Source organism: Facklamia hominis CCUG 36813, assembly GCF_000301035.1.
Lineage (GTDB): Bacteria > Bacillota > Bacilli > Lactobacillales > Aerococcaceae > Facklamia > Facklamia hominis.
This window is the reverse complement of record NZ_JH932292.1, coordinates 1,692,894-1,750,564: the sequence shown is the minus strand read 5'-3', so window position 1 is coordinate 1,750,564 and position 57,671 is coordinate 1,692,894. Positions and strand designations below refer to the sequence as shown.

At 41.0% G+C, this 57,671-nt stretch carries 57 protein-coding genes (1 of these 57 only partly in view); 9 read left to right on the top strand and 48 right to left on the bottom strand.

The features are described 5' to 3' along the window. Positions 1-1,508 carry the 5' portion of a DEAD/DEAH box helicase gene (locus tag HMPREF9706_RS08195; protein WP_006908906.1) on the bottom strand. The gene continues 1,576 nt to the left of window position 1, outside the view, so the window shows 1,508 of its 3,084 coding nt (coding positions 1-1,508); it begins with the start codon at positions 1,506-1,508; its stop codon lies beyond the left edge, outside the window. Then, a complete protein-coding gene (locus HMPREF9706_RS08190) occupies positions 1,505-2,041 on the bottom strand; it encodes a methylated-DNA--[protein]-cysteine S-methyltransferase (protein WP_006908905.1) in 537 nt (178 codons plus the stop codon). The genes HMPREF9706_RS08195 and HMPREF9706_RS08190 overlap by 4 nt, the downstream gene beginning before the upstream one ends. A gap of 214 nt (positions 2,042-2,255) precedes the next feature. On the opposite strand from HMPREF9706_RS08190, the gene brnQ reads away from it, so the two are divergent. After that, positions 2,256-3,563, top strand: a complete 1,308-nt coding sequence (gene brnQ, locus HMPREF9706_RS08185; protein ID WP_006908904.1) for a branched-chain amino acid transport system II carrier protein — start codon at positions 2,256-2,258, stop codon at positions 3,561-3,563. Positions 3,564-3,640: 77 nt separating this feature from the next. Here brnQ and HMPREF9706_RS08180 read toward each other — a convergent pair whose 3' ends face one another. From HMPREF9706_RS08180 to pdxS, 3 genes are all read right to left on the bottom strand, one after another. Continuing rightward, positions 3,641-4,279 (bottom strand): HAD family hydrolase, encoded by a 639-nt coding sequence (locus HMPREF9706_RS08180; protein ID WP_006908903.1) that lies wholly within the window; start codon positions 4,277-4,279, stop codon positions 3,641-3,643. A 148-nt stretch (positions 4,280-4,427) separates the two neighbouring features. Then, positions 4,428-5,006 (bottom strand): pyridoxal 5'-phosphate synthase glutaminase subunit PdxT, encoded by a 579-nt coding sequence (pdxT, locus tag HMPREF9706_RS08175; RefSeq protein ID WP_006908902.1) that lies wholly within the window; start codon positions 5,004-5,006, stop codon positions 4,428-4,430. Between the two features lies 1 nt (position 5,007). Continuing rightward, a complete protein-coding gene (gene pdxS / locus HMPREF9706_RS08170; protein ID WP_006908901.1) occupies positions 5,008-5,883 on the bottom strand; it encodes a pyridoxal 5'-phosphate synthase lyase subunit PdxS in 876 nt (291 codons plus the stop codon). 113 nt (positions 5,884-5,996) lie between these two features. Between pdxS and pdxR the strand changes: the two genes are divergently transcribed. Continuing rightward, a complete protein-coding gene (gene pdxR / locus HMPREF9706_RS08165; RefSeq protein WP_006908900.1) occupies positions 5,997-7,403 on the top strand; it encodes a MocR-like pyridoxine biosynthesis transcription factor PdxR in 1,407 nt (468 codons plus the stop codon). 85 nt (positions 7,404-7,488) lie between these two features. On the opposite strand, the gene HMPREF9706_RS08160 is transcribed toward pdxR, so the two are convergent. The 7 genes from HMPREF9706_RS08160 to HMPREF9706_RS08130 form a co-directional block, all read right to left on the bottom strand. Next, positions 7,489-8,091, bottom strand: coding sequence for a nucleotidyltransferase domain-containing protein (locus tag HMPREF9706_RS08160; RefSeq protein ID WP_006908899.1), 603 nt, complete (start codon positions 8,089-8,091; stop codon positions 7,489-7,491). A 36-nt stretch (positions 8,092-8,127) separates the two neighbouring features. Then, positions 8,128-9,015, bottom strand: coding sequence for a hypothetical protein (locus HMPREF9706_RS08155; RefSeq protein WP_006908898.1), 888 nt, complete (start codon positions 9,013-9,015; stop codon positions 8,128-8,130). Between the two features lie 67 nt (positions 9,016-9,082). Continuing rightward, positions 9,083-10,294, bottom strand: coding sequence for an amidohydrolase (locus HMPREF9706_RS08150; protein ID WP_006908897.1), 1,212 nt, complete (start codon positions 10,292-10,294; stop codon positions 9,083-9,085). A gap of 161 nt (positions 10,295-10,455) precedes the next feature. Next, on the bottom strand, positions 10,456-10,923 hold the full coding sequence (locus HMPREF9706_RS08145; protein WP_006908896.1) for a GNAT family N-acetyltransferase: 468 nt from the start codon (positions 10,921-10,923) through the stop codon (positions 10,456-10,458). Between the two features lie 80 nt (positions 10,924-11,003). Next, positions 11,004-11,729, bottom strand: coding sequence for a MerR family transcriptional regulator (locus HMPREF9706_RS08140; protein WP_006908895.1), 726 nt, complete (start codon positions 11,727-11,729; stop codon positions 11,004-11,006). Between the two features lie 128 nt (positions 11,730-11,857). Continuing rightward, the gene (locus HMPREF9706_RS08135; protein ID WP_006908894.1) at positions 11,858-12,301 is read right to left on the bottom strand and encodes an organic hydroperoxide resistance protein; all 444 of its coding nucleotides are present in this window, start codon (positions 12,299-12,301) and stop codon (positions 11,858-11,860) included. Positions 12,302-12,433: 132 nt separating this feature from the next. Further along, positions 12,434-13,105, bottom strand: coding sequence for an alpha/beta fold hydrolase (locus tag HMPREF9706_RS08130; protein ID WP_006908893.1), 672 nt, complete (start codon positions 13,103-13,105; stop codon positions 12,434-12,436). Between the two features lie 273 nt (positions 13,106-13,378). On the opposite strand from HMPREF9706_RS08130, the gene HMPREF9706_RS08125 reads away from it, so the two are divergent. Beyond that, a complete protein-coding gene (locus HMPREF9706_RS08125) occupies positions 13,379-13,942 on the top strand; it encodes an isochorismatase family protein (protein ID WP_006908892.1) in 564 nt (187 codons plus the stop codon). 132 nt (positions 13,943-14,074) lie between these two features. Here HMPREF9706_RS08125 and HMPREF9706_RS08120 read toward each other — a convergent pair whose 3' ends face one another. The 19 genes from HMPREF9706_RS08120 to HMPREF9706_RS08025 all read right to left on the bottom strand — a co-directional run bounded on the left by HMPREF9706_RS08120 (position 14,075) and on the right by HMPREF9706_RS08025 (position 35,495). Beyond that, the gene (locus HMPREF9706_RS08120; RefSeq protein ID WP_006908891.1) at positions 14,075-14,521 is read right to left on the bottom strand and encodes a GNAT family N-acetyltransferase; all 447 of its coding nucleotides are present in this window, start codon (positions 14,519-14,521) and stop codon (positions 14,075-14,077) included. Between the two features lie 213 nt (positions 14,522-14,734). Then, the gene (locus tag HMPREF9706_RS08115) at positions 14,735-18,277 is read right to left on the bottom strand and encodes a phosphoribosylformylglycinamidine synthase subunit PurQ (protein ID WP_006908890.1); all 3,543 of its coding nucleotides are present in this window, start codon (positions 18,275-18,277) and stop codon (positions 14,735-14,737) included. A 13-nt stretch (positions 18,278-18,290) separates the two neighbouring features. Beyond that, positions 18,291-18,977 carry a phosphoribosylaminoimidazolesuccinocarboxamide synthase gene (locus HMPREF9706_RS08110; RefSeq protein WP_006908889.1) on the bottom strand — a complete coding sequence of 229 codons (687 nt, stop codon included), beginning with the start codon at positions 18,975-18,977 and terminating at the stop codon, positions 18,291-18,293. 12 nt (positions 18,978-18,989) lie between these two features. After that, complete coding sequence (purK, locus tag HMPREF9706_RS08105) at positions 18,990-20,153, bottom strand: 5-(carboxyamino)imidazole ribonucleotide synthase (RefSeq protein WP_231285872.1); 1,164 nt, start codon at positions 20,151-20,153, stop codon at positions 18,990-18,992. After that, positions 20,137-20,631: a 5-(carboxyamino)imidazole ribonucleotide mutase gene (purE, locus tag HMPREF9706_RS08100; protein ID WP_006908887.1), complete on the bottom strand. Its 495-nt coding sequence runs from the start codon at positions 20,629-20,631 to the stop codon at positions 20,137-20,139. Before purE ends, purK begins: the two co-directional genes overlap by 17 nt. Positions 20,632-20,634: 3 nt before the next feature. Further along, positions 20,635-21,894: a phosphoribosylamine--glycine ligase gene (purD, locus tag HMPREF9706_RS08095; protein WP_006908886.1), complete on the bottom strand. Its 1,260-nt coding sequence runs from the start codon at positions 21,892-21,894 to the stop codon at positions 20,635-20,637. A gap of 18 nt (positions 21,895-21,912) precedes the next feature. Next, a complete protein-coding gene (gene purH / locus HMPREF9706_RS08090; RefSeq protein WP_006908885.1) occupies positions 21,913-23,502 on the bottom strand; it encodes a bifunctional phosphoribosylaminoimidazolecarboxamide formyltransferase/IMP cyclohydrolase in 1,590 nt (529 codons plus the stop codon). Positions 23,503-23,517: 15 nt separating this feature from the next. Continuing rightward, on the bottom strand, positions 23,518-24,105 hold the full coding sequence (gene purN / locus HMPREF9706_RS08085) for a phosphoribosylglycinamide formyltransferase (RefSeq protein ID WP_006908884.1): 588 nt from the start codon (positions 24,103-24,105) through the stop codon (positions 23,518-23,520). Further along, positions 24,098-25,135 (bottom strand): phosphoribosylformylglycinamidine cyclo-ligase, encoded by a 1,038-nt coding sequence (purM, locus tag HMPREF9706_RS08080; protein WP_006908883.1) that lies wholly within the window; start codon positions 25,133-25,135, stop codon positions 24,098-24,100. Before purM ends, purN begins: the two co-directional genes overlap by 8 nt. After that, positions 25,119-26,636, bottom strand: a complete 1,518-nt coding sequence (purF, locus tag HMPREF9706_RS08075) for an amidophosphoribosyltransferase (protein WP_006908882.1) — start codon at positions 26,634-26,636, stop codon at positions 25,119-25,121. Before purF ends, purM begins: the two co-directional genes overlap by 17 nt. A 431-nt stretch (positions 26,637-27,067) precedes the next feature. Next, positions 27,068-27,418, bottom strand: coding sequence for a hypothetical protein (locus HMPREF9706_RS08065; protein WP_006908881.1), 351 nt, complete (start codon positions 27,416-27,418; stop codon positions 27,068-27,070). 235 nt (positions 27,419-27,653) lie between these two features. Beyond that, a complete protein-coding gene (gene codA, locus HMPREF9706_RS08060; RefSeq protein WP_006908880.1) occupies positions 27,654-28,889 on the bottom strand; it encodes a cytosine deaminase in 1,236 nt (411 codons plus the stop codon). 6 nt (positions 28,890-28,895) lie between these two features. Continuing rightward, positions 28,896-30,173: a cytosine permease gene (codB, locus tag HMPREF9706_RS08055; RefSeq protein ID WP_006908879.1), complete on the bottom strand. Its 1,278-nt coding sequence runs from the start codon at positions 30,171-30,173 to the stop codon at positions 28,896-28,898. A gap of 299 nt (positions 30,174-30,472) precedes the next feature. Beyond that, positions 30,473-30,823 carry a DUF2200 domain-containing protein gene (locus tag HMPREF9706_RS08050; protein WP_006908878.1) on the bottom strand — a complete coding sequence of 117 codons (351 nt, stop codon included), beginning with the start codon at positions 30,821-30,823 and terminating at the stop codon, positions 30,473-30,475. A gap of 115 nt (positions 30,824-30,938) precedes the next feature. Continuing rightward, the gene (locus HMPREF9706_RS08045) at positions 30,939-31,976 is read right to left on the bottom strand and encodes a dienelactone hydrolase family protein (protein ID WP_006908877.1); all 1,038 of its coding nucleotides are present in this window, start codon (positions 31,974-31,976) and stop codon (positions 30,939-30,941) included. Positions 31,977-32,258: 282 nt separating this feature from the next. Further along, positions 32,259-32,903 carry a DUF2812 domain-containing protein gene (locus tag HMPREF9706_RS08040; RefSeq protein ID WP_006908876.1) on the bottom strand — a complete coding sequence of 215 codons (645 nt, stop codon included), beginning with the start codon at positions 32,901-32,903 and terminating at the stop codon, positions 32,259-32,261. 2 nt (positions 32,904-32,905) lie between these two features. Beyond that, positions 32,906-33,241 carry a PadR family transcriptional regulator gene (locus HMPREF9706_RS08035; protein ID WP_006908875.1) on the bottom strand — a complete coding sequence of 112 codons (336 nt, stop codon included), beginning with the start codon at positions 33,239-33,241 and terminating at the stop codon, positions 32,906-32,908. 254 nt (positions 33,242-33,495) lie between these two features. Continuing rightward, the gene (locus HMPREF9706_RS08030) at positions 33,496-34,797 is read right to left on the bottom strand and encodes a sensor histidine kinase (RefSeq protein ID WP_006908874.1); all 1,302 of its coding nucleotides are present in this window, start codon (positions 34,795-34,797) and stop codon (positions 33,496-33,498) included. After that, complete coding sequence (locus HMPREF9706_RS08025) at positions 34,797-35,495, bottom strand: response regulator transcription factor (protein WP_006908873.1); 699 nt, start codon at positions 35,493-35,495, stop codon at positions 34,797-34,799. The genes HMPREF9706_RS08030 and HMPREF9706_RS08025 overlap by 1 nt, the downstream gene beginning before the upstream one ends. Positions 35,496-35,623: 128 nt before the next feature. Here HMPREF9706_RS08025 and HMPREF9706_RS08020 point away from each other — a divergent pair, with 128 nt between their 5' ends. From HMPREF9706_RS08020 to HMPREF9706_RS08010, 3 genes are read left to right on the top strand one after another with little or no spacing between them, the layout of a single operon-like run. Next, positions 35,624-36,517: an ATP-binding cassette domain-containing protein gene (locus HMPREF9706_RS08020; RefSeq protein WP_006908872.1), complete on the top strand. Its 894-nt coding sequence runs from the start codon at positions 35,624-35,626 to the stop codon at positions 36,515-36,517. Between the two features lies 1 nt (position 36,518). Then, entirely contained in the window at positions 36,519-37,271 is a 753-nt protein-coding gene (locus tag HMPREF9706_RS08015) for an ABC transporter permease (RefSeq protein ID WP_006908871.1), read from the top strand. 8 nt (positions 37,272-37,279) lie between these two features. After that, positions 37,280-37,984: an ABC transporter permease gene (locus HMPREF9706_RS08010; RefSeq protein ID WP_006908870.1), complete on the top strand. Its 705-nt coding sequence runs from the start codon at positions 37,280-37,282 to the stop codon at positions 37,982-37,984. Positions 37,985-38,157: 173 nt separating this feature from the next. On the opposite strand, the gene HMPREF9706_RS08005 is transcribed toward HMPREF9706_RS08010, so the two are convergent. The 6 genes from HMPREF9706_RS08005 to HMPREF9706_RS07980 form a co-directional block, all read right to left on the bottom strand. Next, positions 38,158-38,619, bottom strand: a complete 462-nt coding sequence (locus tag HMPREF9706_RS08005; RefSeq protein ID WP_006908869.1) for a hypothetical protein — start codon at positions 38,617-38,619, stop codon at positions 38,158-38,160. A gap of 183 nt (positions 38,620-38,802) precedes the next feature. Then, positions 38,803-39,573: a nucleotidyltransferase domain-containing protein gene (locus HMPREF9706_RS08000; RefSeq protein WP_006908868.1), complete on the bottom strand. Its 771-nt coding sequence runs from the start codon at positions 39,571-39,573 to the stop codon at positions 38,803-38,805. A gap of 107 nt (positions 39,574-39,680) precedes the next feature. Then, a complete protein-coding gene (locus tag HMPREF9706_RS07995) occupies positions 39,681-41,018 on the bottom strand; it encodes a sodium-dependent transporter (protein ID WP_006908867.1) in 1,338 nt (445 codons plus the stop codon). 255 nt (positions 41,019-41,273) lie between these two features. Continuing rightward, positions 41,274-42,683 carry an aldehyde dehydrogenase family protein gene (locus tag HMPREF9706_RS07990; RefSeq protein WP_040444760.1) on the bottom strand — a complete coding sequence of 470 codons (1,410 nt, stop codon included), beginning with the start codon at positions 42,681-42,683 and terminating at the stop codon, positions 41,274-41,276. A gap of 365 nt (positions 42,684-43,048) precedes the next feature. Beyond that, positions 43,049-43,798, bottom strand: a complete 750-nt coding sequence (locus HMPREF9706_RS07985) for a nucleoside phosphorylase (RefSeq protein WP_006908865.1) — start codon at positions 43,796-43,798, stop codon at positions 43,049-43,051. 24 nt (positions 43,799-43,822) lie between these two features. Further along, complete coding sequence (locus tag HMPREF9706_RS07980) at positions 43,823-44,350, bottom strand: GNAT family N-acetyltransferase (RefSeq protein ID WP_040444667.1); 528 nt, start codon at positions 44,348-44,350, stop codon at positions 43,823-43,825. Between the two features lie 333 nt (positions 44,351-44,683). Here HMPREF9706_RS07980 and HMPREF9706_RS07975 point away from each other — a divergent pair, with 333 nt between their 5' ends. Then, positions 44,684-44,950: a type II toxin-antitoxin system prevent-host-death family antitoxin gene (locus HMPREF9706_RS07975; protein ID WP_006908863.1), complete on the top strand. Its 267-nt coding sequence runs from the start codon at positions 44,684-44,686 to the stop codon at positions 44,948-44,950. Further along, on the top strand, positions 44,943-45,257 hold the full coding sequence (locus HMPREF9706_RS07970; RefSeq protein ID WP_006908862.1) for a type II toxin-antitoxin system RelE/ParE family toxin: 315 nt from the start codon (positions 44,943-44,945) through the stop codon (positions 45,255-45,257). The genes HMPREF9706_RS07975 and HMPREF9706_RS07970 overlap by 8 nt, the downstream gene beginning before the upstream one ends. A gap of 151 nt (positions 45,258-45,408) precedes the next feature. Here the strand turns inward: HMPREF9706_RS07970 and HMPREF9706_RS07965 are convergent, their stop codons facing one another. From HMPREF9706_RS07965 to HMPREF9706_RS07925, 9 genes are all read right to left on the bottom strand, one after another. Beyond that, positions 45,409-45,615 carry a helix-turn-helix transcriptional regulator gene (locus tag HMPREF9706_RS07965; protein ID WP_006908861.1) on the bottom strand — a complete coding sequence of 69 codons (207 nt, stop codon included), beginning with the start codon at positions 45,613-45,615 and terminating at the stop codon, positions 45,409-45,411. A 9-nt stretch (positions 45,616-45,624) separates the two neighbouring features. Then, positions 45,625-45,942 (bottom strand): DUF6442 family protein, encoded by a 318-nt coding sequence (locus tag HMPREF9706_RS07960; protein WP_006908860.1) that lies wholly within the window; start codon positions 45,940-45,942, stop codon positions 45,625-45,627. 330 nt (positions 45,943-46,272) lie between these two features. Further along, positions 46,273-48,273 (bottom strand): ABC transporter permease, encoded by a 2,001-nt coding sequence (locus HMPREF9706_RS07955; protein WP_006908859.1) that lies wholly within the window; start codon positions 48,271-48,273, stop codon positions 46,273-46,275. Further along, complete coding sequence (locus HMPREF9706_RS07950; RefSeq protein ID WP_006908858.1) at positions 48,273-49,025, bottom strand: ABC transporter ATP-binding protein; 753 nt, start codon at positions 49,023-49,025, stop codon at positions 48,273-48,275. The genes HMPREF9706_RS07955 and HMPREF9706_RS07950 overlap by 1 nt, the downstream gene beginning before the upstream one ends. An 86-nt stretch (positions 49,026-49,111) precedes the next feature. After that, positions 49,112-50,014: a sensor histidine kinase gene (locus HMPREF9706_RS07945; RefSeq protein ID WP_006908857.1), complete on the bottom strand. Its 903-nt coding sequence runs from the start codon at positions 50,012-50,014 to the stop codon at positions 49,112-49,114. Then, positions 49,998-50,696, bottom strand: coding sequence for a response regulator transcription factor (locus HMPREF9706_RS07940; RefSeq protein WP_006908856.1), 699 nt, complete (start codon positions 50,694-50,696; stop codon positions 49,998-50,000). The genes HMPREF9706_RS07945 and HMPREF9706_RS07940 overlap by 17 nt, the downstream gene beginning before the upstream one ends. A gap of 195 nt (positions 50,697-50,891) precedes the next feature. Next, positions 50,892-51,500: a ParB N-terminal domain-containing protein gene (locus tag HMPREF9706_RS07935; protein WP_006908855.1), complete on the bottom strand. Its 609-nt coding sequence runs from the start codon at positions 51,498-51,500 to the stop codon at positions 50,892-50,894. Between the two features lie 42 nt (positions 51,501-51,542). After that, a complete protein-coding gene (locus HMPREF9706_RS07930; RefSeq protein WP_006908854.1) occupies positions 51,543-52,013 on the bottom strand; it encodes a GNAT family N-acetyltransferase in 471 nt (156 codons plus the stop codon). A gap of 193 nt (positions 52,014-52,206) precedes the next feature. Then, on the bottom strand, positions 52,207-55,344 hold the full coding sequence (locus HMPREF9706_RS07925; RefSeq protein WP_006908852.1) for a type I restriction endonuclease subunit R: 3,138 nt from the start codon (positions 55,342-55,344) through the stop codon (positions 52,207-52,209). Between the two features lie 96 nt (positions 55,345-55,440). On the opposite strand from HMPREF9706_RS07925, the gene HMPREF9706_RS07920 reads away from it, so the two are divergent. Continuing rightward, positions 55,441-56,034: a restriction endonuclease subunit S gene (locus HMPREF9706_RS07920; RefSeq protein WP_040444664.1), complete on the top strand. Its 594-nt coding sequence runs from the start codon at positions 55,441-55,443 to the stop codon at positions 56,032-56,034. On the opposite strand, the gene HMPREF9706_RS07915 is transcribed toward HMPREF9706_RS07920, so the two are convergent. Together HMPREF9706_RS07915 and xerA are read right to left on the bottom strand one after the other, a co-directional pair. Next, a complete protein-coding gene (locus tag HMPREF9706_RS07915; RefSeq protein WP_006908850.1) occupies positions 56,031-56,576 on the bottom strand; it encodes a restriction endonuclease subunit S in 546 nt (181 codons plus the stop codon). The two genes, HMPREF9706_RS07920 and HMPREF9706_RS07915, sit on opposite strands and share 4 nt — an antisense overlap. 11 nt (positions 56,577-56,587) lie before the next feature. After that, positions 56,588-57,571 (bottom strand): site-specific tyrosine recombinase/integron integrase, encoded by a 984-nt coding sequence (gene xerA, locus HMPREF9706_RS07910; protein ID WP_006908849.1) that lies wholly within the window; start codon positions 57,569-57,571, stop codon positions 56,588-56,590. Positions 57,572-57,671: the final 100 nt, after the last annotated feature.

The following is a 57,671-nucleotide window of genomic DNA, read 5'->3' as shown; positions in this document are numbered from 1 at the left end:
GCCGATAATTGTTCGGGATCAATCAGAACACGTTCCTGCTTCGACAATTGGTAGAAATGCCTCTTTTTATGGTAGGACTTAAGGATCTGATTCACTTGTTTAAGATCCAAATCCCCCGACTGCAAATCCAAAGAAATCCGTCCCTTATTCATCCCCAACTTGAACTTAAGAGGTAAACGTCGGGGTCGAGTGAGACTCTTCACTGCTTGACTAATATAGACTTCTCCAAAATCCTTCAAATGGGGTAAGGTCTGTTGAATAAATTGATCCAACTTAGTTTCCTGGCTAATCTTCAATTGCCAAGGACCCATTGTTTGAGCTTGATAGCTAGTTTTAAGGCTTTCTAGAATTAGCCTAACCTGGGGTGAATCAGGGGTTAAACTTTCCAATGTGAGGGTCAATTCCAATTGATCCGTTAGATCCACAAAGAAAGCTAGGTCATCGCTAATATCTGGCCAATCTCCCCTAAGTTGCAACAAGGGTGCCTGGTTAAGGACCGCTCGCTTAATTGAAGGCAATTGGGACTCAGGAGCCCATTGAAAGGACTCATAATCATGCACTGTCTTCACCCAAAAGGCCTCAAGTCGATTACAAAAATAATAGTAGGCTTGATGGGCTAAGTCACAAAACAATAAGCAATCCCCCGCCTCCACTACCAGGTCATACCCTTTCAGATCTAGCTGGACTTGATAAATATGGGGAATCGGTTGACTCAAGCTCAAATCAAAGTGTTCCTTTAAGGGCTGCCAGTCAAAATCCACTTGATCCTTAAAGGTCTGGATATAATCCTTTAAGCTATTGGCATCCACTAAGATGGCTCCCTTTTGATAGATACTGGATTGATGTCGACGAATAAAGTCCAGGGTTCGCTTGGCCAATTCATCAAAGCGAGCTTCGTCCAATAAGAAACCAGCTTGTTTGCCTAATTTGACAAGCTGATGATTGGCTAAAGGCGTCAATAATTGATCCTCCAAAGATTTAATAACATAGAGTTTGTCTTGTCCCATGCGAAAGCGAATCTTATAAGTTCCTTGCTGGTCGTCCCATTGGGTATACGACTCCAATCGAATCGGTGTGACTTGGTCGGTCAAAATGGGTGCCAGCTGGTCTTGATAGACTTGTAACCAACCGCTGAGAAAGCGAGTTTGCGCCACACAAAACGCCAGATCCTCCTTTAATTCTTCAATCTGAAAAATCATCGTATCTTTAGCCGCCATCTGATATGGCACTTCCGGATACCGTTCTCTCAAGTAACTAATGACCGTCCAACAGGACCAGCAGAATTGTTGGCCAAAATAATGACGATTCTCGCAGGAATAACCTTCAATCCGCCCTTGAGGATCAAGCTTTAATTTGACCGATTGACCATTGACCTTAGCCGCTACCCAAAAATAATCTTGACTAAAGTCAATTGTTAAGTCTGATAGTACAAAATGAGTCTGTTGAAAATAATCAAAAACTGCACCTAAACGAACATTCTCGGTCAGATCAATCCCTGGAAACTTCATAGGCCTTTCTTCCTTTCTAGCACTCGGTCTCCTGCAATCAAGATCCCCTCATGCGTCAACAAGCGTTTCTTCAAGGGGATCCCACCCGCATAGCCAGTTAACTGTCCCTTGGATCCGACAACTCGGTGACAGGGGATGATTAAAGGTATCGGATTGGCCCCTACTGCTTGACCAATCGCCTGCGCCATATGCTTAGAAGCAGGAGCCACGCGTCTTCCCAATTCTCCATAACTAATTAGCTGTCCAAAAGATAGACTTAATAACTCCTGCCAAACCTTGGAACGAAAAGAAGTCGAATGAAGGGGAGCTAATCGACTGGGATCGAATGCAGGAGGTGTTCCCTCAAAATAAGCCTGGAGATAATCCGTAAAATAGACGAAGTCTGCCCCACTCGAGGCAGTTTCAACCGTGATGGGCCCTGGCTTATCAGATAACTCGCCTTCTTCTAGGACTAAGGAGACCAGTTGGCCAATCTCATTCATGGTTAAACGGATCGGTCCTAGGGGACTAGGATAAGTCCAAACTCGATACATGTAATCCCTCCTAACTCAATGATAAACAAGGTTTGATTCTTGCCTAAGGCCTAGCTTTCTTTCATTAATTATAACATGAAGTGTTCGCTACTGGCAGAATGCCCCTTAAATACCCTTTCATTAATTCTTTAAAAATCTCAAATTGTTCTCTCATTTTCCACTCATTTATGCTATGATTTAACCATAAATTTCACTAGATAGGCGGATATACACTATGAAAATAAAAACGAGCGATATTTTAATTACCGGACTGGCTCTTTTTGCCATCTTCTTTGGGGCTGGTAATCTCATCTTCCCACCCTACTTAGGGGTTGTCAGTGGACAGGCTTGGTGGCAAGCCATCGGTGGCTTTTTAACATCGGACCCACTTTTCCCAATTTTAGGAGTGCTCGTCACCATTCAATTAGGCGGACAAGCAGACGACCTGGGCAAGCGTGTCCATCCAAAATTTGGACTCATTCTAGCTGGGATTGCCATTCTCTTGATCGGTCCCTTGTTCTCAGTCCCTAGAACCGGTGCCACCACCCACGAGATCTTCGTTCAAAATCTCTTTCCCATGGTTCCCATCTGGGTCACCTCACTCATCTTTTTTGGCTTAACTGCCTACCTGGCTTTGAATCCTAACAAGGTAGTCGATCATATCGGAAAATACTTAACCCCCTCCATCCTAATCATTATTACGATTCTCGTGATTTCAACTTGGATCCATCCTGCTAAGGAGATCGCAGCTAATCGTTTAGAACAGCCCTTTGCTACTGGCTTTAGAGAAGGTTATCAAACCATGGATGCCTTAGGCGCTTCCTTAATGGCTAGTATTGTCATGACCGAATTAAAAAACCGAGGCTATCAAGCTGGCAAACATCAGATCAAAGCCGGTAGCTTGGTTGGATTGGTGGCCTTTATCTTATTGGCCTTAGTCTATGTGGCTCTCGCCTATGTTGGTTCTCAGATTTCTGCCTTTTATGGACCAGACAATGGTCGAACGGAAGTCTTTAATGGCATGATTAATCTAACACTCGGTCATTGGGGGCAATTGCTCATGGGGATCTGTGTGGCTTTAGCCTGTCTCACAACAGCTATCGGCCTCACTTCAGCCTGTAGTAATTTCTTCCATCAAGCCTCAGGTGGACGTTGGTCTTATCAACAAGTCTGTCTAGTCTGTGTCAGTGTTGAATTTCTTATCTCTCTGATTGGAACACAACAAATCATTGGCATTGCGTCTTCCGTATTATCAATTATCTATCCGATGTTTATGATCTTGATTATCCTTTCCTTCTTCGATCGCAAGATCAAATACAATCAGACTTATACAGGAGGAGTCATTGCTGCTGGCTTAATCGGGACCATACAAGCCTTGGCAGCTCAGGAAAACACGATCTTTTATCGACTCTTTCATAACATGGCGACGTGGACTTATAGCCTACCACTAACGAAATTCGGCTTAGAATGGTTACTTCCCGCTCTAGTTACTGCATTGATCTTCACCCTTGGTGCGGCCATTAAAGACCGCCTCGCCTCCTAAAAAAAGCAAACCACCCTCAGCTCCATGAATAACATCATGGGGCTGGGGGTGGTTTTTGCTATTTTTCAACTTTAATTCTACCAATCCAACAATTCCTCAGGCTGGCTTATCAAATAATCCGCCCCTGCTTCTTGGAGTTCTTGCTTGGATCCATAGCCATAGAGTACACCGATAGTGGTCAAGCCGATTTCTTTACCTGCTAGAATATCGAACTTACGATCACCAATCATCACCACTTGATTGACATCCGGGTTATCTAAATGCTGTAAGCTATATTGAATAACCTCTGATTTATTAGATCGACCCTCATCCAGGGTCGCTCCACCTATAAAATCAAAATAATGGGCTAGTTCATAATGGTCTAAGATTTTCTGGGCAAAATATTCTGGCTTAGAAGTAGCTAGAGCCAGTGTCTTCCCTTGATCTTTAAGGCTAGCTAGCACACTTGGAATCGCTGGATAGATTGTATTCTCATACATACCCTGATCTTGATAATAGTCACGGTAAAAGCGGATCGCTTGCCTAGCTTCTTGTAAACTCAAGCCCATAAATTCTTGGAAAGAGTCCAATAGAGGTGGACCAATAAAGGGATAGAGCTGACTGCGTTCAGCCACTTCAATTCCAAAGTGTTTGAGCGCATAACGTACCCCTTCCGTAATCCCAATACCCGGATCCAATAGCGTTCCATCCAAATCAAATAAATAATAGGTCTTCATAGCTTCCTCCTTAACCTTCCTATCAATCAAAAGGGTCTTCCTAGCCTCATTCTATCGAATTATCCAGCTAGCGTCATCTCTCACACAAAAAAAAGCAGGGTCGAGTCACAAAACTCAAACCTGCTAAAGGGGATGAATGATTAAATGTTCAATCCTTAGACGAATAGGCAGCTACCTTCGCTAAAAAAGCTTGGTGGATGCGATCATCCAAGGAGAGCTCTGGGTGAAAGGCCAGGCCGATCTGATTCTGATAAGCCACGGCAACAATCTTATCTTCGACCCTAGCCAGGACTTGCACCTCTGGGCTTAATTGAGTGATGTAGGGAGCTCGAATAAAGACTGCCGGAAAATTAGTCAGATCACCGACTTGAATCGCAGCTTGAAAGCTAGCGGACTGACGACCAAAAGCATTGCGCTTGACCGTAACCGGTAGGGTTGCTAAGTGCTGTGTCGAATCTTGATCCAGCTTTTGGGCCAGTAAGATCAAACCTGCACAGGTTGCTAATACGGGAAGTCCATCAAGAATTTTTGCCTGCAAAGGCTCAAAGAGACCTAATTCATGAAGCAACTTACCTTGAACGGTACTCTCCCCTCCCGGTAGAACTAATCCCTTAATTGCATCTAAATCCTTGACTTGACGCACTTCACGAACCTTTGCCCCTAGCTTTTCTAAGACCGCTCGATGTTCTTGAAAGGCCCCCTGCAGGGCTAAGACACCAATCTCCATCCTATTGACCTCGTTCTTCCATGATGACCTTGATCTCATTAGGGTTTAAACCAACCATCGCTTCGCCGAGATCTTCTGATAATTCAGCAATCAAGGCCGCATCTCGATAATTCGTCACCGCTTGAACAATCGCTGCTGCTCGACGAGCAGGATCTCCGGACTTAAAGATTCCCGAGCCCACAAAGACACCTTCAGCCCCTAACTGCATCATCAAGGCCGCATCGGCTGGGGTTGCGACGCCACCGGCTGAGAAGTTAACGACCGGTAATTTGCCATTTTCATGGACATAGCGAATCAAGTCATAAGGAACTTGTAATTGCTTGGCTTCTTCATAGAGTTCATCCGGCGACATGCCTTGAACGCGACGAATAGCAGCATTAATCTTTCTTAAATGACGAACCGCTTGTACTACATCGCCAGTTCCTGGCTCTCCCTTGGTCCGGATCATCGAAGCGCCTTCTTCAATCCGACGTAAGGCTTCTCCCAGATCCCTTGCCCCACAAACAAAAGGCACCTTAAAAGCCCGTTTATCAATATGGTAGACATCATCCGCCGGTGAAAGAACCTCTGATTCATCAATATAGTCAATATCAATGGCTTGTAGAATCTGCGCCTCCACAAAATGTCCAATCCGAACCTTGGCCATAACTGGAATGCTGACGGCTTCTTGAATGCCCTTGATCATCTTGGGATCACTCATCCGAGAGACCCCTCCGGCTGCTCGAATATCAGCTGGAATCCGTTCCAAAGCCATCACCGCACAAGCACCTGCTTCTTGAGCAATCCGCGCTTGTTCTGGGGTCGTCACATCCATAATGACGCCCCCTTTTAACATTTGAGCCAAGCCTTTATTTAAGTCATATTGTGTCTTTTCCATGCGAATCCTCCTTGATTTGCTTCAATGATCTTGCTATATTAAGCTTAAACAAAGCTTGACCTTACCAAAAGGCTCAATTCGCTTATTTTTTACAGGCCAGATTGGAGAAAACCATGTTAACCTATGCCCTCAAAGAAAATGACCAGCCCTTCTATCAACAAGTCTATTCCGCCATCAAAAAGGACATTCTAGCCGGTCGATTGACCGCCCATACCAAGCTCCCTTCCAAACGGGCCTTCGCCAAACACCTAGGCCTTAGTACCATAACCATTGAAAACGCTTATGACCAGTTGATTGCTGAAGGCTATCTTTACACCCAAGCTCGTAAGGGCTATTTTGTTGCCAAACTACAGAATCTTGGCCGCTATCAATCCCTAGCAAAACCGAGTCCCATTCGCTTACAAATGAAGGAAGAACCCGACCTAACCTTCGACTTCTCCAGCAGTCAATTAGACAGTAAGCATTTTCCCTTTTCCATCATGGCAAAAATGATGCGGCAAAGCATGACGGATCACAAGGAGGAATTATTGGAGCGATCTCCCTCTGCCGGCATCCTAAAGCTCCGCCAAGCGATTGCCGATCACCTGGCCTCTTTTCGAGGGATGCAAGTCGATCCCCAACAAATCGTCATCGGTGCCGGTACTGAATACCTCTATGGCATACTGGTTCAGCTCTTAGGACCGGATAAGATCTACTGCATTGAAAACCCCGGCTATAAAAAATTAAAACAAATCTATGAAGCCCACCGAGTCACTTGCCAGCTGGCCGCCATCGATCAAGAGGGTGTTAAGGTCTCTGACCTTAGACAAGTGGCTGCTGATATTGCCCACATCAATCCCACCCATCATTTCCCAACGGGAATCTCCATGCCCATCAACCGACGGTATGAGCTTTTGGCCTGGGTTAATGAAGAAGCTGGACGCTATATTATTGAAGATGACTATGATAGTGAATTTCGTTTTACAGGCAAGCCCCTACCGAGCTTACAGAGTATCGATGCAAGCGAAAAAGTCATTTATCTCAATACCTTCTCCAAGTCCCTCACTTCCACCATTCGGATCTCCTATATGGTCTTACCTCTCCCACTGGCCAAGCAATATCATGATGACCTCGCTTTTTATTCCTGCACAGTCTCTTGCTTTGAACAATATTGGTTGGCCAACTTTATCAGTCAGGGTTACTTCGAGAAGCATATTAATCGTATGCGACTCTATTACGGCCGCAAAAGAAATCAAGTCATGGATTGCATTCATAAACAATTACAAGGGCAAGCTTACCGAATTATTGAGAACCAGTCCGGCCTACATTTCCTACTAGAAGTTGAGACTCCCTTGAGTGACCAAGCAGTCAAGCAAGCCCTCTTAGACCAAGGGATCGGAATTCATAGTGTCTCGGATTATGATATGAGTATGGCCAGTCCAGACAGTCACTGCTTCTTAATCCAATATGCCGGCTTTGATATCCCTCGCTTCAAAGAAGCACTCAACACTTTCCAGAATATTGTCTTCCCCAAGCAATAACCCCACAAAAAGGCTAGGACTCAGTGTGAGCCCTAGCCTCTTATCATGATTCTTAGTTTATATACCTTCACCCATCGGTCGTAGCTTAGATCCCCATCACATGGTCGATCCAAGACCGAATGGCCCCATCAGACCGTAAGGACATCGCCTGGTGAAAAAGCGCATAGCCTTGGGGATCGATGGTCTTCAATTGTTTGATTGCCTTCTTAGACCCAAAATAAAACTGGTCTCTTAGGGTAAAATAATCTTCCAAACTTTCAGCCAGCAACATTACCGCCCGATAATGGGCCTCATCGTCGCCCTTTTCCATTCGTCTCAAGACCTTCTTCATCCATGATTTAAGGAAATCTTTATCAGCGGGATCGGTCATTTGATGAGCTTGAACATAGTCACGAACCTCCTGCTTGAGCTTAGCACCACTCCCATTATCCTCAAGCAAAATAGCATCGTACAAGGTCAAAAAATCCTCAATCGGTCGCTGGGCGAGTTCGGCTTTACTATAAATAAAACAGTCTAACAAGATGCCCTCAATCATTGAATCATCGTGGCTTATTGTTTTATCCTTGACAATCACCAGGCAGTCAAAATCACTCTGGGCATCAAACGTTCCTTCAGCATAAGACCCATAAACTGCAATGGTTAAGGGTTGATAACGAGCCCGTAAATAATTAATAATAGCTTGGTTCATCTTCCGCCTCCATAAAAATCGATGCACATAAATCCCCTAACAAGGCCGCTCAGGATCTAGCACCGCAAGAAAATAGTCTTCCTTCCAACGAAAGCCCAGGCTTTCTAACCGAGCAATTCTAGCAGCATTCTCATCCCTGTCACCTTCTAAAAAGTAATATAGACACTCCATCTTGGGCGATTGATGGCTGACAAAAGCTAAAAAGGTTCGCAATAAGCGGTCTTCTATCGCTAGATCTGCCTCTGAAGGATCAACATATATGCCAAAAATTTCAGGGTTTAAACTTTTATATATCCCAAATAGACTTGCTAGGATCTTGCCTTCTCTCCTCAAACAAAATATAACGAAACGATCTAAAGCCTTTACGAGTCGTTCACTGGTCCAATAAATCCCTTCTTCAAGAGCAAAGCGATCATGAAAAGGAGCGTATTCTTCAAAATTAATCTCCGTCACACGCTCAATTCCTTGCTGATCCGGATAAGGATAAGCTTCTGAGTGCTTCCACTGCATCACTGTATTATAGTCCAAAGACTGAAGATCCGACCGCTTCACAAAATAGCTATGGGCCCATTGATTATCCAAAGGAAAACCTAAGTAGAGGGTATAAGTTGCAAAACGATCCTTCAAAAAGTTGACCATAGAATCCGCTACGAGTCGATAATCTGTCCCTTCAGACACTAGAAAAAGCGTCGTCTGAAGATAGCGGTCTGCTTCGATCCAGAAATAAGCACACAAACCTTGAAGATGCCCCTCCTCTTCCAAAACGATCATTTCCGTCGTATCTTTTAAGGATAGCTTTTCGAAGACCGCTTCCACCGCCTCATAAGAAGCCAAGCGTGGATAACTGGCGGTCTCGCCCCTTTGACTTAACCGCCAAGCAAAGTCGATAAAAGTATCATTCGATTTATTAATAGGAATAATCATCCCAAGCCCCCTAGCTATTCATCTTCGACTCATCAAAGCCCATCAGCCTGCTTTGACTCCGATATTCCTAATCATCGCTAGTCAATTCATGATAGGCAAAGCTGGTCATCAAAGCGACGGCGTATTTTAATGCGGCTTCATCCAGATCGAAATATTCATTATGATGTTCTGCGCCCGATCCGAATTCCTTGTTGCGAATACCGACAAAGCTAAAGACGGAAGGAGCCACCAAAGAGTAATGGGCAAAGGTCTCAGAAGCGTACCACTTCAGGTCATGAACCAGATGACCTGGGAAGAGTTCCTCTGCTTGAGATTGAACTTTCAAGGCTAAGCCTTCATCATTCACCACCGGCAAGGTATCAAAGCCAGCCACTTCCCCTTCTTCAATCCGGCAACCATGAACCGGCGCCACCCGTCTCGCGGTATCCATCAAGAGATCATAGGCTCTACGTCCTTCCGCTTCATCAAAGAAACGCAGCGTTCCTGCAATATGGGCCCGATCTGGAAAGACATTGTCCTGGCTCCCTGCATTAAATTGAGTGATCCCTAGAGTGACCGTCTTTTCAATGTCTATTTGATTATTCCAAACCACTGAGATAGAGTTCAGAATATCCACTCCAGCATAGATCGGATTGCGAGCCAGGTCCGGTCTGGACCCATGACCCCCTTGACCCACCACATCAAAGTTAATCATATCTATCCCTGTCATAATCTGGCCAGGATCACAAGCGATTAAGCCCGTATCCAAGAAGGCTGCCAGGTGATTACCGTAGATAGCATCAATTCCTCGACCCTGCAAGAAATCAACCATGGCATGAATACTGTTGGCCGTTTCTTCCGCTTCTTCAAAAATAAAGATAATCTTACCACTTAATTGATCCTTCAAATCATGCAAGATCTGCATGGTAGTTAAAAGAATCGCCATATGGCCATCATGTCCACAGGCATGCATGACCCCGTCCGTTTGGGATATGACCGTCCGTTTTTGAGCGAGATTATAGGCATTCTCCTGAACTGGCAAGGCATCAATATCCGTCCTTAAAGCAATGATCTTTCCAGGCCGTCCCGTATCTAGGGTCGCAATGAATCCCGTCCCCTTGGACCGCTGATCGGCCGGCACCTCTTCCACCGTCAAACCGAGCGCATGGCATTTTTCTTTAATAAAGGTGCCGGTTTGAATCTCCTTAGAGGATAATTCCGGATGCTGGTGAAAATAACGCCTTAATTCTCGTGTCTTTTCTTCATAGTGTTCGACAAGCTCTAAAATCCCTTGAGTCATATAAACCCCTCCTCATTCATTGAATCATTCAGCAACAATCCTACGTCAATTATGATGACGCTTTCTTATTAATTATAGCAGTCTCTCCCCAGGGAAACTAGTCATAAATCACCAACAAAAAGGACAAGCATGCCTTATAGAGGCCCTTGTCCTTTTAGCGATTAAAGCAGTTGTTTTTTAACCATAATGATTGCTTCGTTGCGGAAGAGCTCAACAAATCCCTGGTTTAAAAATAGGGGGACCGAAGGATTATCGATGGCAATACTATCGTAGAGGGCCTCAATTCCATGCGACTTGGCCCTTTCACAAAGCAGGGCCAAACCAGCCCTTCCATAGCCCCTTCTTCGATAAGGCGCATAGATCTTTAGATTAGATAGGTAAATGGCTTGATCCTCATCATAATGATAGGCAATTTCTCCTACAAAATCACCCGATTCGGTTTGAAGATAGCGATAGTAACGCTTATCTTGTGGATCTTCAATCCAACGATGATACCAATCCGGCCACTTATCTTCGGAAAAATCAATCGTCCCCCCATAAGCATGATTAAAAGCCATAGTCTCAGGATCTGCCAACAGCTGCTTCATGAACCATAAATCTTCTAACTTAGGTCGATAAGTCTGAAGCATAGTCTCATCCCCTCTCAGAGTATTGAAGCACCTGGATATAGCTTTTAACCGAAAGCGCTTCTTATACCCTCAGAATAATCCTAGCGGCAATAATAGTCAATGGCTTGATCGACAAACACAGCCGTTCCCGCTCCTGCAAAATCATCGATGTTTTGGGTGAATTCCCCGCCCGCTGCATACATCTGACCTAGACCAGCTAATATTTCATTGGTACATTGGTAGTAATGTTGACTAATAAAATCTTGCAATTTTTTAACCAGAGCTTGTGCTTCTTGTCCATCAAAGGGACCGGCTTTAATCTTACCAAATTCGGCAAAGATCAACATTAATTGCTGATTAATCAATTGGCTTTCTTCCCCACTTCTTTTTTGATCCTTGGCTTCAAATTCTTTATATTCGGTCGTCTCTCCCCACTTTTCTTTGGCTTGTTGGCGATAGTCGTCTAACTTCTTAGTATCAAATGCTGAAAAATCCATTTCATGACCTCCTAGAGTTTTTAATTTTTGGGCGAACTCAATTAAATTCGCTAAGCGTTCTTTCTTGAGTCTTAAACATTGAATTTGTTGATCGAGTGCTAATTGCTGATCAAATCCGGGGCTCGTCATCATCGACTTAATTTCTTTTAAGGGGAATTCCAATTCTCGAAATAGCAGAATGGTCTGCAATTTTCTCAAATCGGCCGGGCTATATAAACGATAGCCCGCCTCGGAATAATCGCTGGGCTTTAAGAGACCGATCTTGTCATAATATTGCAGGGTACGCACGGTTACTCCTGCGATTTGACTGACTTCTTTGACGGTTTTCACGGTGAACCTCCTTTCCATGACTTAAGCATAAACTATGACCTAAGGTAAGGGTCAAGGGTTAGCGACAAAAAAATAAAACCAGCTCCCCCATCACTGGGTGAAGCTGGTGAGTGTGAAAATTCCACTAATTATTTTACTTCGGGGTCATACTCGATGGCCTCGATCTTCACATCCATATTTCCTTGAGTGGCCTTGGAATAAGGACAAACCGTGTGGGCTTCTTCAGCCAATTTTTGAACTTGGTCTAGGTCTAAGCCTTCAATACCAACTTGAATGACTGTTCCCAAACGGAAGTCGGCTGCATCAGGTTTCTTATAAAGATCGATTTCTTGCTTCACTTGCGAAGCACCCTTCACTTGATGTTGGCCTTTAACCACTTCAAGGGCACTATGGAAACAAGCAGAATAACCTAAAGCAAAGAGCTCTTCAGGGTTGGTTCCTTCGCCACTGCCTCCTAAAGCCTTAGGTGTCGCAATTTTAAGACTTTGGCTACCATCTGTTAGATAACTACGACCATCTCGACCGCCGGTATTCCATGCCGTGGTTGAATAGACTTTTTCATAATTTGACATCTTATCACAAGCCTTTCTTATAGGATAGATCCATTATAGTCCTTTTTTCACAAACTGTCGCAGAATATGCTCAAAGTAGGTCTTAACGGAATTCGTTAAAAAGGAAAGCGTCGGTTCTCTTAAAGAAAACAACTAACCTTCATGGCTTAGAAAATCATGGATAGCCTTGGCGATCTCTTTCGGCTTTTCCGTATGAAAATCATGACTGGTATTGGCGATAAAATGCGATTTTATCATCGTTTGATGGCGGTGGCACTCCACTTTTGCTCGCTTATAATCTAATAAAGCTTCCGGTGAATCTGCTAATAAAAGAAGCGTCGGTACTTGAAGGGCTCGATCAAAAAGATCGCAATCCGCATTGAACTTAATCTTCAACAGGGTTGAAATGGTGTCACTGTCCATATCCAGATGGTTGGCTCTAATATATTGTCTAGTAAATGCCAATTCCTCTTCAATAGTCGTATTCATAAAATCCTGAGTGATAATAGCACCATCTAGAATAATCATTCGATCTGGACTTAAACGGTCGACATGGTCAAGTAACAAATCCGCCCCCAATGAATATCCCATAACCATTGAGCGAGGAGGAATTTGACGTTGTAACCACTGGCCAAGAGCGTCTTTATCTTGTATTTTTATGTACCGATTATCAAACTGACCCGGCAAGTTCAGATACTTAATCTGATAATTAGCGAGAGCGGTCAATGCCCTTTCTAAGGACTCTATATTGGACCGATCACACCCTAAACCCGACAGCATATAGATCCTCTTAGGGGCATCCTGATTGTTTCCTTGATGATTCATCTTTAATCCTCCCCTTCTTTCGAGAGATAAAATAGGCTTAATCTGTATCTTCGCTCCTTTAAGATAGTTGATTTTGCCTCTCATAACAAGTCCTAGTGGGCTTTTTAAGGAGATTATACTTAGGAATAATATCTTAATTGAAAATCTTCAATCCTAATAAATTTTAAAAAGTTTCCGGTCTATTTGATCATTGGTCCACGGATCCTGCCCATTGAATCCCTATCCTGACTTGATATAATAAAGAAAATTAGATTCACTGAAAGGAGTTTCACTATGATCCCCATGACTTGTGATAATACTCTGCTGATTGTCATTGATATTCAGGAAAAATTAGTCGCCACCATGCCAGAAGCCGATCGCTATCTAGCAAATACTCAATTCTTACTTAAAGCCCTAAGCTATCTGTCTGTTAAGACGGTCGTCACCGAACAATACCCCAAAGGTTTAGGTGCCACTCATGCTGACCTGATCCCCTACTTAAAAGCAGCCCCCTGCTATGCGAAGACTCAGTTCAATGCCTGCCTGCCCCAAGTATTGGACCAGATCGATGACACCATCCAACATATTGTCCTGATCGGTATGGAGACTTCCATCTGTGTCGAACAGACGGCCCACCAATTATTAGCTGACTACCCTCAATTAGAAGTCCACCTGATCCGAGATGCCGTCACAGCACGGTCATTACAAGAAAATGAATGGGCCTTGCAACAACTCAGACATGACGGTGCTTCTATAATCTCCAGCGAGAGCTTTATCTATCGCTTGTTAGCGGATGCCAAACACCCCCACTTTAAGGAAATCATTAAGCTCGTAAAAGAACGGCAGAATACCCAATAGAAAAAGCCAAGTCCCATGGAGTTAAACGTCCAGGGACTTGGCTGTTTTGTATCGAAAATTATTATATTAAAATAAAAGTTTTTATTCATCCTCTTTTTCAAAGCTTGATTTAATCTAAAAAATCACCACTCTTTAAGACGGTAGGTCTAATTGATACCATTCTTCAGCAATTTTAATAAATCCCAGACTTTCAAATAAGTGCCGACTGCGATGATTAAAGCGATAGATCCTGGCTTTAACCGCCGGCAAGGCTTGCTCGGTGGCTAATTGGATCATTGCTTGAATACAGCGCCGTCCGATGCCTTGATTTTGATAGTTCTTGCCGATAACAATCGCCACTTCCCCATCCTCACACAAGGACACATCACCTACCAAGCTTCCTTGATACTCAATATAATAGCATTGGCCGTGGGCACAGAGATAATCATACATCCGATGAAGTTGATCGAGGTCATAAGGCTCCTCTTGATTGTCCACTTGTCGACAGATCTCAATATCTTGATACCAAGCCAGTGAAACAGCGTCATTCCGATAATAGGGAATCAAGCGGATCGCTTCGTCTACTTGACGGATATTCACGGATCCATCCTCCTTTCATCCATTCTTCCTCCTTTATAGGATACGCTCTTGACCCAAGTCAAGCAATCACTCATTCAATCATTCACCAGTCTTCTTATCGATTTCTTAAAGGCTATTATCCTCCAATGATTGTAATAGAAAAAGAGACTGCGATTAACGGATCACAGTCTCTTGTTATTATCCTGTTAATTCAGAGCGATCAATACCCTCTTGCTACTTTCTTTCGCCTTCAATCGCTTGAACTAATCCCTGAATAAATGGTGCTTGATGAATAGATTGGTTGACTAGGCCTTTGTGACTGAAGCGTTCGAAGTTTCCAATACTTCCAAAGACATGGCCGGTTGAATCCATCATCGCATCAATGGCGGAATGTCCTGCTAAGAAACGGTTAAAGCGACTAATAACCTGCGATTCTAAGGAATCATCACAGTCAATCGCTAGCCATTTTGAAGCGAGAGCCGTATGGTATTGCCCCACACCGGCATAGATCGACGGACGAATCACTGTCGCTGGAACAATCTCATTAATGGTCTTATCATAAGGGTTCTTTTGGATTCGAATCTGAGTGCCTGCTTGAAGACGGCTAAATTCAATCAAGCCACTGCGGATCAAGCCGGCAAAAGAAGCACCAATACCTAAGACATAATTATCCTTGATAAAACGCTCCAATTCTTCCCCTAAATCTTGTAATAAGAATTCGACACTCTTACCAAATTCAGTCTGGTTCCCCTGAATCATTCCATCTGGCAGCGCCAAAATATCATAGTCCGCTAGTTTATCTTTGAGTTCCTTGATCGATTGGGCATAATCGATCGATTCTTTAATCACATAAAAATCAACCTGGTCAGTGTATTCTTTAAAGCTTTGATATAAGTCATACTCACCATTCGTCCCCGTCATCACTGGAATAAGTACTTTTAATGAACTTTGAATCGGTTCTAGCGATGAGAAAGGCGCCACTTGATCCAACTCAAGCGGTTGATCGATCAAATCAATCTCAGTAAAGACGTCCGCTAAAGGTTGAGTATAGATTCTTTCCAGTTCTGCTAAAGAATAGCGTTGATCAGCCACAAAATCTCGGTGAGCTTGAGTAGAACCAATTAAGTGACCTTCAGGAATCATCGTTGATGAATCAGTCTCAATGATAAAGGCTAATGGATATTTTTGACCCAGGTAGGCTGGATCTAAGCTTACTCCGATCTGATTACCCAAGGCCATTTCCACAAGATTATGTTCTAGGGTCTGATCATCCAGCGTTGAAATAGCACGGGCTTGACCGGATTGAACCAATTGGCTTACGGATTCCAATAGTTCTCTTACTACTTCTTCTTTATAAACATCCCCCTCATCTAAGTCTGGAGTTAACAACCAGAGCTTGGAGTCGGTTTGTTTTAGTTCTCTGGATACAATATGATCACAATGGCTAATGCCAACAGCAATACTTATCACACTTGGCGGAACATTTAAGCCCTCATAAGTGCCACTCATACTATCTTTTCCACCTAGTGCCGCAGACTGAGTCTGTTTCATCGCCTTATAAGCCCCTAGCAAGGCACCAGTCGGCTTGCCCCAACGAATCGGGTCTGCTTCCAGGCGTTCAAAATACTCCTGCATGGTGAGATAGACGTCCGATGGATTGACCCCTAGAGCGACCACTCGAGCAATAGCGTTCAATACGGCATAATAACCTGCATGGAAAGGAGATTGTTTAGCCATTTTTGGATAATAAGCAGGTGCCATCACCGAAGCGGTGGTCGTGTGACCTTCTAGGACGGGCATTAAAGCCGCCATTCCTAATTGAGGAGTCAATTGGTATCTACCACCTAAAGGTGCCAATAGCGTTCCTTTTCCAATGGTGCTATCAAAGTTCTGAATGAGGGCTTTTTGAGAAGCTCCATGAATACTTTGCAGTTGATCCGGCAATGATTTGCCTTCTTCTAATACCGATTGAATACTTGAAGCGGCAATTTTAACCTTAGCATGTTTTGAACTTCCATTCGTATTCAAAAAGTCGCGACTGAGTCGTAAGACTTCTTCTCCATTATAGTCCATCACCATATAGCGATCTTCGGTAACCTCTGCCACCACGACCGCATCAAGATCTTCTGCATTAGCTAATTGTATAAAGGCCTCTACGTCTTTCTCGCGAACAACGACTGCCATCCGTTCTTGAGATTCAGATAGCGCTATTTCACTAGGATCAAGGCCTAGGTATTTTACCGGAACTTGATTTAAATCAATCCGTAAGCCATCAGCTAGTTCTCCAATGGCTACTGATACGCCTCCCGCTCCAAAGTCATTACACTTAATAATTAAGCGAGTTGCTTCCGGTTGACGGAAAAGGCGAATGATCTTACGTTCAATAAAGGGATTGCCTTTTTGAACCTCCGCTCCTTGGGCTTGTAAGGAGTCCTCTGTTTGTACTTTGGAACTTCCCACAGCGGCACCAACGCCATCACGTCCAGTTTCACCGCCAAGAAGGATAATCCGATCTCCCGGCATTGGTTTTTCACGAAAGACCGAATCTACCGGTGCAGCAGCCACTAAAGCCCCCAATTCCATACGTTTAGCCACAAAGCCATCATCATAATATTCCCGAAGATAGCCTGCTGTTTGTCCGATATCATTCCCATAATCACTATAGCCTTGGGCTGCTTTTTGAGTGATCACACGTTGAGGCAACTTATTCTCAAGGGTATCGTCATAGTCGGTTAAAGGATTGCCAGCCCCGGTAATCCGCAATGCCTGATGGACGTAACTGCGACCAGAAAGTGGGTCCCGAATGCCTCCACCAATGCAAGTCGCTGCTCCTCCATAAGGTTCAATCTCAGTAGGGTGGTTATGGGTTTCATTTTTAAAGTAGAGTAGATAGTCTTCTGCTTCACCATCAACATCTACATCAACCCGTACGGCACAGGCATTGACTTCATCCGATTCATCCTGGTTGGTAAGCCAACCTTTACGCTTTGCTAATTTGGCATTAATGGTTGCTAGACTCATTAAGGTCATCGGACGTCCGTCGCTATATAAGCTTTGACGATCAGCTTGATAATCCGCTAAAGTTGCTTGAATTTCTGCTTGATAATCCCCTTCTAGAACCTCCACCTCATCCAATTCAGTGAAGAAGGTCGTATGACGACAATGATCTGACCAGTAGGTATCGATAACTTGAATTTGGAAGTAAGTTGGATCAACCCCTTCTTCGATGAAGTATTGCTGAACCAAACGAATATCTTCTAAGTCCATCGCCAAGTCCGCTAATAATTCCTCCAACTGAGGATCTGTGAAGGCTCTAAAGCCTTCGATCTTGGCTAAATTCTTGAAATCAGACCGTCCCATATCCCAAGATACAGGGCCAAAAGGTAATAATTCATATTCTATCTCATTGATAAAGTATTCTTTAATCTTTTGTAATTCAAGCTCATTGACCCCTTTTGCCACAATTATCATGGAATGTTTTAAGTCTCCCTGAAGGGCCAACTGATGATGAATGATCGATAGGGTACTATCTAGCGTTTGATTAAATTGTCCTAGGACAAGACGGTATCTAAAAGACTGACTTGGGTCAAATTGATCCAACTGATCACTGATTTGGTAGTGATCAAAAAGCTGTGACGCATGATCAATAATAGCTTGAGCTTCTGTCTCAAAAACATCAAATCTTTTAACTTCTTTGACAGAATGAATCTTCAAGAAGTTTTTTATTTCTTTTGCCAAAAATTGATCTTGACCGCGATCGACGATAATATATGTCAAAATAAGCTCCCCCTTATTGTGTGATTAATTCAACCAATTCCATCGGTTCCACATATTCTGAAGTGACTGAGCGATAGACCCGCATATTCCCTCCAGAAATCTCGTCAATTAGTAAAATCTTCCCTTGGCTATCCAAGCCGAACTCTAACTTCAGATCATAAAGTTCCAAGTCATGGTCTAATAATTCCTTACGGATTACATCGGCAATTTGGCGATTCAAGGCGATGATCTCATCATACTGTGCTTGAGTTAATAGCTTTAAGGCGATTAAGGCTTGTTCATTGATCAAAGGATCTTGACGCTGGTCATCCTTCAGGGTAATTTCAATCAATTGGTCAAGAGGAGCCCCTTCCTCTATGTACTTGCCGTAACGTCGATAGAAAGACCCTACCGCCCGATAACGCGTGATCACTTCTAAGCCATCCCCAAAAGCTTTTACCGGTGTAACATCCATTGTGTTTTTGCTTAAATCAGCGGTCAAATAATGCGTTGGAAGCTGCATTGCCTTCAATTTTTCGAAAAAGAATACCGACATTTCCAAGTTTTTACGACCTATTCCATCCATAGTGAGTCCCACTTCATTCGCTCCCGGATCAAAGACCCCATCTCGACCAGTGACGTCATCTTTGAACTGGAGACGGTAGGTGGATGCATCAAGCTCATATACATCTTTTGTTTTGCCCTGATAGATTCGTTTCATTGCTTGCTCCTTCTATATTTTTTCTTTCCAATCGGCTAAAAAATGACTTGTCTGAATCAATTGAAATAGCTCCTGACTGCTTTTTGCCCCCAATGTGAAGTGGCCCATCTTACGTTGAACCTTAGCTGGCGACTTACCATATAAGTGAAAGATCGCCTGCGGGAAGGCTGCCATCGCCTTGGATAAGTCTTCCATGTGCTGGCCTAGAATATTAATCATTAAGCTTGGCTGTAATAAGCGAACCGGTATCAAGTCCCGTCCTGTAATGGCTAAGATATGTTGATCATATTGTGAAACATTACAAGACTCAATACTATAATGACCCGAATTATGCGGCCGGGGTGCCAGTTCATTCACCAAGACTTCCTGATCCTTAGTCACAAAGAATTCAATCCCCAAGACCCCTACCAGCTGTGCTTGTTCTGCGATCCGTTGAGCAAATCCCTTAATTTTATCCTCAACCAATGCGGGCACTTGATTAGTCACTAAACTCGCATATAAAATACCATGTCGATGTTGATTGATACTAACTGGAAAAGCTTCAATCTGTCCTTTAGGGTTGCGACTAATCATGATGGATGCTTCATAATCAAAGTCGCAATAAGCCTCGGCAATGCATGTTTGATCTTCCAAGAGAGATTGCAAGTCCGCCTGATTGTCCCTTAGACTAGACGCATCTTTTAGAACAATCTGCCCCTTACCATCGTAGCCAAACCGATTGGTCTTGATGACCAAAGGGCAACCCAGTTGATCGATAGCTTTTTCGATATCCGCTATACTTTTAACAGACCGATATCCAACGGTTGTAATCTGGCAATCATTTAGCCAGTCTTTTTCTTTCAACCGATTTTGTGTAATGCTTAAAAATTGACTTCCCTGAGGAAAATAGCTTTGCTGGTCCAATTCTTGCAAAAGCTGACTATTAACATTTTCAAATTCATAAGTTAACACATCGACCGATTGTGCAAAACGCACTAGTTGATCACGATCAGAAAAGGAGCCGACCATCGACTGATGAGCCACATTAAAAGCACAGGCTGCTTCACTTGGATCATAAACATGAACACGGTAGCCCATCTTTTGAGCGGATTGGGCCATCATCTTGCCCAATTGACCGCCTCCGATAATTCCTATTGTCTGACCGGGTAAGATGACGCGATTATTCAAGTCGGTCACTTCCTTTTAGGGCCTTTTGATGTTGCTCTTCCATATAAGCGGTTAGATTTTCTAAAATCGCCTTCTCCTGTAACCCCACTATTCGAGCAGCTGTCAAGGCAGCATTCTTACTTCCAGCCACGCCAATTGCCATGGTGGCCACAGGAACCCCTGCAGGCATTTGTACAATGGACAACAAGGAATCCATGCCATTTAACGTGGAGGTCTTAATCGGCACACCAATTACGGGTAAAAGGGTCTGTGAAGCAAGCATCCCCGGAAGATGGGCGGCTCCACCGGCACCTGCGATAATAACTTGATAGCCTTTTTGTTGAGCCGTTTTAGCATGCTGTATCATCTCATCCGGCATCCGATGAGCAGAGACGACCGCTTTATCATAGGGAATTCCTAATTGATCTAAGAGCTGACAACAGGATTTCATTTGTTCCCAATCTGAATCACTTCCCATTACAACAGAGACAAGTGCTTTATCTTTCATTCTTTAGTACTCCCTTCTTTCACGATTTAATCCAATGTCCTTACGGTATTTCAATTGAGGATTCGATCGTTGGTCAATATAGTCATAGATTCGTTGTCGTAAAAGTTCGCTATTTTCTGCCATACTTTGAACCAATAGAATCCGTCCACCATCACTCAATAGGCGTTCTCCTTCTTGACTAACTCCTGCATAATAAACTTGTATCAAATCACTTGACTTAAAATCACTGACATCCAGTCCTTTAGCTGATTCATAAGGGTAGTTCTGGGAAGCGATGACCACTCCTAATGACATTCTGGCGTCAAATTCAACCTCAATAGGCTCTTGATGGAGATGGGCCATACAAAGATCATAAAAATCAGTCTGAATACGTGGAAGAATCACCTGCGTTTCTGGATCACCAAATCGAGCATTAAATTCAATCACTTTAATGCCTTCGCGAGTGACCATTCCTCCGACATATAAAACGCCCGTATAGGGGATTCCTTGGCGACACATCTCTTCAGCTAAAGGAGCAACAATGTCTTCAAGAATGACGGTCTCCATCTTTGAATCTACCCAATTGACTGGGGAGAAAGCACCCATACCCCCTGTATTAACCCCTTGGTCCTCATCTTGGTCTCGCTTATAATCACAAGCACTAGTTAATGGAATGACCTGTTGATGATTGACTAAGGCGAAATAAGAAAACTCATTCCCTTCTAGGAATTCTTCCAGCAAAATTTTCCCTTTAGCCAGTGAGCTAGGAATCACTTCTTGGGCGGTCTGAAAGTCCGACACAATCTGAACACCCTTGCCAGCAGCTAAGCCGTCTTCTTTGATCACAATCGGATAGTCTAGCTTCTTTGCATAGCTGATCGCCCGATCCAACTGGTCTTGTTCAAAGACTTGATACTTAGCCGTTGGAATGCCTGCTGCCTCCATAATTTTTTTAGCAAACTCTTTAGAAGTCTCCAATTGACTGGCTTGGCGGCTAGGCCCCACAATCTGTAACCCCTCCGCCCTGAACAAATCAACCACCCCAGCCGCAAGGGCTGCTTCTGGCCCCACAAAACTTAAGTCGACCGCCTCTTCTTGGGCAAATTGACATAAAGACGCTATCTCATTCACAGGAATATCAACACAGTGAATTTTGGGATGACTGAGTGGCATTCCTGGATTCCCAGGTGCCACAAAGACTTTGTTAACCTGCTGACTTAAAGCAAATTGATAAGCTAACGCATGCTCACGTCCACCAGAACCGATGACTAGTACATTTGCCATTGAATCCCTCCTCTTTCATTAATGTCTAAAGTGACGAATCCCTGTCTTAACCATTGGAAGTTGATATTTATTACAATAATCGACCGAGTCCTGATCGCGAATTGAACCGCCAGGCTGCACAATCGCTTGAACCCCGAATTGATGAGCCACACGGACAGTGTCATCCATGGGCAGGAAGGCATCACTGGCTAGAACGAATAGATGACGCAATTCTTCCGGATGATCTTGGGCTTGGTTTAGTGCAATCTGAGCGGATTGAACACGATTCATCTGACCGGCTCCGATCCCTAAGGTCATATAATCATTCGTTACCACAATGGCATTACTCTTGACATGCTTGACAACCTTCATGGCAAAATTTAAAGCTCGAAGCTGGTCTGGTGAGGCTTGGATATCGGTCATCATTTCCCAACCCGGAGGCAGCTGTTCAGGTGCCTCAAGCGGCAATTCTTGACTCATATCCGGGCTTTGAACGAGTAAACCACCCACCACCGAGGTATATTCATCTTCTTGCGGTTGCACTTGATCCATCTTAATTTGTAATAAGCGACGATTTTTCTTTTTATTTAACAAACTTAACGCCTCTAAATCATAAGCAGGCGCAATAATAATATCTAAAAATAGATCTGCTAGTCGTTCGGCCAAGGTTTGAGTGACTGGTCGATTCAATAATAAAATGCCCCCAAAAATAGAGACCGAATCTGCTTGATAACACCGGTCAAAGGCTTCTTCAATCGTTTGGCCGATCGCCACACCACAAGGGTTCATATGCTTTACAGCCACCGCACAGGCTTCCTTAAATTCAGCCAGAATTTTCAACCCGGCATCGGCATCTCGAATATTATTGTAGGAGAGCGCTGCTCCATGTAATTGTTCCGCCTTGGCTAGGGAATAATCGGGTGCCTGACTAGACCGATAAAAGGTCGCCGATTGATGACTGTTCTCCCCATAACGAAGAGCCTGTCCTTGATCATAGCTTAAAGTTAAGTGGTCCCAAGCTTGAGTGAGCGGTTCTCCCTCATTAAATTCTTTGTCCAAGTATGCCGCAATGGTCGCATCATAATGGGCTGTATATTGAAAGACCTTCTTGGCCAGCTCTCTTCTTAAGTCGAGATCCGTATGTTGTTGTGCCTTTAATTGCTCAATGACAACTGAATAATCAGACACATCTGTGACAACGGTCACATCCTGATGGTTCTTAGCAGCAGCCCGCAACAGTGAAGGCCCACCAATATCGATTTGTTCGATGGCTTCCTTAAGCTGTGTGTCAGCCTTTTGAATCGTTTGTTGAAAGGGATAGAGATTGACGACAACATAATTAATGACCGGCATGTCAAACTGATCAAAGACCGCTTGGTGAGCTGGATTTTGACGCATACCCAAGATTCCCCCAAAGATTAAGGGGTGCAAGGTCTTGACCCGTCCATCCATAACTTCAGGAAAATCAGTAATCGCTTCAATCGAAATGACTGGAATATGATTTTTCTTTAAGTAGTCATAGGTCCCTCCCGTTGAAATGATTTGAACGCCTTGATCGACCAAGGCTTGAGCGATTTCTTCCACTTTTCTTTTATCTGAAACACTGATTAAGGCATATTCTTTTGCCACGTTATCGACTCCTTCCTAGATAAGTTTTTCTTGGATTAATTTCTCAATAGTTGCTGGATACAGCTGATGTTCGATCTGATGAATATGAGACTCCAATTGTGCCAGATCCCAATTCGGATCAATCTTAAGACTTTCTTGAGCGATAATGGGCCCCGTATCTATACCGTCATCCACATAATGAATCGTTACTCCCGTTATCTTCACCCCATAGTCGTAGGCATCCTTGATCCCCTGCCTACCAGGAAAGGCTGGCAACAAGCTGGGATGGATATTAATGACTTGTTGAGGATAATGCTGAAGAAAGTCTGCACTTAAGATTCGCATAAAACCCGCTAATAGAATGAGATCACTCGAGCGTGCTTGACAAAAATCTAGGATCGATTGTTCCCAGTCCTTGCGCGAGATATAGTCCTTTGGCTGGCTGATAAAGGACTCAATGCCAGCTGCTTGAGCTTTTTGAATAACGGCCGCTTGGGGCTGGTCACTAATCACGCCCACAATCTCGGCTTGGATTTGACCGTGATTAACAGCATCAATCAAGGCTTGAACATTACTTCCTGTCCCGGAAGCCATTAACATGAGATGGCATTTTGAATTATTCATGGATACCTCGCCATACAATCTTATCCGCTGTCGGTGCCGTTACCCGGCCAATAATACGGGCATCTTCGATCTGTTGGACAACTTGATCCGCCTTATCTGGGTCGACCGCTAAGACCATGCCAATTCCCATATTGAATACGGCCAGCATTTGAGGGGTGGATAGCTTGGCTAAGTCCTGCATTTCTTGGAAAATCGGGAAAGTTGGAAACTTAGCATAGTCCACTTCAAAGCCCAAGTCCGCTTCTGAAATCCGAGGTAAATTCTCATAGAATCCGCCCCCTGTGATATGGGCCATGCCTTTTACTAAGTTCTTTTTAACAAAAGGGAGGACCTCTTTAACATAGATACGCGTCGGTTCCAACAGGCAATCAATCAGAGCACTGCCATCTGATAATTGATGATCAAAAGCATAATGATGATCCTTAAAGAAGATCTTACGTACTAATGAGTAGCCATTGGAATGAATCCCACTACTAGGAATACCCACTAGAATGTCCCCTTCTTTTATTTGACTGCCATCAATCATTTGGTCTTCTTCCACCACACCCACACAAAATCCTGCTAAATCAAATTCCTCTTTACTATAAAGGTCAGGCATTTCAGCTGTTTCACCACCAATCAGAGCTGCTCCCGCTTGAACACAGCCTTCAGCAATTCCGGCTACAAGCTCTTCACTGACTTGAGGATCATTGTAGCCCATTGCCAAATAATCTAAGAAAAAGAGAGGCTCTGCGCCAAGTGCCAACACATCATTGACACACATGGCGACACAATCAATGCCAATCGTATCCCGTTTTTCTGCTTGTTGGGCCAAAATAATTTTTGTTCCGACACCATCCGTACCACTCACCAATACAGGATTCTTGTACTGAGCAAAATCGGGTTTAAAAAGACCGCCAAATCCGCCTAAGCCTCCCATCACTCCCGATCGATGCGTTCGAGCAATATGCGACCTAATCCGTCGAACCGATTCATAACCCCGTTCCACATCGACCCCTGCTGCTTGATAAGCTTTATTGTTGACATCCATGTCCTTCATTCCTTTCCTTAAAATACTGTATTTGTCTGTCGGTTAGTGCTGCTTCAAAAGCAGCTTGATAATCACTTAAAGGCGTTGGATAGCCCCCGTTAAAGGAATTGAGGTTTAATCCCGTTCCTTGCCCTTCTTGATCGAGTCCAATACTTTCCACCAAACCCTCTAACGATAAAAAATTCAAGCTGTCGCAGGCTAAGAGTTGTCGCATGGCTTCAATTGAGTAGTTAGCTGCCATCAACTCCTTATTATCATTGGTATTGACCCCATAATAATTGGGAAATAGAATCGGTGGACAAGCAATCCGCACATGCACTTCACGCGCACCCGCTTCCTTAAGCAACTTAACGATATAAGTCATGGTCGTCCCACGAACAAGGGAATCATCGATAAGGACTACCGATTGATCTTGAACAATCCCCTTAACGGCTGAAAGCTTCGTCCTGACCTTGCTTTCACGTTCATCTTGAGTAGGGGCAATAAAGGTGCGACCAATATATTGATTCTTGATTAAGCCCATCTCATAGGGTAAGCCACTCGCTTCAGCGTAGCCCATTGCGGCAGACAAGGAAGAATTAGGAATTCCTACTACAATTGAATCCTTAGGTGCCGGACATTCATGGGCTAATCGAATTCCCATATTTTTGCGAGCACGATGGACATTAACGCCATGAATCTGGGAATCTGGCCGAGAATAATAGATAAATTCAAAGGATTCGATCGCCAGTGAGTCGCTGGCTTGATAGGCAACTTGCCGTGCTCCCTCTCGGTCAATAATCCAATAATGGCCTGGTAAGGTATCCGCTTGGAAGTCTGCCCCAATCACATCTAAAGCACAGGTCTCACTGGCAATCAGATAGCCTGCTTCAGCTAGCTTTCCTACTACCAAGGGATGAATACTGTGTTGATCCACCGCCGCAAATAACTGCTCATTGGTCATAAGGATCACGTTAAAGGCCCCGGTAAACTGCTTTAAAGCAGCCTTAAACTGACCTTCTATCGACGCTTGCCCACTATGTCGCATCAAATGAAATAATAACTCCCCATCTGAATTGGAATGAAAGACTGCCCCTTGTCTTTCAAGGCCCTGTCTTAAACTTTTGGCATTGGTAATGTTACCGCTATGAATTAAGCTGATGTTTTGATCCTCATGTTGAAAGATCAAGGGCTGTAACCCACGAAGCGTTCTAAGCTCAACAGGATCCATTGAGGACACACAACCCATACCCGAATCTCCCAGGAGACACTCAACTTTATCCCGATCATCAAAGACCTCATTCAATAGGCCGACTCCTCGATATCCCAATAATTCATGCAGATTAACCGTTGTAATCCCACAACTATCTTGACCTCGATGTTGTAAGGCGTAGAGCATGGTATGAATGATTTGACTCGCATTTTGAACATTCCAGACCCCAACCATACCACCGACGTGATTCTGATCGTTGGTAACACTGATCTGAGAATTTTGAGTAGAAATAGAAAAGCGTCTCGTCATACACAATATCCTTTCTTTAATTAGTACACCCCAACTCTACCTGCAAGAAGCAAGCCTCTCCACCGTTTTATTAATTTTTGTTAGATAATAATTTCAAACGTTCGGATTTTCGCTTATTTTTGGTCTTTTCACGAACATTCCCAACAATTTATCCAATAAATGAATAAAAAGCTCGAATAAAGCTCTGTTAAATGTTATCCTTAAAGAATCGCTCTATTTACCGGTTCGGTTAGGAGGGTTTAATAATAATAAGGTATATTTTTCCCCACTCATTCGACAGCTTGTCAAAGAACTCTTAGATTGGACAAATAAAAAAACGAACAAAATCTTGGTCAATTGTCCTCCACCTATCCGAAAAAAAAGTCCCCATTGAAATCTCAATGAGGACTTTTTAATTATATGATAAGAGTCAACCATCCTAGACTTACCTTTTAAGTCAAATGGAAGATTTTTGCGAATAGATAAACAACGATGGTCGGTAGGACATTCACAAAAATCACCCGCATTAGAAGGATCTCGCTACGATCAAAACCGGAATTTTTATTATATAGGTAAGTGGCATAAAGATATATAAGATATATTAATGTGAAAAAGACATGCGATTGGGTTGTAAACTCATAACTGCTAAAAACATAAAAGGAAGCATACATCAATATATATACCCCAACCAGAGCCCGAATCGACTTATTGCTAACATCCTGACTTTTCTTGACTGCTTTCATGGATTGTTCAAAAATAAATAAGGTTAATAAAGCTGTTAGGACTAGATCAAGTGCTTTCATAATAAATCTTCCTTTCTCTATTCAATAATAGCTTACCTTCTGCTCGGTGAACACCCAAAATCAGGTCAAGAATAACCTGCTATAAAAGGATTATCCCATAAAACAAATCGGGTTGTGGTGAGATTTCTCCCTACCATCAACCCGATCTGTTGGTATTCAGTATTCCATCCTTCAGCAAGAATCAAGCTTCAATAGAAAATCGCTTGTAGCACTAAGAAAGACTATAAACTTTCCATTAGAACAAGACTTCTTTGACTTTAGGTTGGGTCTTAGCAATCACTTTTCCTTCATGAATATTGTAGAGGACTTCGCTTCGCTCATTCAAGACATGGTAGAAGTTGCTTTGGTTCATAATGATTAAATTAGCTGGTTTTCCAACTTCAATACCATAACGGTCACTAATATTTAGACAGCGAGCGGCATTATGAGTAACAAAGCGATAGGAATCCATGATTTCTTGGTAACCCATCATGTGGCCAATATGAAGTCCCATATGAATGACCTCTAACATATTGCCATCCCCCAGTGGATACCATGGGTCAAACAAATCATCATGACCAAATGCCACATTGTTGCCATTGGCGAGTAATTCCTTGACCCGTGTCATGCCTCGACGTTTTGGATAATTATCAACACGTCCCTGCAAGTGAGTATTGACTAATGGGTTGGCAATAAAGTTGATCTCTGAAAGTCGTAATAAACGCATCAATTTGGCGACATAGGCATTGTTATAAGAATGCATGGCGGTGGTATGGGAAGCCGTTACCCGGCCTTTCATCCCCGTCTCTAAAGCAAGCGTGGCTAAGACTTCTAAGCCGCGTGAGGCTTCATCATCAATCTCATCGCAGTGAACATCCACTAAGACTTGATATTTTTGAGCCAGTTCCATCATCATCTCGAGGGAAGTCACACTATATTCACGGGTAAACTCATAATGAGGAATTGCCCCCACCACATCAGCCCCTAGTTTTAAGGCTTCTTCCAGGAGTTCGTAGCCATTCTTGAAACTTAAGATTCCTTCTTGTGGGAAGGCGACAATTTGAATCTCCATAAAATCTTTCACTTCTTCACGTAAGTCAATTAAGGCCCTCAAAGCCGTTAACTTTGGATCAGTGGTATCCACGTGAGTACGAACAAATTGAATCCCATTAGCCGCTTGCTTACGAATAGCTCGGCCAGCCCGATCTTTAACATCTTCATAAGTAAGGCTTTGTTTGCGTAGAGACCAAGTCTCAATCCCTTCAAATAAGGTACCGGACTCATTCCATTTAGGTTGACCCGCTGTTAATACCGAATCCAAATGAACATGTGGCTCGATAAAAGGCGGTAGAGCAAGTTTGCCAGTGGCATCGATCACTTCTTCTTGGTCAGTCGCTTCAATCTGATCAGCTATCTCTGTAATTACACCATCGAGAATACGAATATCACTCGGTTTTTCTTGGTTTTCGATAAAGACATTTTTAATTAACATGATTCACTACCCCTTTACTTTTGATAAGACAATATAGACTACACCTGCAACTAACAAACTATTGATCGGTATAATACCCACACGCACGATCAGACCAGTTATTATCCCTAAGACAACCGCTACTATGGCCTGCCAATTCCACGCCTGACTTGTTTCAACTTCTTGATATTGCTCCTTATTCATCCAGTAATCGATAATAAGCACTGCCCCAACCGGTGGAATCATAGAACCTAGAAGACTTAAGTAGGATACAAAATGGTCATATAAGTAGATCGCCAACAAGGTCGAAATTCCGCCTGCCACTAAGGTCACCCACTTCATGGGTAGCTTAGTCACATTAGAAATCGACAGCCCGGATGTATACAAGGCGTTATTATTGGTTGACCAAATGTTAAAGCCTAAGGATAAAATCGCCGGAATCGTTAATCCCTGGAGGATTAACACGTCGAAGATGTCCGGCATGTTAAAAGCTGCTGCCCCAGTCGCTCCAAAGCTAAACATCAGAATATTACCAACAAAAAAGGCAATCACGGTTGAGACGATGGCCACCTTTCGACTTTTGGCGAAGCGGGTAAAATTAGGAGTTGAGGTTCCCCCACTAATAAAATTCCCAATCACGATACTTAAAGCTGCCGTTAAGCTCAGCGGTTGTGCTGGTGACTCTGAAAACAAGTTTCCTAAACCACCCACATCACTAATAGAACGATACATGGAATAAATACCTAGTAAGGTAATTAAAGGAACTGCTACGGAACCAAATATCGATAAAGCTTTTATGCCTTTAACCGAAGTCAGGGTCATTAAGGCACCTAAGACTAAAACCAATAAATAGCTGTTGACGCCATATAGCTTAGCCACAGGAATCGCAAACATCGCCACCCCAACACCAAACCATCCCATCTGAGTTAACCCCACTAATAGGGAGGGCAATTTTGAACCGGTAGACCCAAAAGCTTTTTTGGATAATAAGTCAAAGTTCATCCGTGTCGTTTGTCCGATATGGGCGAGTACCCCCGTGTAGACAGCTAAAAACAAGTTTCCTAATAAAATCGCCAGAACAAAATTGCTAAAATTAAGTCCAATCCCTAGCTGGCCCCCTGCCATCATGGACGGTGAAAAATAGGTAAAACCCACCATGACAACCAGCATCTGCCAGAAAGTCTTATAATTACCACTTACCTTAGAAAAAGCATATTCCTCATCCTGGATATTCCCTGCGGGTAGGTCGACACTCACAGGTCTTGGCAGTGTCGCAATCCGATCCTTATTAGCAATATTTTCCATAACAAAAAGCCTCCTATCAAAATAATTAAATCTCTGGATAGAGATTGCATCATTTCTTAGCAGGCTAAAAACGCTATTCTCTATCTTTTCAATCTCTCGGATTGGTTTAAAGATTTATTGTCCCCTATTATAACAAAGCTTTTTAAATTGTAAAGGATAATTTGTGATGCTCATCATCAAAATCTTTACTGACTTGGGTTAATATTCCAGATCATAAGGCAAAATCGGCTTCAGCCCCCCCTTTGATAACTCAAAGATAGCGATCTTCTTGAGTAGCTACTAAAACACTCCAAGCTGTCTTATTGACGCAAGATTTTCTCCATGGCCTTGCCTTTAGCCAGTTCGTCCACTAATTTGTCCAGGTAGCGGATTTCTTGCATCAGGGGGTCTTGGATATCTTCCACTCTTACCCCACATACCACGCCTTTAATCAGATTGCGATTAGGATTCAAGGAAGGAGCTTGCACGAAGAAATCACCGTAACTGATGGGACTCTGCATCATCTCTTGAATCTGGTCTGCACGATAACCGGTTAACCAGGAGGTGACTTCGAGCACCTCATCTTGGCTGCGTCCTTTTTTCTCTGCTTTGGCAATCAACATTGGATAGACCTTAGCAAAGGACATGGCATAAACTTTAGCCTTAGTCATTGTATCTCTCCTTTATTTTTATTAGATAAAAAACTAAGGGTGGCATTAGACCACCCTTCAATTTGTTACTTTCAATTTATTGTTAGGCTATATTCTCAGACGGCTGGTCACTGTGTTACGGAGCGTGGTGAATTCGCAAGAAGTCATCTATGACTTTTTCAGATTCCTCATAGGCATTTTGATTACCGGTTGTAGAACCACCGGTTGCGATTCTCATTGAGGGGGTTGTTAAGATCCCATTACCGGAAAATAGATGACCCGCCTCTTTATAGAGATGAATTTGAGCATCCGGTTTTTGGTCTTTAATTTCACGAGCCATCTTGGCACTGTCCCATAGTTCATCCGCTTCTCCCGCAATCAACAAGAGATTGGCCTGGATATTCTTCATCGGAATCATTTTCTCTTGATGAGTAGCATCTGCTTCAATCGCACTCGTGTAAGTTTCCTTATAACTGACGGGGCTTTTCACCACTAAGGGATAGATCATATTGCCAATAAAGGCGGTAAAGGATCCTTTTTTGATATCAATATAGGGCAGCTCTTGGCCTTGATAGGTCCAAGAAGATCCATAATCTTGAAAATCCAAGCCAGCAAAGTTATAGCTCGAAGGAGACATCAAGATAAGATTAGAGATCTCAGGATATTTATCGGCCAGATTAAGAGCATATTCCGCTCCTTTGGAAGCGCCGATCACACTGATGGGACCACCATCGGTAATATTCTTATTCAGATAATCAAGGACAACCTCAAACTGCTCTAGGGGAATTCGGGCTAAGGTCTTTGGCTGATGGTCTCTACCAAACATAAATAAGGCGAGCGTTTCATAACCTTCCTGGGCTAGTCTTTGAGCCGTCTCAAAGTTAGGACTTCCCTCAGACCCACCAAAACAGACCACTACACCTGGGTACAGCTTCTTACTCGGAGTCATTCGAAAGCCTTGCAAGCTTCTTTCATCAAGATAGGCCAATTCGACACCTTCAATATCCTTTGGGTACAAGCTGATATCCGTGACATCTTGGTAATACGCCGGCGACGATGAATCACTGGAGTCTTTATAACGATAGTCATTATAGATTCTCATGGCAAAGATAGCGATAGCGACAACCGCCACGATCACAAACGTTCTTATAAAGATTTTCTTCAACCCTTTCATCTCATAACCTCCTCTTCTTAATTGGCTAGTCGGGGCAGAGCAAGGGATTCATATCCAGTCATCCCTATTTTCACCCCCCGATAGGTCGAACCACCGTGATTGGTTCTTAGCCTTATTTTACCAAAAATCAGCAAGAATCTCTCCTAAAAAGCAAACAACGACCTTCTTAAAAAGCCAAAAGACTTCAAGAAGATCGCTAATCATGGAGGGGTAATAGGTCTAATTTTCTTCATGGTTTAATAAGACAAAAACTGTCAGATCGATGTCTTCGCAGGTTTTTCATCAATCCAAGTGATTCATTAAAGAACGGATTTTGGCGATACACCAAATCGCGTATACAAAAAACATACTTCCTAGTCCAAGCCATGGCCAAGCTGTATGTTCAAAGGGACGATAGCTCCAAATAGCCCAAGACCAACCTGGTTGAGAGATATCAAAGTGCTGGAAGATTCCAATCAAAAGCATCAATAGTGAGACTAACAGTAGATAAATTGCAGGCCTTAATCGACGTTTCAAATCAGCCTTCTTATCTGCTTTGTCACTGAAGGCGGGAATTTCTTTAGAACTAGGTGTTTCAATAATCAGGATTTCCTGATTGATCATTCCCGGATTCGTCGCTATCATTGCTCTTCCTTGATTGTAAGGACGTAGACGGATATTTCCAAAACTGGCCTTCCCAATATTTAGCGGCGCAAAATAGGTTTGATAACCCATTCCCTGTAAAAAATTACAATAGCTATGCCGCTCACGATCCGTCATATGTCCAATATACTGAACCGTATAATGTCGTTTTGAATCCACCTTCTTTTGGAATCTTTGCAATATACTACCACTTTTAACCAGCTGATAACCTTGAGCAGCCATATCATTGAGATATTTTTCTCGGCCCTCAATTGGATTTAAAAAAAACTTAAATTTTGTTGCCATGATTATTCTCCTTTCTCTAAATAATTTTGACTGGCTGCAATTAATCGACTCATTCGATCTAATTCCAGATCAAGTAACTTTCGACCAATAGGTGTTGTTTGATAAATTTTTCGTCGATTGAACGAATCCTGTTCAACCATTTCAATCCACCCCTTTTTGCTGAGGTTATTAATGGCCCCATAAAGTGTCCCAGGGCCAAAAACAATGCGCCCTTGTGTCATTGCCTCCACTTCCTGCATCACGTTATAACCATGATTCGGTTGAACCATCGTTAACATCACCAAAAAATGCGTTTCCGTCAAAGGAAGTTCTTTTTCTAAATGATCATCCGCCATCATTCCCTCGCCTCCATTCAACTAATTTATCCAAATTATATCGCTATGCGTAGTACGTGTCAAGTAGTAGGTATAGCGTATTAATTTGAATTTTTCCTTCAATCCAACAACTCGTTCATTGTAAAGAAAAAATCACCCCTATTTCTGACTCCAAACAAAAAGCCTTGATATCCACACCCAACTTCCCAGTAAAAGTGTTGTATCAAGGCTTTTGCTTAATTATATTAGTTCGTTGATCGCTTATGGATACAAAGCCATCAACGTTCATCTAGAAGGTCAAAGATAAATAGCACCTCCAGACCAGGGCTCTTGTTGTTTAGTATAAAGCGACCGTCATGCAATTCGGCGATTTGTTTAGAAATAAAAATTCCCAAACCATGCCTGGTAATATTCGTTAAATCTTCCTGATTCACTTTTTTTATCAACGATTCAGATAGACCCTCCCCTTCATCGGATAGGCTTATTCGCAGCTGACCCTTTGCATCTGAAACACTCACTCTGATTTGGCCCTTGGTATAAATCAATGCATTCTCCAAAATATTCTCTAACATTCTATAGAATAAGTCCGGATTCATTTTAAGCTGGAGGTTTTGATTTTGGACCAGATTCTCAAACACTATCTCTCGATCCGAATTATCATTGAGCTTATCGACAATCAGTTTTCGGATGACCTTTATAGGACTTTCTGATCCAAAACTATCTTTATCAATATTAGAAAGCGATAAGGTGAGATTCAGTCCCTCTAAGATCCTTGATATTTTTAAGACTTGGTCTTGTATCTTGTCAATATCAAGCGTGTCTTGACCCTCTTTACTCAATTCCCAGGAAATATTAGCTAAAGGGGTCCTCACATCATGACTCACGCCCCGGATCCACTTGCCTTGAGCGGCTTTTAATTGGTAGTATTTTTCATTAGCCCTATTGATACTCACAGCGAGATCTTTTAATTCGCCAAATTCATCGAGCTTTTCATAGTCTTCTTCATAGAGATTATCAATCGCTCTTTGGAAGGGCAAAATATTTTTAAAGATCGTATTAATATCAATCCGGTAAATCAAATAGACAAAGAACAAAAATAAGACCAAGCATAAGAGAACCAGCTCAAGGTTAAAAATCAGATTTTTAAGATTATAGTAATTAGAAGGCAGCTTATCCAAGGACCCTTTCGGATAGGCAAATACGAGCAATCCATCGCCAACCACATAGGTAAATACGGGATAATCCGCTAGATAAAAACGAGTGAATCTTGCCACATCCGTTAGATCAAAAGTGTTTTTAACTTCTGGCGGCTTATGAAAACTTTCGGTAAGCTTACCCTCCTTATCCAGTCTTATGGCCCAAATATCCTTTTCCTGTAAGAAGGCTTTGTTTTTTTCATTGAGATAGCTTGTGCTTTTATTATTTTCGACATAGGTAAAAACCTCATTCGGATTGGGGTATTGATGGTTTAAGCGAAAATTAAGATAAAGAAAGACCATCAATAACACGATCAAGAAAAATATTAAGAGTAATATTCGAATGACGATTTTTTTGAATCTTTTTAAAATATAATTAAACATCATTTTTCCTCTTTAACCAACTTATAACCCAGTCCCTTTATCGTGATTAATATTTGGGGATCTCGTGGATTATCTTCAAGCTTCTCACGTAACCGATAGATATGAGTGATCAAGGTATTCTCATAACCAAAAGAATCTTTCCAGATATGCTCTAACATCCGATCAATCGATACGATCCGATTGATATTGTCAGATAGGTAGTCGAGAATCTTAAATTGGGTGGCCGTTAAGGGGATCTCTTTACCGTTTTTTTCAAGGATGCCCTTGGACTTATCAAAAATCACATTCCCTAAATCAATCTTTTCTTGCGATTTAAGATGCTTACTTCTTCGCAAGACGGCCTCAATACGCCAAAGCAGTTCGTCTGGAAAGAAGGGCTTGACGAGATAGTCATCCGCCTGATTTTCAAAGCCTTCTCTGCGGTCATCTAAGCCATCTAGCGCCGATAGAATAATGACTGCTATATTGGAAGTCTGTCTCACTTCCTTTAATAAATCAAAACCACTCCCATCCGGTAACATTAAGTCTAAGACAATGAGGTCAATGGGATGGTTGGCTAATTTAAAGCGTGATTCCTGCAAATTTTTAGCGGTATAGACCTTGTTATAGCCCTTATTCTTTAGGAAATGATAGAGATTCTCTAATAGCGTTTTTTCATCATCCACCACTAAGATACTCACATTTTTGCTCAAGTCCATCTAAGCCACCCCCTTTTTCCCTATTATACACTAGCATATCTCGATATAGCCCTTTGTGAGGTAAAAGTGATCTTGCTTAAATATTATTTTTATCCAGGCTTGATATCCTGTTTCTAGGAGGAATGATTATGCAAAAACTACTCGAAATAAATCATTTAAAAAAATCTTATAACCATAAACCGGTCTTGGATATTGACCATTTAGTCATTGAAGAAGGAGCTATCTATGGTCTAATCGGCAAGAATGGTGCTGGCAAGACCACTCTTATGAAGCTGATATTGGGACTGGTCAAAAAAGATGACGGGCAGATCCGCATTTTTGGAAAAGAAGTAAACGCCAACCAGCAAAAACAATTCAACCAGCACCTGGGTGCACTCATTGAGAGCCCTTCTTTTTATGATCACCTAACCGGCTATGAAAATCTGGAAATCATTTGCCAGCTAAAAGGGATCAAGAAAGAGGAAATCTCAAAAATCTTAGACCTTGTCGGACTTAAACACGTCGATAAAAAGAAGGCCAGAGATTATTCATTAGGAATGAAGCAACGTCTTGGTATCGCCATGGCATTAATCGGCCAGCCCAGACTATTGATTCTCGATGAACCTATCAATGGCCTAGATCCTCAAGGGATCGAAGAGATGAGGCATTTATTTAGGGATATTGTCAAAAATACCTCGACCAGTATCTTAATCTCTTCCCATATTCTTGATGAAATTGAAAAAATCGCCAGTCATATTGGCATCCTTAAAGAAGGAAAATTAGCCTACAATGGCAGTCTGGAAAACTATCGAAGACTCCATCCGCCCTATCTATCCCTGCAAACCTCTGATAACCAAAAGGCACTCAGTCTGTTAGATCTTTCAGAAGATCGACTCCAAGGGAAAAAGATCATTTTAGGGAAGCTTTCTAACCAAGATATTGCGACGATAGTCAATTTTTTAAGTGGCAAAGTTGATATCTATCGGATCGAAGAAGAAAAAGAAAGCCTGGAAAAGCTTTTTATTGAAGAAAGCAGGCGCTAATATGAAGCATTTAGAAAGGAAAAAATATAAAAGACTCGGTATCCATTTTTTAATCCTTATCGTATTTATCGCTCAAACAATCATGGTAACAGGGGTTAGCCATTCCCCGTCTTTTTCAAAAAGCCAGTATCCACTCGCCTACGTTCTAGACACCTATTTATTTATCGCCCTAATCTCCAATCCCATACTCATCTCCTCTCTGGTCAAAAAAGTCATTGAAATTGAAGAAAAAAATAAGATGTGGCAGATGCAAATGATCCTTGGAGAAAAAGTCAATACTATTTTGCTGGATAAATTTAAGTATTTATCAATGCGCCTAGTCTTATTGCAAGTGATCGAAGCCCTTGTCTTCCTAATGTTAGCCAGCAGGTCCGATCACTTTACAATGAATCAGCCAATGATCTTAAGATTTTGTGTCGTAAACCTATCTGCTCTACTGATCAATTTGTTTTTCTTAGGACTCTTTATGATCATCGAGATGAAGAGCAAAAAAGTTTATAGCTTATCCTTTATTGCCATCATCGGAGGACTGACAGGCGTCATCACCATGCTCACATCAAGAGTTCTTGCCTTTATCAATCCCTTTGCTTGGGCGTCCAGCCTGCTGACTATTTCTTATAGCAGAAAGGGCGATGAATTTATTCAAGTTCTTAACCCCATCAATTACTATACAGGGATCATTGCCCTGACCCTCTTGATCCTTTCGATTGTTTATTTAAAGAATATGAAATCTTATCACTTATGGAAAGACTAGGAGAAATTATGTTAAAAATAGAATTTAAAAAGATAAAGTTTTTCAATATTTTACTCGTAAGTCTGATTATTCCCCTCTTAGCGAATGCCTTTGGGCTTATTAACTACCTGGGTAATAAAGAAACACTCAGTCATCAATGGCAGAGTCTGTGGACACAAGTGAGTTTATTTTACTTTTCTTTCTTCTACATCCCGCTCATTGCTATCGTCATCGCAAGTCTGTGGGCTGTCGAACATAAAGCCGGACTGAAATTTATCCGCTTAAGTCCTAGAAAGAATATAGCCTTTATCTTAGCCAAGCTGGTTTTAGCTTTTATCATCATAAGTCTTTGTCAATTTTATTTTTTGGGCTTATTTTATCTCGCTGGAAGATTTATCGCTGGTTTTTCACCGACTAATTTCAGTCTGTTCATTTACTATATATTCCTTAGCATTCTTTTAGCACTTCCAATTATCGGGATTTTCGAGGCTCTTGCGATTAAGACAAAGTCCTTTGGGATAATCGTCCTTCTATCTAGCCTATTTACCATTCTAGGATTCGCAACCGCCTATAAATCACTCAAGATCATTGGAATTAGTTTTTTGGCCATTGAATCGAATAACTTCCGATTTATCAATGTCCAAGATCTGGGACTCTTAGCTTTTTTTGCTATCGGCGAAGTGGCCCTATCCTTATACCTCTCTAACAAATTCTTAAACTACGAAAGTCACTAAGCGAAATACACTAAGCAAAAATAGCTTGTTGTCTTTACCCTATCAGGAAGACAGCAAGCTATTTTTAACAATTCCATCAAAAGATAATGCAACTTTTACGATAAGACGACCTTACCTAAAAAGACTGAGGCTAATCGAAAAATTTCTCTTTCTAATAATCCGATTCCCTATTATTAATCGATTTTTCTTAAGCCATCATATAGTTCATTGAACGACTTGATCTTTTTCATTCTGCCAAAGGATAATTCTTTGTTCTCGCCAAACTCATATAAAAAGCACTTGGCGAGCTCTTCGACGGTCACTTCTAAGGCCGTAAAAAATTCCTGATAGGCGAAGCTCTGTTCTTTGCTATCTTCTTCAAACAGATTGATAATCAAGCTCTCACAAACTTGGTCCAGTGGGTACATCTTGATATGCATCAGTTCGTGAACGATTGTTTCTTCGATATTTTCATCTTTGGGATTGGCCGCATTCAGCATAAGGATAGCCTTTTTATCGGTCGGATCTATTTTGAAATCACCGGTCTTATGCCAATCTGGGTCTTCAATAAATTCCAGTCTAATGTCCCATTCGGGTACAATGCGAAGCTTTTGGGTGTATTGATCAAATAATTGTTTGACTTTTTCTCTATCCATAATTTATCTCCTACCCTTATTTTTTATCTATTTTACCAAACTTCGTTCCCATAAAGAATATTTTTATAACGTTTCAATTGTATTAAATTGCTTTTCACAAGAAAGGGTCTTTGAATAATTATTCATTTTCCATATCACAACTTATACATCTATAAAATCATTTCTTTGAGATCAACAACAGACTTACATAACTTCATTGATAAAAAAAGTATTTAACAAATTCCAATCTAAATCGTTTGTAAACTCTGATATCGATAGGTATCGTTCTACTTCCTTAATTTTCCCCTCTAAAAATGAATCAACAACCTTTATATGATTGATGGCATAGGATTCATCTTTAGTTCTCTTAATCATCAGGAGTTTGTTGATTGACGGCAACAATTCACTGGGTAAAACAGAGTCACATAATGTCTTAAATAATACCGGTGGGGTTTGATGATTATCCATAATCCATAAACAGGCTAATATTGGTCTAATTGCATAAAAATATTTCTTGGCAAGGACTTTTTCAGATTGAAAATATTTTTTTATGGTTGATTTACACATGTTTAAATAGTGATATAACAACCTATCTTCTTGATAATAACTAGCAACGAGCTCTTTAATCCGATAATCGAAGTCAGATTCTAAGTATATTATTGGAGAATTTAGCCACTCTAACAAAGAAGGATTCGATCGATACAGTAATTTCAACACCTTATCCAGATCCCAACCCACAATATCCAAAGTATCATCGATTTGAATTTCTAAAACGTCTCTCGTCTGCTCCAACTTCAAATAATCATACATCTTTCTTTTATATATAAATCGAACATCATAGTCACTATCCTTGGACTCAAATCCCCAAGCTCGACTCCCAGATTCTACCGCCCATAAGACCGTTATATCATAGTCCTTCTCAATTTCCTTTAATTTATTTAAAATCAATAAATTCATATCATCTTGGATCATCATTTGTCCCCCCCTAAGCCTTTTCTTTATTTTACCAAATTCTAGCTCTTTTCTCTCCTAAAATAAAAAGGAGTTCTCCAGAAGTTGCTGCATCTAGAGAACTCAAGCGATTAAAAGGCAATTTTATAATAGAGTGCGACAAAGCATAGGATAGCCGCCATCGGTACATAGATGTATTTCCCAAGATAGTACCAGGTCTTGGTATATTTTATCTTGCTGCCTGTGTTGATTTCATCTAATAAGGCATTTTTATCCATGATCCAGAACCAGGTGAAGGCTCCAAGGGTAGCTCCCATTGGTATGATATAAATAGAAACTAAATCCATCCAAGGACCCCATCCGCCAAGAATAGCCCCCTCAACACCACCGATCGGCTCCATAAAAATCCCGGGTATAAATGCCATCATGCCGATAAAGACTAAGACCGTTTTTCGATTTAACTGTTTAAAGTTATGAAGAATCGATTCGCAGACAACCTCGAACATATTTTGTAAGGAAGAAATTCCGCCAAATAGGACAGCAAGATACAAGGCAATGGCAAATACCCTTCCACCCCACATATTTTGTAGGATTTTAGGCAGGGTGACGAATAGCAGTCCTGGCCCTCCTTCTGGGTTTGCACTATATGAGAAAAGTGCCGGTATCATCACCAAGGCCGCAACCAGGGCTGCAATGGTATCAAATAATGCCGTTTGTTTGGCGCCTGCTACGATATCTTCATCTTTGTGTAAGTAGGCTCCACAAACAATCATTCCACTTCCTGTAATAGATAGAGAGAAAAAGGCCTGCCCCATAGCTCCCACTAAAACCTTTGGATCCGCCAGCATTTTCCAATCGGGCTTAAACATAAATTGGTAACCTTCTAAGGCATTGGGTAGAAAAGCGACACGAGCTGCCAGGATCACAAATAGAACAAAGAATAGCGGCATCATTAATTTATTAGCCTTTTCGATCGAGCTAGCCCCTTTTACACAGGTTAATAGGGTGATGACAATGACAATCAAGTGAAAGGGTACAACACTGAAGTTTGCCCCTGAAAATGATTGAAACCAAGCTTCTGGTTCAACAGTCATCAAACTTCCTGTCAAACTTTGGAAAAGTGATTTTAAAACGTAGGAAATAATCACTGCATAGCCTATGGCAATACACATTGACCCTAAAAGCGGTAATATTCCAATGACTTTACCAAATTTTGAAAGCTTAACATGAGACCAGGCCTTTTCATAAGAACCGAGGGTCCCCGTTCCTGAATATCTTCCTACGGCATACTCAGCAGATAAGCCAAAAAAGGCAAATACAACGATAAAGAATAAATAAGCCAATAGGAAAGCTCCCCCACCGTTGGCCGTAAGCTTGTATGGAAAGCCCCATACATTGGCCATGCCAACTGCGGACCCCACCGTTGTCAGTATAAACCCCCAGGTCGATGTAAACTTGTTATGTTTCATTCAAATCTCCTCATTTAATTTTAATGTTTTAGGCAATAAATTTACATCTTATCATAAGCTTTATCATAAATATTTTCAAGCTTTTTCTAATTTTTCATCATTTATTCTCATCAATATGCCATATAAATAAAGAATATGAGCTGAGCTGATCGATGATAATGCATCTGTGACATAAAATAAAAAGGAACTAAGTTGCCTAAGGCCACTTAATTCCTAAGAAATATTCATTGATTCTATTAACAAAGAGTCTCTATTCTACGCTCTCACATTAATGGTCTTGGTTTCTAAGTATTCTTCTAGCCCTTCAATGCCACCTTCTCGACCATAACCACTCAGCTTGTAGCCACCAAAAGGTGTCCCGATTTCGCCAGGTCCATCATTTACTGTGATGGTTCCGGTACGAACCAACTTCGCTACTTCGAGGGCTTCTTCTTGATTGCCAAATACAGCACCGGATAAACCATAGTCTGTATCATTGGCAACCTCGATTGCTTCTTTTTTATCTTTCACATAGATGACACAAAGGACCGGTCCAAATATTTCATCTCTAGCAATAACCGCATCATTCTTCACATCATTAAAGACAATCGGATTGACATAGTAACCTTTTTCTGGGAAGTCATAATTCCCTTCGATTAAAACATCCGCAATCTCTTTACCCTTTTCAATATAATCGGTGACCTTATCATATTGTTTTTTAGAGGCTAAAGGTCCAGCTATGCTATTGCGGTCATTAGGGTCTCCGACTTTAAAATCGGGGAATTGTTTTTTGATTTCTGCTTCAAACTCTTCACGGACCGATTCTAAAACGATAGCACGCGACCAAGCTGAGCAAGTTTGTCCCGTATTTTCGATGACGATCGCTAGCAGTTGTTTGACACCAAGTTCGAGATTTTCCTTATCTAAAAAGATAGCTGGGGATTTACCACCTAGTTCTAAGGTCGTTCTTTTAACCGTTTCTTGGGCCAATTTTGCCACTTCACTTCCACCTTTAGTCGATCCCGTAAAGGAAATAACATCAATATATTTACTTGTGGCGATCGCATTACCGACTTCACCACCCACTCCGGTTACTAGGTTCAAGACCCCCTTTGGAAGGCCCGCTTTTTCAAGTCCATCTACGACGTAATAGGCAACAAGCGGTGTCTGTTGACTTGGCTTCAAGACAATGGTATTACCCGCTAAAATCGCAAATACAATTTTTTGAATAATTTGTCCAAGCGGATAATTCCAAGGCGTTAAACATCCAACGACTCCCGCCGGTTCTTTTACAATAAGGGCTCCGCCATCTCTTCTTGAGAACTCATAATCTTTTACGATGTTGATATATTTTTCAACACGGTTGATTTGAGATTGGACATGTGTCTTTTTAGAAAACTTAATTGGAGATCCTAATTCCTTGGTAATTAATTCAGCAATTTCATCAAGATTTTCTTTTAGATAGGCTGCGAATTTCTTCATGATTTCAATACGTTCATCAAAACTGGTTAAGCTAAACGTTTTAAACGCTTCTTTTGCAGCTAGGGCAGCCTTTTCAACATCTTCTGCATTTCCTCGAGGAACTCTTCCGATAATTTCATTTGTGGCTGGGTTTTCTACTTCGATAAATTCCCCAGAAGTAGAATCTACATACTCACCATTGATATATAATTTTTCGAATTTCATAATACCTCCATTTGCTTGCCGATCAACATTCAACTTCTTTAGATCCTCAATTGGATTATCCTCGCGCACCTCCTTTTTATTTTTAGAGATCATAGATACACATTTATAGTTTACAAGGATTTTCATCCAATGTCTAATAACTCGATCGAATGCGGTTAAATATAGGGTACACATCATAAATTTCTAGTACTGTCTTTACCAGTCAAATAGCCCCTTTTTAGATGCTTCTCCTACATTCAAAACTTTTACGAACTCTATCCTTATTAAATATTACTTTTTAAATGCCTAATTTATTCCCTAAGAAATTAGAATAAGGGTATAATTCCTATTATCTCTATTTTTAATAATTCCTTTATTTGTCTAGCTTATATTTCTTTTAATAGTTTTAAAGCCAGATACAACTTTCCAAGATCATGGTTGGCACTATGGAGTCCCTCAACTTCATAAGAAGCCTCATTTAATACATCGCCCGCCTCAAGAAAGTTATAAAGTTCCAGTCCGTAAAAATCACAAGCTGCTTGCACACCGGCCAATTCCATTTCGACGGCGATACAGCCCTCCGACTTCCTCTTTGAAACAAGCCCACGCGTCTCACGAAGCATCACATCTGTCGTCCAGACCTTTCCCTTAGTATGGGGCACATTTTCGCTAATAAAAAATCTTTCTAGCTTATCATGGTTTTTGATAGCCAGATAATCTGAAGGAGCTGCATAATAATAAGACGCCCCTTCACCTCGATAAACCTCGGTCGGTATAATATACTTACCAAAGGTCTGTTCTTTATCGAGGCTCCCACAAGATCCAAACATAATAAACTTGTTAGCACCTGTAAGCCAATTAACTTCGACACAATCTGTTGAGGCAAGAGCTGAACCCATCATCGTAAGATAAAAGGCAAATTCTTGACCTTCAAAGGTGCTTTTATAGACTGACCTTGACCCACTTGTAGATCCGATATGAGCAATTTCTTGGCAGTCAAAGTGATCAAGTAAGTGATCCAATATATTGTTGGATAATATGATCAAGCATTTATCTACCAAATATTTCTTTTCACCGTAAAAATCTTTTAAGCTGATAACTGGCTCTGTATCCTTATCATAACTATCTATTATCATCTTTTCACCTATTACCCTTTTACTTTATTGATTATCGATCCAATACCTTTGAACAGTCTTACCCTCGGAATTAACAAACTCATTTTCAAGGACGCCACCATTCTTAATAATCGACTTTGCGGATCCAATATTATCTTTATCGCATACCATGAGTACTCTTTTAATTCCTAGCTTTTTACACTCGATCAATGCCAGTCGAACCATTTCAGTGGCATAGCCTTTTCTTCGTTCACTCGGTCTTATCCCATCCCCAATATGCCCGGCTTCTTTCAAAAGCCATTCATTCAGAGAATGTCGAATATTGACTGCTCCCAATAGCCTGTCTCTTTCTTCATCTAGCAGAAAGAACACAGAATCGGGAACGCGATCTTCTGTTTTGGTTTTTATTTCTAAGTGGTTTAAGTAATGATCAAAATCATGGTAATCATTTTTAAAGATTGACCACGGAGCAGTGTTGGTATGATTCATTGCGTGGTCAAGCTTCCATTCATCAATCATCTCACCCAGTTTTGTTTCATACTCTTTAGTTAACTTAATTAATTTGACTTTCATCGATTGTATTTGTCTCCCTCCATAGCGTTGACCGCATCCATTGGCTTTGTTACCTCTTAGGATGTTCTCCAAACTCTTTTATCTCGATATACACTAAGCATCTTCCCCTCTGAACATAAAGAACTTGGTAGGGTCCATTTTCAGTGGCTTGTTTCACTGTAAGATCGATAAATTGCCCTTATTTTACCATTTTAACGGAAGAATATGAAAGTGATATTTTCACATAAGGTCATCAACTTATCTCGTTTAAAGGATTGGTTAAAATATACTCAATGTCATTTATTGTTAACCTAAAGAAATAATGGTATTATATCTTTAGAAGAGGTGATATTAATGCCAAGAATTCAATCAAGTACCGATTTAAGAAATAACTACAATGACATTTCTAACTTTTGTAACGAAACCAATTCTCCCGTTTTTATTACCAAAAATGGTCGTGGAGATTTGGCCGTGATGAGTATCCAAGCATACGAACGCTTGGTTGGAAAGCACGAACTTTATGCTTTATTAGAGGCCAGTGAACAAGATGTTACTTCAGGACGAACCAAGTCCCTCAAAGACGTCATGAATGATTTAAGAAAAGAGCTAGGTCATGAATGATTATCAGATTGAAATCACTGACTCTGCGCAAACTGACTTAAAAGCGATTGTTCAATACATTCATACCGATCTAACCTCTCCTTCTACCGCATCCAAATTTCTAAATGGGATCCAAAAGGCGATGGAACAGTTAGCTTTTATGCCAGAAAAATTTCAACTTGTCAGAGATGACTACCTAGCTAATAAAGGCTATCGTTACCTAGGCTACAAAAAATACCTCATCTTCTACACCATCAACGATCGAAAACATATCGTGTTCATTCATCGAATTATCCATTCATCCAGACAATGGGAATATTTAATCTAAGGACACTCTCAGCCGAGGGTGTTTTTCGTGTCTTTTATTATCTCTTTTCAAAGTTCCTATTAGAGTCTAAACAAAGCGATTAACGAATAAATCTCCCTTCAAGACACCATAGTGTCTGATGAAGGGAGATTTTCAATTTAAGGATATGTTTCTAAAAATAGAAAAGATCTTCAAATTTCTTTTCTAATGCAATGCAAAGTATCAAAGCTAACTTAGCAGTTGGACTAAATTGTCCAGTTTCAATTGAACTAATCGTGTTTCTTGAAACACCCACTTCATCAGCTAGTTGTTGTTGGGAATAGCCTTTTTCTTTTCTGGCTTCTTTCAAATAATTTTTGAGAACTAATTTATCATCCATCATTTATCACTATTTTAACGAGATAAGATGAGCCACAAATAAAGCGATCCCTAAGATTGCCATCAGCGTTCCCATCATCAATTGTTTTCTTTCTTTTAAGTTGACATACTTTACCAATTCTCTCGTTGCCTCGATACTAAAATAAATACTCAATATCCCATAATTAAATGAATTGAAGAAAAAAGCTTCAATTCCAAATAAAACTGCAACCACAATCAAGCCAATTTGGCTCGATGATTCACCTGCCTTTTTTAAGGTATCAACCATCATTTCATCTTGATATTTATACTCTTGACGACTTCTTGCTAGAATTTCATCTCGTTCCATATTCATTCTCCTTTTTTGGTTTGCCAAGTTTACTTGGTATCCAAATTATATCAATGCCAAGTTTTATTGTCAATGGGTCAGGACGAATATTGTAATTATTGGATGATGACTCCTTTAATATCTATCAAGAACATTTTTACTCTCGTTTATTTCTGATCTAAATAGTCATTTGTATTTAGTTTGAACAAAAGTACGACGCTCTCCACATGTGTTGGATTTATTGGATCTTTACAACCAGCAATGAGCATAAATAACCCAGCGATTCATGGAAAATCCATTTAATTATTATGGTAAGAATGATAGTTAGATACTCTCAACATTAAGGAGCCTTTATTTATTATTCGGTGAATTATCCTGGTTGACTAAGCGATAATAAACTCCTGAACTCATCAAATAAAAGACTAAGTAAACCAGTATAAAAGCTAAAACAATGATTAAAATAGAGGAAATAATTAATACTTGATCGTTCACTAGTAAGATTGTCTGCAAAGTACCAAAAACTAAACGCCAAGCTGCCAGAGTATGCACCATGGCGGCGATCAAAGGTAAGATAAAGATCCATAAAATTTGCGAACGAATCGTCTGCTTGATCATTCCTTCGTCTAAGCCCACCCTTTTCATAATGTTATAATTAATCTGGTCACTTAATCCTTCAGATAATTGCTTATAGTAAAGCAATAGACCGATCCCCATCATCAAAATCACAGATACTAAGACCCCTAGATATAGTAATCCCCCATTAACCGAATAGAGTTCTCGTTTCATTTGTTGTCGAGAATACAAAACTAATCCCTTTTGAAGCAAGTCATCACTTACTAGGTTTAAGTCTTGCAAGTCGCCTTGCGCATCAAAGAAATAACGATAATTGATTGGGTTCTCACTTAAGTGATCTGCACCTAGATCGGCCATTCGATAACTAGCTTGGACTTGTTTTAAATCTGACCCTTCAGGTACAACAATGGCCAAGCTGTCGACTGCCATGTTCCATGAAGCCATCTTTTTGGCTGGAGCTTTCACTTTGTAATGCTGATTTGCAAGCTCAATTTCTTGCGGCAATTCTAAATCTGGTCGATTTGAAGCTAAGAGAATTTCGTTGGCTGCCAGTTCAACATGCTCATTGGTCCGTGCTTGATAGGAAGCCAAATCTTCCACTAGAAGATAAAAACCTTGCACGTCAGACTTACCTTGAGCATTAAGTGGTACTTCATGCAAGACCCCATCCTGGAGGTAGGCGATTGTCTGCAATGATTGGTGGAAGAATCCATTTGAAATCATCACCCGCTCTGTAACCTGCTGAATTCCCTGGTCCAGTAGTTCTTTCGCCGCTTCAGAAGGAATATCTAGATTAGCTTCTTCCAAAAGATATTCTCGTTCTAGCACCTGATCTCCTGCCTGATTCATATTGCGGTAGAGCGATAAGGTTAATCCTAGTGTTAAAATAACCCCAGTCGATAAAATCGCAATGGAAGCAAGACTCACCGCATTGGCTTTCATCCGATACAGCATCCCCGATAGAGAAAGAAAGTGTGCTTTTTTATAATAAAAGTTGGGTCTCCTTTTAAGTGCCTTTAAACCCCAGATGCTTAAAGAAGTAAAGATCAAATAAGTGCCCGCGATAACCAATAAAGTTGCTAGGAAAAAAATCGGAATGGAATTGAAAAGATTACCCGATTGATTGGCTTTTACATAGCCCAAAATTAAAAGTCCTAAGCCTAAGATTCCTAACATCAGATTACCATTCGGTTCCTTCTCACCTCTACGACTGGCTTGCAACCAATCAACAGGTTTTAAGTGATGTAATTGCCAAAGTGTTTGCAGCCTTAGTAATACTTGCAAACCAAGATAGAGAGACACAACCACCCCCGCGGCTATTAGAGAAAAAGGATACTCCATTAAAGGCACGCCGGTTTCATTCATCATGCGATTTAATAATAAAAACATTAAGCTACCGATAAGGTAACCCTCCAGCACAGCGATTGGAACCACCAAAGCGGTTTTGATTAATCGTTCTTTGGCTAACATACGACGGATGTGTTTATTTTCTAAACCTAAAATTGTGTAGAGTCCCATTTCAGCTTTCCGTTGCTTTTGCGAAAAATTCTCGGCATAAAGAATAAAGATGACCGATAAAATACCTCCAATTAAACAACCTAACTTCATAATTGTTGGAAGGACTTGATGACGTGTCTGGATATAATGGTTATCAATCAGGGACACCATCACAAATTCTAAGGCTAACATCAAAGCAATCGCAAAAACATAGGGTAAATTGAGACGACGATGAGCTTTAAAATTGCGCCAAGCAAGCTTCCAGGAAATACGATGACTCATTAGGCTTGCTCCTTTCGATTTAATAAGGCAAGACTATTCGCAATCTGTTCTTGGAAAGTCAGATTGGTCATATGTCCTCGATAAATTTCATGGAAGACAATCCCATCTTGGATAAAGAGGACCCGATTAGCTGCAGAGGCTGTTTTAATAGAATGGGTGACCATGAGAATGGTGTGGCCTGCTTGGTTAATTTTTTGAAAGAGGGCCATCATCTGATCAGCGGTCTTAGAATCCAAAGCACCCGTTGGTTCATCGGCTAAAATCAAGGTCGGCTGAGTGATGAGGGCTCTTGCGATGGCAATACGTTGCTTTTGACCACCAGAAAGTTCGTAAGGGAATTTATTTAACAAAGACTCTATGCCAATTTGCTGAGCGACTTGCGCTAACCTTTCTTTCATAGCTTGTGGTTGATAATCAGATAGGACTAAAGGCAATAGGATATTATCAGCATTATTAAAGATGTCTAAAAGGTTAAAATCTTGGAATACAAAGCCAAGTTCTTCCCGGCGGAACTTAGCAGAGTCTTGCTGAGAGATGCTGGCTAAATTCCTACCATTTAATATCACTTGCCCTGCACTAGCCTGATCTAAGCTAGCGAGGATATTGAGTAATGTTGTCTTACCAGAGCCAGACTCCCCCATGATTGCAATAAATTCCCCTTGATCTACCTCAAAATTTATATCTTTCAAAGCTTGCGTTCGATTGTTCATGTGTCCATAGGTCTTCTGTAAATGTTCAACTTTCAATAACATAGAATCCATCCTTTCTTTTATACTCCTACTATAAAGAATCACAAAAAAGCCTGCCTTTATCTAAGTTTACAAAGCAGGCTTTAATCTTACAATTTTGTAAGTTGATTATTAAAAGTGATCGTAAAGCAGGTCCCTTGCCCTGGTTCGGATCTAACGGTTACCTTTTGATGTAGGCGCTGACTAATTTGATCCACGAGGTATAAACCTAATCCAGAGGATTCGCAATGAAGCTGACCATTAAAACCTGAGTAACCCTTATCAAAAATTTTTTTTAAGTCACTGTCTGAGATTCCTAATCCTTGATCACTAATTAGGAGGATCTGATCTTGGGAGTTGTATCTGATGGTGGTTAAGGTCCCCTTGCCATATTTGAGCGCATTATTAAGAATCTGTTCAATCATCAGTTGAGTCCAATTTCCGTCAGTAATGACCTGATCTTTAATAGGATGATATTCTAGCCGAGTATGGTTATGTATAAAAGACCAACGGTAGCGTTGTAAAAGAGGCGCGATCAAATCATCTAGAACGATAGGCTGAATCATTAGATCGGTTGCTGGATTTTGAATTTTTAAATAAGCTAAAGCTGTGCGAGTATAATTATCAATGGCCAGCATTTGCTGTTCAAGATCATTTTTACTAAGCTCGACTTGACTGTCTAACATTAATCGAATGGCCGCAATGGGTGTTTTTATCTGATGAATCCAATGGATAAAATAATCGTCCAAGTCTTTTTGCTGACGAAGCATCTGTGACTTCAAGTCATAGAGTTCTTGACCTCGTTTATCCAGCTGGGCTTTGAGTTGAACTTGGTGATTAAAAAGCCAAAAGCGAATAATCAAATAGCAACCATCAATAAATAAAAGCCAAATCAGGCACAGCCGACCATAAGCCGGCTCAAGAGGACTCAGGTAGAAAATAAACCCTACGACTAACAGTGTGATAACCATAAGGCAAAGTTCTGCTAGACAAGTTTTAAAAAATGCTTTCATCTTCATCCTCCACGCTTGCTAAGCCATAGCCCATGCCTTTTTTGGTTTGAATCAGTCCATCCAATCCTAACTGAGCTAATTTTTTTCGTAAACGATGGATATTCACCGCTAAGGTATTATCATCGATATAGTCTTGGCCCAACCAACAAGCTTCAATCAGTTGTTCGCGACTAACCCAGTCGCCTTGAGCTTTGATCAGGGTTTGTATGATTTGAAGCTCGGTCTTAGTCAAGTTAAGGCTTTGATCTTGGTAGGTCAACTGCGAGCGTGTGGCTTTGAGCTCCAAACCTTGATAAGTTAGCAAAGGAGAGGATAACTTAAAATCATAAGATCGTCTAAGCAAAGCTTGAATTTTAGCTACTAAGACAGGCAACTCGATCGGCTTCGTTATAAAATCATCGCCACCCATCTGCATTGCTAACACTTTATCTATTGCTTCATCGCGTGAAGAGATAAAAATAATCGGCAATTGAGATAACTGGCGAATTTCTTGACACCAATAATAACCATTATAATGGGGTAGATTAACATCTAAGAGTATAAGATGAGGCTCAAAAGCTTGGAAATTATCAAGAATCCTATCAGAATCAGTGACAATTTCGACCTCATAATGCCACTGGATTAAGTAATCTTTTAAGAGTCGTGCAATAACCTGATCATCCTCTATGATTAAAATACGCAATTTGCTTCTCTCCTCTTTGTCCTATTTATTCTGTGACTTTGATTTGATCGTCACTGTTTGACCATTTCACTAAGCCTACCACCCCACTAGGTGGTTCTTCACAAGCAGTGTTACTAAGGATATTTTTCTAATCAGTACAACACAAAGACTAGCAGAAGGCTATGTCTCATATCCCTAAGCAAATCACCCACTTACTCACTCTCTCGACATATAATACGCCTCGCAAAACTTATCCCACTTATCTACATATTCCTCATGATCGAGCAAGACCAAATCTTTTATGGTATGGATATTTCTTCTTCTTGCTTCATCCAGGAAATAGTCAAAGCCATAAAAGGATTCACTAAGATAGGCGTATACCTGCTTAAATCCCAGGCTATCTGCTAGGTAGAGGCGTGTGTGACCATCTAGCGACACGTATGTGCCTTCACGCTTAACAACTGGGATGATCACGTCTTCTTCGCTATTGACAAAGCTTTTAACGGCCTCTAATTTATCTCTATCAATAAAAAACTGTATGGGCTGGATGTTAGCTAAATCCAGCTTAAAAAGCGCTACTTCTTTGAATTTCTTCACAAGCCTACCGCTTTGATCATAAAATGTTGTGATGTGCTTTGCATTAAATCGAAATTCTTCAATAACCTCGTCAAAGTAGGCTTTATCCCCTTTTATAAGGGCCTCGCTCTGTGAGATGATAATAATTTCTACAGGCAAATCGCCATCTGCTATGTAGCAACCGTGCTGATTGAGTGCTTCTTGACTGAAGCGCTGATCATCATAGGTATTAATTCTAATTATGCTCATTGCTTCTCCTTAAAATTCACAGGTAGTTATGATTCGATAGTTTCACTCACCCAAATACTTCACATATATTTGACAAGGGTTCCACTTATCCCATAAACTGGGGAAAACTTCCAACTCCTTATACCCCATTGCCTTATAAAAGTTATTGGTGATGTCATACTCTTCGTAATGGCCGGACTGAACAGTCTTTACTTGAGTGTAAGTGTAGCCTAAGTTTCTGGCTAACTGTTCGTAGGCTTGGTTTAGTTGTCTTGCTGCACCTTGGCGGTGGAATTTCTTCTTTACGCCCATGACAAAAATTTCTGCGCAGTCGGGGCTGCTCGCGCTAAGCACGACAAAGCCCACTAGCTCCTTATTATAAAAGCTTGCCAAGAAGGGTTTCTCTTGTGAGTCCTTAATGTATTCTTCGGTGCTCTCGGGCAAGCCGAACCACTCTGGTAAGTCCTTAAGTACGGCACTTGCGATTCTTTCTTTTTCTTTTTTATCGATGATTTCTCTTATAATAAATTCCATGCTATCGATAATCCATTAAACCCTTTCATCGGTAATGATATGACGAACGCCGATTTGATCAGATTGAAGATATTCTTTCAAATTGGCACTGTGCTAGATCCCAACTATAATAGCGTTGATATACCGGAATCAAAAATTGTTTATTACCATTTAAAATAGCATAAATATTTCCTTTGGTTGCGTCCATTTTTCCCTATTTCTTATCCCCATAATTGCTAGATTCTTCTGCAACCATCAAGTGTGTATCTTGATTAAGTAAATAGTTTATCTTATTATTTGATTCCGTATTCTCTTCCATATCAGAATTATCTGTCCAAAGCTCACACTGAGTCATTACAGTTTCTACAGCATCATCCATTCCATCAGGTGGATATCTATGGCTTCTAAGAAGTTTCTTGATCATCATACGCATTCTAGCTCTTGCAGAATCACGCTTTTGCCAATCAATAGTACGGTTCTTTCTAAGTGTATCTGCTAGTTCCTTAGTAATAGCAATTAATTCTTCATTTTCATAGAAGTCCTTGATGGCCTGTGGCTTTGTAAGTGCATCATAGAATGCAAGCTCATCTGCAGTAAGACCAAGCTGTTCGCCTTCTTCATGCGCTTGTGCAATCTGTTTAGCAAGGTTAAGAAGTTCTTCAATTACCTGCTCATTTGTAAGCATTCCATTAAGGTATGCATTCATTGCCTGTTGAATGATCTCACTGAATTTTTGAGACTTTACAACGTTCGTATGCTTGTATATCTTTACCTGTTCAGAGATCAACTTCTTAAGTACTTCCACTGCGAGGTTCTTTTCTTTCATCTTAGAAATTTCATCTAAGAATTTAGGATCAAACAAATTAAATTCGCCAGACACATCAGAGAACAGGTTAATAACGCCTTCACTCTTTATACTGGCTTTAAGCAGCTCATTGATACGTGCATTAATCACAGGAAGCGGTATTTTCTTGCCTTCTCCATCATTCATAATTCTTGTAACGAGAACTCTAACCGACTCAAAGAATGCAGCTTCAATACGAAGTTCTCTTTCTACAAGTGATGCACATAATGACAAAGCCTGCTTCAAAAGAAGTGATTCTTTTAAGTAGTCCTCGCGCTCTTTTTTTCTAATTGGTGCAACAATAAAGTTAACTGCACCGCTAATAGCTCTAGATCTTTCAAGATCAGTTCCTTCCATGAACTTAGAATAATCGTATCCATGGAACAAATCTCTACAGATTGAAATCTTCTCTAAAAACTTAGGATATGCCACCTTAGCAACATCAGTATCTCTGTAGTTCTTCTTATCACGCGCAGTATAATCATTCATGGCCTGTTTCAATGCAGATGCAATACCTACATAATCTACAACTAAACCACCTTCTTTATCTTTAAACACACGATTCACTCTAGCAATAGCCTGCATCAAGTTATATCCATGCATTGGCTTATAGACATACATTGTTGCAAGAGAAGGAACATCAAATCCTGTAAGCCACATATCTACGACAATCGCGATTTTTAATGGACTTTCATTATCTTTAAAAGACATTGCAAGCTCGTCTTTGTGACTCTTGTTTCCGATAATTTGGCTCCATTCTTCCGGATCTTTATTGCTACTGGTCATTACCACAGCAACCTTATCAGTCCAACCTGGACGTAGTTCAAGAATTCTCTTGTAAATCTTCATCGCAATTGAACGCGAATATGCAACAATCATGGCTTTACCGGTAAGCAAGTTTTCTCTGTAATTCTCATAATGATCAAGTATATCACCAACAAGAGAATCTATCGTCTTGTCATTGCCAAGGATAGCTTCCATTTGTCCAAGCTCTTTTTTACTTTTTTCAATAACATAAGCATCTGCATTTTCAGCCATAATATCATATTCCTGATCAATCAAACGCAATGTCTGCTCATCAAGCTTCAACTTCATAACACGACTCTCATAATAAACAGGTCTTGTAGCACCATCCTCTACTGCCTGAGTCATGTCATAGATATCAATATAATCTCCGAATACTTCTCTTGTATTTCTGTCTTTCATAGATACCGGAGTACCGGTAAATCCAATATAGGTTGCATTCGGTAAGGCATTACGAATAATACGAGCAGAACCGATTTTAATTTCACCAGTCTTCTCATCTACTCTCTCTTTTAATCCATACTGACCTCTGTGCGCCTCATCTGCCATAACAATAATATTTCTACGTTCAGACAGACATTCGAAGGATTCCTCAAACTTCTGCATAGTCGTAAAGATGATTCCATTAACCTGTCTACCTTCAAGAAGTTCTTTCAAGTTTGCCCTACTTGAAGCATGCACTGGTTCTTGTCTAAGGAAATCTTTACACTTCATAAACTGACCGTATAGCTGATCATCAAGGTCGTTACGGTCTGTAATGACAACGATAGTTGGGCTATTCAATGCGGTCTGTAATAAATGTGCATAAAATACCATAGATAAAGATTTACCGCTGCCCTGTGTATGCCAGAACACACCGCCCTTTCCGTCAGTTTTGCAAGCGTGCTTTGAAGATTCAATAGCTTTGTTTACCGCAAAATACTGATGGTATCCTGCCAAAATTTTGAAACGTTTTATGCCTTCATTCGAGAAACAAATGAAGTTTTTTATAATATCAAGCAAGCGCGCTCTCTCAAACATTCCTTCAAAGAAAGTATCAAATTGAGCATACTGCGTATTTTCATAATTTCCATCTTTCGTCTTCCACTCCATAAAGCGGTCTTCTCCAGATGTAATAGTTCCAGCTTTTGAAGTCAAATGATCACTCATAACGCAGATACAGTTATAGATAAACATAGATGGAATCTCATGCATATAATTTCTAATCTGCAAAAATGCTTCAGAAGCAGCCGTTTCTTCTCTTGATGGAGATTTTAACTCAACAAGAACGACAGGAAGTCCGTTCAAGAACAAAAGTATATCTGGACGCTTAATGCTATTTTCAACGAAAGTCCACTGATTAGCGACTACATAGGAGTTATTGTCAGGATTACTGTAGTCAACCAAATATACGAGACCGGAACGTTCCTCACCTTTTACAAAATAGCGCACTTCAACACCATGCTGAATATAGTCCATAAAGACAGCATTCTTCTGTACTAATTCACCATTCTCGAAGTTATGCAATTTATAGAGAGCATCTCTTATCGCATCATCCGGCATATCCGGGTTCAGACGATACAATGCCTCCTCTAATTCTTCTTCATATAATGGACTGTGTAAATCGTGCTCTAGACTAGGCGCATATACATAGCGATATCCCATTTCTTGAAACAGCTCTATTACTGATTTTTCATAGTCTGCTTCGGTATAAAATCCTGACATATATTTCAACTCCTTTGTTTATTTTTAGATTAATCTCTTATCGTTCGAGTGGTAAATAAGAATTTAGAGCAGCAAGCTCAGACAATATATCAGCAGATGTTTGTTGATAATGCAAGCTCAGACTGGGCAGAAGGTACATTGAGCGACATAGCTGATATTACAATGGGACAGTCCCCAAGTGGCAGTAGCTATAATGAAGATGGTAATGGCACGATTTTCTTCCAAGGTCGAGCCGAATTTGGTTTCAGATTTCCAACGGTTCGTCTTTATACAACTGAACCAAAGCGAATAGCTTGTGCTAATGATACTTTAATGAGTGTTCGAGCACCTGTCGGTGATCTGAATGTGGCTCATACCGATTGTTGTATCGGTCGAGGACTTGCAGCTATTCATTCAAAAAATAATCATCAATCTTTCGTGCTATACACAATGCTTTCTCTCAAAAAGCAGTTAGATGTTTTTAATGGAGAGGGTACTGTGTTTGGTTCGATTAACAGAAATTCATTGAATGAAATGCCTCTCCTTATACCATCAAGTAAAAAGCTTGATGAATTTGAGGTATTAGTTGCTCCAATAGATGCCGCTATTCGCAACAATTACGATGAAATCTGTCGTTTAGAGCAACTCCGAGATACCCTTTTGCCAAAACTGATGTCCGGTGAGCTTGATGTCTCCAACATCGACCTCTAAGCCGCTAAATTCTTATTTATCTTCACATTCTCTTCAATCTTGTCATCAATGGTTCCAAGTATTTCTGCTATCTTGTGCTGTTCTTCAATCGTTTCAGGAACCTTGACAACAATTTCTCTCATGGTTTTCCCAGAAACTTCTTTGAATGTAGTTCCACTACCCATATTCTCAATATTTTCTTTGTTATATTTCAGCAGATAATACAAAAACAAGAAGTCCGTATTCTCATTTGGAACCACGCTCTTAAAGCCCTGGTTTGTGCACACCTCATTTTCAGCGATTGCGACATATCCGATTGGTGCTCTGGAAGTAAACAGAACTGAATTTTTCGGCATCAACTGTGCTGAACAACTTTTTAATCCTGTTTCCGTAATATTTCTTTCACCACGAGAAATATATCTTCCAGAGAAATTAGATAAGTCCTTTGGCGTTATCCACGCAATTGTGCCGTTCTCATAGTTATCTATTTTCTTTGTGGATGGTGTTGCTCCACCAACTACTGTACCAATATCTCCGATGATACATTCTTTCCATTTGCCCATGTGCGCGCCTCCTAGCCTATATATTTTCGATGAGCAATTTTAACATTACTCTGTTTTACCATTGCGTACTGCAATGTCGTATCTATTCGTTTGTGCCCCAGAAGCTGCTGTAGCTGCTCTATTGGCATCCCCTTATCAATAGCCATCGTAGCAAGAGTTCGTCTGAATTTATGCGGATGAACTTTTTCTATTCCAAGGTTTCTTCCTATTCCTCTAAGCCTTGCTTCAATTCCACCTATTTTCATTCTATTATATGGAGACTTTAAAGACACAAATAGTGCAGGATTATCGTCCGTTCTGCTGTTCAAATACTCTTGCAAATGAATCTTGGTTCTTGCATCAAAGTATACCATTCTTTCTTTGCTACCTTTACCAAATACCACACACTCTCGTTCTTCAAAGTTAATGTCCTTTCGGTTTAAAAGCACCAATTCTCCAATTCTCATTCCGGTCGATGCCAGAATATCAATCAAAGCAAGATCTCGTAATTCAGTGCAGCTATCTCTCATTGTTTCCAAGTTTTCATCTGAATATGTCTCCTTTATAGTCGTAGCCGACTTCACTCGATGTATCCTTCTAACCGGGCTCTTGATGATGTAATCCTCATCCTCTAGCCACGAGAAGAAGCTTGAAAGAATACGACGGATATTATCTATCGTAACCTTGCTTGAATTCTTTTCTTTCTGATATCCTGTGAGATACTCTCTCAAATCATCCGTTTCAATTTCTCTGACAGGTTTTTCAACTTTATCACGCATTGCTTGAATTGTATTTCTATAATACACAAGTGACTTTTCCGAACAACCTTCAATCCTTTTTGCAGATAAAAAGTTTTCGAGTAAATCTTCACTTGTATCTTCCTGCACATTATAACTTTCAACAATTTCTTTATCGAAAAGTGCATGTTCTAATGTTTGTTGTAGTTTTTGAAGCTGTGCATTGTTGATGTATCCAAGCATTCCTTGCACGACTTCATTGATTAGTTTTTGTTTCATAGTCTATTCTCCTTTATTACTAGAGAATGACTACGGAGTGGCAGTCTCCTATATTAGCGTCTGCCACTCACAGAAGTTATTAGTATAAATAAGAATTTAG

Bases quoted from the DNA above. Each gene is read 5' to 3' on its own strand.
- HMPREF9706_RS07935 (WP_006908855.1), bottom strand. From the start codon at position 51,500: ATGAGCATAATTAGAATTAATACCTATGATGATCAGCGCTTCAGTCAA.
- HMPREF9706_RS07970 (WP_006908862.1), top strand. From the start codon at position 44,943: ATGAATGATTATCAGATTGAAATCACTGACTCTGCGCAAACTGACTTA.
- HMPREF9706_RS07965 (WP_006908861.1), bottom strand. From the start codon at position 45,615: ATGGATGATAAATTAGTTCTCAAAAATTATTTGAAAGAAGCCAGAAAA.
- HMPREF9706_RS08180 (WP_006908903.1), bottom strand. From the start codon at position 4,279: ATGAAGACCTATTATTTATTTGATTTGGATGGAACGCTATTGGATCCG.
- brnQ (WP_006908904.1), top strand. From the start codon at position 2,256: ATGAAAATAAAAACGAGCGATATTTTAATTACCGGACTGGCTCTTTTT.
- HMPREF9706_RS07945 (WP_006908857.1), bottom strand. From the start codon at position 50,014: ATGAAAGCATTTTTTAAAACTTGTCTAGCAGAACTTTGCCTTATGGTT.
- HMPREF9706_RS08110 (WP_006908889.1), bottom strand. From the start codon at position 18,977: ATGAAACGAATCTATCAGGGCAAAACAAAAGATGTATATGAGCTTGAT.
- xerA (WP_006908849.1), bottom strand. From the start codon at position 57,571: ATGAAACAAAAACTAATCAATGAAGTCGTGCAAGGAATGCTTGGATAC.
- pdxR (WP_006908900.1), top strand. From the start codon at position 5,997: ATGTTAACCTATGCCCTCAAAGAAAATGACCAGCCCTTCTATCAACAA.
- purM (WP_006908883.1), bottom strand. From the start codon at position 25,135: ATGGATGTCAACAATAAAGCTTATCAAGCAGCAGGGGTCGATGTGGAA.
- HMPREF9706_RS08135 (WP_006908894.1), bottom strand. From the start codon at position 12,301: ATGTCAAATTATGAAAAAGTCTATTCAACCACGGCATGGAATACCGGC.
- HMPREF9706_RS08020 (WP_006908872.1), top strand. From the start codon at position 35,624: ATGCAAAAACTACTCGAAATAAATCATTTAAAAAAATCTTATAACCAT.
- HMPREF9706_RS07925 (WP_006908852.1), bottom strand. From the start codon at position 55,344: ATGTCAGGATTTTATACCGAAGCAGACTATGAAAAATCAGTAATAGAG.
- HMPREF9706_RS07955 (WP_006908859.1), bottom strand. From the start codon at position 48,273: ATGAGTCATCGTATTTCCTGGAAGCTTGCTTGGCGCAATTTTAAAGCT.
- HMPREF9706_RS08125 (WP_006908892.1), top strand. From the start codon at position 13,379: ATGATCCCCATGACTTGTGATAATACTCTGCTGATTGTCATTGATATT.
- HMPREF9706_RS07995 (WP_006908867.1), bottom strand. From the start codon at position 41,018: ATGAAACATAACAAGTTTACATCGACCTGGGGGTTTATACTGACAACG.
- HMPREF9706_RS07960 (WP_006908860.1), bottom strand. From the start codon at position 45,942: ATGGAACGAGATGAAATTCTAGCAAGAAGTCGTCAAGAGTATAAATAT.
- HMPREF9706_RS08015 (WP_006908871.1), top strand. From the start codon at position 36,519: ATGAAGCATTTAGAAAGGAAAAAATATAAAAGACTCGGTATCCATTTT.
- HMPREF9706_RS08065 (WP_006908881.1), bottom strand. From the start codon at position 27,418: ATGAAAGCACTTGATCTAGTCCTAACAGCTTTATTAACCTTATTTATT.
- HMPREF9706_RS08190 (WP_006908905.1), bottom strand. From the start codon at position 2,041: ATGTATCGAGTTTGGACTTATCCTAGTCCCCTAGGACCGATCCGTTTA.
- codB (WP_006908879.1), bottom strand. From the start codon at position 30,173: ATGGAAAATATTGCTAATAAGGATCGGATTGCGACACTGCCAAGACCT.
- HMPREF9706_RS08005 (WP_006908869.1), bottom strand. From the start codon at position 38,619: ATGGATAGAGAAAAAGTCAAACAATTATTTGATCAATACACCCAAAAG.
- HMPREF9706_RS07915 (WP_006908850.1), bottom strand. From the start codon at position 56,576: ATGGGCAAATGGAAAGAATGTATCATCGGAGATATTGGTACAGTAGTT.
- HMPREF9706_RS07950 (WP_006908858.1), bottom strand. From the start codon at position 49,025: ATGTTATTGAAAGTTGAACATTTACAGAAGACCTATGGACACATGAAC.
- HMPREF9706_RS08050 (WP_006908878.1), bottom strand. From the start codon at position 30,823: ATGACTAAGGCTAAAGTTTATGCCATGTCCTTTGCTAAGGTCTATCCA.
- HMPREF9706_RS08160 (WP_006908899.1), bottom strand. From the start codon at position 8,091: ATGAACCAAGCTATTATTAATTATTTACGGGCTCGTTATCAACCCTTA.
- codA (WP_006908880.1), bottom strand. From the start codon at position 28,889: ATGTTAATTAAAAATGTCTTTATCGAAAACCAAGAAAAACCGAGTGAT.
- HMPREF9706_RS08040 (WP_006908876.1), bottom strand. From the start codon at position 32,903: ATGGCAACAAAATTTAAGTTTTTTTTAAATCCAATTGAGGGCCGAGAA.
- HMPREF9706_RS08010 (WP_006908870.1), top strand. From the start codon at position 37,280: ATGTTAAAAATAGAATTTAAAAAGATAAAGTTTTTCAATATTTTACTC.
- HMPREF9706_RS08035 (WP_006908875.1), bottom strand. From the start codon at position 33,241: ATGATGGCGGATGATCATTTAGAAAAAGAACTTCCTTTGACGGAAACG.
- HMPREF9706_RS08155 (WP_006908898.1), bottom strand. From the start codon at position 9,015: ATGATTATTCCTATTAATAAATCGAATGATACTTTTATCGACTTTGCT.
- HMPREF9706_RS08145 (WP_006908896.1), bottom strand. From the start codon at position 10,923: ATGCTTCAGACTTATCGACCTAAGTTAGAAGATTTATGGTTCATGAAG.
- purF (WP_006908882.1), bottom strand. From the start codon at position 26,636: ATGACGAGACGCTTTTCTATTTCTACTCAAAATTCTCAGATCAGTGTT.
- HMPREF9706_RS08000 (WP_006908868.1), bottom strand. From the start codon at position 39,573: ATGATGATCCAAGATGATATGAATTTATTGATTTTAAATAAATTAAAG.
- HMPREF9706_RS07975 (WP_006908863.1), top strand. From the start codon at position 44,684: ATGCCAAGAATTCAATCAAGTACCGATTTAAGAAATAACTACAATGAC.
- HMPREF9706_RS07990 (WP_040444760.1), bottom strand. From the start codon at position 42,683: ATGAAATTCGAAAAATTATATATCAATGGTGAGTATGTAGATTCTACT.
- HMPREF9706_RS08030 (WP_006908874.1), bottom strand. From the start codon at position 34,797: ATGTTTAATTATATTTTAAAAAGATTCAAAAAAATCGTCATTCGAATA.
- pdxS (WP_006908901.1), bottom strand. From the start codon at position 5,883: ATGGAAAAGACACAATATGACTTAAATAAAGGCTTGGCTCAAATGTTA.
- HMPREF9706_RS08150 (WP_006908897.1), bottom strand. From the start codon at position 10,294: ATGACTCAAGGGATTTTAGAGCTTGTCGAACACTATGAAGAAAAGACA.
- HMPREF9706_RS07920 (WP_040444664.1), top strand. From the start codon at position 55,441: ATGTTTGTTGATAATGCAAGCTCAGACTGGGCAGAAGGTACATTGAGC.
- pdxT (WP_006908902.1), bottom strand. From the start codon at position 5,006: ATGGAGATTGGTGTCTTAGCCCTGCAGGGGGCCTTTCAAGAACATCGA.
- HMPREF9706_RS08045 (WP_006908877.1), bottom strand. From the start codon at position 31,976: ATGAAAGGGTTGAAGAAAATCTTTATAAGAACGTTTGTGATCGTGGCG.
- HMPREF9706_RS07980 (WP_040444667.1), bottom strand. From the start codon at position 44,350: ATGAAAGTCAAATTAATTAAGTTAACTAAAGAGTATGAAACAAAACTG.
- HMPREF9706_RS07930 (WP_006908854.1), bottom strand. From the start codon at position 52,013: ATGGAATTTATTATAAGAGAAATCATCGATAAAAAAGAAAAAGAAAGA.
- purE (WP_006908887.1), bottom strand. From the start codon at position 20,631: ATGAAAGATAAAGCACTTGTCTCTGTTGTAATGGGAAGTGATTCAGAT.
- HMPREF9706_RS08130 (WP_006908893.1), bottom strand. From the start codon at position 13,105: ATGAATCATCAAGGAAACAATCAGGATGCCCCTAAGAGGATCTATATG.
- purD (WP_006908886.1), bottom strand. From the start codon at position 21,894: ATGGCAAATGTACTAGTCATCGGTTCTGGTGGACGTGAGCATGCGTTA.
- HMPREF9706_RS08025 (WP_006908873.1), bottom strand. From the start codon at position 35,495: ATGGACTTGAGCAAAAATGTGAGTATCTTAGTGGTGGATGATGAAAAA.
- purN (WP_006908884.1), bottom strand. From the start codon at position 24,105: ATGAATAATTCAAAATGCCATCTCATGTTAATGGCTTCCGGGACAGGA.
- HMPREF9706_RS07985 (WP_006908865.1), bottom strand. From the start codon at position 43,798: ATGATAATAGATAGTTATGATAAGGATACAGAGCCAGTTATCAGCTTA.